Source organism: Microbacterium sp. NPDC003461 (assembly GCF_053588335.1).
This window is the reverse complement of record NZ_JBSFPT010000002.1, coordinates 57,672-113,830: the sequence shown is the minus strand read 5'-3', so window position 1 is coordinate 113,830 and position 56,159 is coordinate 57,672. Positions and strand designations below refer to the sequence as shown.

The 56,159-nt window shown below is 71.7% G+C and carries 51 protein-coding genes and 2 tRNA genes (2 of these 53 cut by a window edge); 37 read left to right on the top strand and 16 right to left on the bottom strand.

The window, feature by feature from the left end:
• From ACWDR7_RS01815 to ettA, 3 genes are all read left to right on the top strand, one after another.
• A protein-coding gene (locus ACWDR7_RS01815; RefSeq protein WP_449853226.1) for a single-stranded DNA-binding protein crosses the window boundary here: on the top strand, positions 1–455 show its 3' portion. The gene continues 61 nt to the left of window position 1, outside the view; only the last 455 of its 516 coding nucleotides appear in the window; the start codon falls outside the window, past its left edge; the stop codon is at positions 453–455.
• Between the two features lie 31 nt (positions 456–486).
• Positions 487–984, top strand: coding sequence for a DUF6993 domain-containing protein (locus ACWDR7_RS01810; RefSeq protein WP_449853225.1), 498 nt, complete (start codon positions 487–489; stop codon positions 982–984).
• Positions 985–1,068: 84 nt separating this feature from the next.
• The gene (gene ettA, locus ACWDR7_RS01805; protein WP_449853224.1) at positions 1,069–2,751 is read left to right on the top strand and encodes an energy-dependent translational throttle protein EttA; all 1,683 of its coding nucleotides are present in this window, start codon (positions 1,069–1,071) and stop codon (positions 2,749–2,751) included.
• Between the two features lie 66 nt (positions 2,752–2,817).
• On the opposite strand, the gene ACWDR7_RS01800 is transcribed toward ettA, so the two are convergent.
• From ACWDR7_RS01800 to ACWDR7_RS01790, 3 genes are all read right to left on the bottom strand, one after another.
• Positions 2,818–3,738: a glycine betaine ABC transporter substrate-binding protein gene (locus ACWDR7_RS01800; RefSeq protein ID WP_449853223.1), complete on the bottom strand. Its 921-nt coding sequence runs from the start codon at positions 3,736–3,738 to the stop codon at positions 2,818–2,820.
• 129 nt (positions 3,739–3,867) lie between these two features.
• On the bottom strand, positions 3,868–4,824 hold the full coding sequence (locus ACWDR7_RS01795; protein ID WP_449853222.1) for an ABC transporter permease: 957 nt from the start codon (positions 4,822–4,824) through the stop codon (positions 3,868–3,870).
• Positions 4,824–6,119: a quaternary amine ABC transporter ATP-binding protein gene (locus ACWDR7_RS01790; RefSeq protein WP_449853221.1), complete on the bottom strand. Its 1,296-nt coding sequence runs from the start codon at positions 6,117–6,119 to the stop codon at positions 4,824–4,826. Before ACWDR7_RS01790 ends, ACWDR7_RS01795 begins: the two co-directional genes overlap by 1 nt.
• A gap of 365 nt (positions 6,120–6,484) precedes the next feature.
• Between ACWDR7_RS01790 and ACWDR7_RS01785 the strand changes: the two genes are divergently transcribed.
• Genes ACWDR7_RS01785 through sufU form a run of 3 tightly spaced genes read left to right on the top strand, consistent with a single transcriptional unit; the run spans position 6,485 to position 8,704 of the window.
• Positions 6,485–6,952, top strand: coding sequence for an acyl-CoA thioesterase (locus tag ACWDR7_RS01785; RefSeq protein WP_449853220.1), 468 nt, complete (start codon positions 6,485–6,487; stop codon positions 6,950–6,952).
• A 37-nt stretch (positions 6,953–6,989) separates the two neighbouring features.
• Positions 6,990–8,264 (top strand): aminotransferase class V-fold PLP-dependent enzyme, encoded by a 1,275-nt coding sequence (locus tag ACWDR7_RS01780; protein ID WP_449853219.1) that lies wholly within the window; start codon positions 6,990–6,992, stop codon positions 8,262–8,264.
• Positions 8,261–8,704 (top strand): Fe-S cluster assembly sulfur transfer protein SufU, encoded by a 444-nt coding sequence (gene sufU / locus ACWDR7_RS01775; protein WP_449853218.1) that lies wholly within the window; start codon positions 8,261–8,263, stop codon positions 8,702–8,704. The genes ACWDR7_RS01780 and sufU overlap by 4 nt, the downstream gene beginning before the upstream one ends.
• A 19-nt stretch (positions 8,705–8,723) precedes the next feature.
• Here the strand turns inward: sufU and ACWDR7_RS01770 are convergent, their stop codons facing one another.
• Complete coding sequence (locus ACWDR7_RS01770) at positions 8,724–9,566, bottom strand: acyl-CoA thioesterase (RefSeq protein WP_449853304.1); 843 nt, start codon at positions 9,564–9,566, stop codon at positions 8,724–8,726.
• A gap of 53 nt (positions 9,567–9,619) precedes the next feature.
• On the opposite strand from ACWDR7_RS01770, the gene ACWDR7_RS01765 reads away from it, so the two are divergent.
• Complete coding sequence (locus tag ACWDR7_RS01765) at positions 9,620–10,279, top strand: hypothetical protein (RefSeq protein WP_449853217.1); 660 nt, start codon at positions 9,620–9,622, stop codon at positions 10,277–10,279.
• A 3-nt stretch (positions 10,280–10,282) separates the two neighbouring features.
• Here ACWDR7_RS01765 and ACWDR7_RS01760 read toward each other — a convergent pair whose 3' ends face one another.
• From ACWDR7_RS01760 to pepN, 3 genes are read right to left on the bottom strand one after another with little or no spacing between them, the layout of a single operon-like run.
• Positions 10,283–10,690, bottom strand: coding sequence for a globin (locus ACWDR7_RS01760; protein WP_449853216.1), 408 nt, complete (start codon positions 10,688–10,690; stop codon positions 10,283–10,285).
• The gene (locus tag ACWDR7_RS01755; RefSeq protein ID WP_449853215.1) at positions 10,687–11,802 is read right to left on the bottom strand and encodes a mechanosensitive ion channel family protein; all 1,116 of its coding nucleotides are present in this window, start codon (positions 11,800–11,802) and stop codon (positions 10,687–10,689) included. Before ACWDR7_RS01755 ends, ACWDR7_RS01760 begins: the two co-directional genes overlap by 4 nt.
• A gap of 30 nt (positions 11,803–11,832) precedes the next feature.
• A complete protein-coding gene (gene pepN, locus ACWDR7_RS01750; RefSeq protein ID WP_449853214.1) occupies positions 11,833–14,382 on the bottom strand; it encodes an aminopeptidase N in 2,550 nt (849 codons plus the stop codon).
• Positions 14,383–14,557: 175 nt separating this feature from the next.
• On the opposite strand from pepN, the gene ACWDR7_RS01745 reads away from it, so the two are divergent.
• The 4 genes from ACWDR7_RS01745 to ACWDR7_RS01730 are packed head-to-tail and all read left to right on the top strand — an operon-like array spanning position 14,558 to position 18,804.
• Entirely contained in the window at positions 14,558–15,745 is a 1,188-nt protein-coding gene (locus ACWDR7_RS01745; protein ID WP_449853213.1) for a ferrochelatase, read from the top strand.
• 28 nt (positions 15,746–15,773) lie between these two features.
• The gene (locus tag ACWDR7_RS01740) at positions 15,774–16,265 is read left to right on the top strand and encodes a ribose-5-phosphate isomerase (protein ID WP_449853212.1); all 492 of its coding nucleotides are present in this window, start codon (positions 15,774–15,776) and stop codon (positions 16,263–16,265) included.
• A gap of 2 nt (positions 16,266–16,267) precedes the next feature.
• Positions 16,268–17,287, top strand: a complete 1,020-nt coding sequence (locus ACWDR7_RS01735; protein WP_449853211.1) for an Fpg/Nei family DNA glycosylase — start codon at positions 16,268–16,270, stop codon at positions 17,285–17,287.
• 8 nt (positions 17,288–17,295) lie between these two features.
• A complete protein-coding gene (locus ACWDR7_RS01730; RefSeq protein ID WP_449853210.1) occupies positions 17,296–18,804 on the top strand; it encodes an amidohydrolase in 1,509 nt (502 codons plus the stop codon).
• 49 nt (positions 18,805–18,853) lie between these two features.
• On the opposite strand, the gene ACWDR7_RS01725 is transcribed toward ACWDR7_RS01730, so the two are convergent.
• Positions 18,854–19,336, bottom strand: coding sequence for a Dps family protein (locus ACWDR7_RS01725; protein WP_449853209.1), 483 nt, complete (start codon positions 19,334–19,336; stop codon positions 18,854–18,856).
• 163 nt (positions 19,337–19,499) lie between these two features.
• On the opposite strand from ACWDR7_RS01725, the gene ACWDR7_RS01720 reads away from it, so the two are divergent.
• From ACWDR7_RS01720 to tig, 4 genes are all read left to right on the top strand, one after another.
• The gene (locus ACWDR7_RS01720) at positions 19,500–20,039 is read left to right on the top strand and encodes a gamma carbonic anhydrase family protein (protein ID WP_449853208.1); all 540 of its coding nucleotides are present in this window, start codon (positions 19,500–19,502) and stop codon (positions 20,037–20,039) included.
• A 72-nt stretch (positions 20,040–20,111) separates the two neighbouring features.
• Positions 20,112–20,185, top strand: a tRNA-Gly gene (locus tag ACWDR7_RS01715).
• Between the two features lie 128 nt (positions 20,186–20,313).
• Positions 20,314–20,387 (top strand) — tRNA-Pro (locus tag ACWDR7_RS01710).
• Between the two features lie 69 nt (positions 20,388–20,456).
• Positions 20,457–21,794 carry a trigger factor gene (gene tig, locus ACWDR7_RS01705; protein WP_449853207.1) on the top strand — a complete coding sequence of 446 codons (1,338 nt, stop codon included), beginning with the start codon at positions 20,457–20,459 and terminating at the stop codon, positions 21,792–21,794.
• A 61-nt stretch (positions 21,795–21,855) separates the two neighbouring features.
• Here the strand turns inward: tig and ACWDR7_RS01700 are convergent, their stop codons facing one another.
• Complete coding sequence (locus ACWDR7_RS01700) at positions 21,856–22,827, bottom strand: TIGR03557 family F420-dependent LLM class oxidoreductase (RefSeq protein ID WP_449853206.1); 972 nt, start codon at positions 22,825–22,827, stop codon at positions 21,856–21,858.
• Between the two features lie 215 nt (positions 22,828–23,042).
• On the opposite strand from ACWDR7_RS01700, the gene ACWDR7_RS01695 reads away from it, so the two are divergent.
• The 3 genes from ACWDR7_RS01695 (at position 23,043) to clpX (ending at position 25,722) form a co-directional block, all read left to right on the top strand.
• Positions 23,043–23,630: an ATP-dependent Clp protease proteolytic subunit gene (locus ACWDR7_RS01695; RefSeq protein WP_449853205.1), complete on the top strand. Its 588-nt coding sequence runs from the start codon at positions 23,043–23,045 to the stop codon at positions 23,628–23,630.
• Positions 23,631–23,651: 21 nt separating this feature from the next.
• A complete protein-coding gene (locus tag ACWDR7_RS01690) occupies positions 23,652–24,311 on the top strand; it encodes an ATP-dependent Clp protease proteolytic subunit (RefSeq protein ID WP_449853204.1) in 660 nt (219 codons plus the stop codon).
• Positions 24,312–24,450: 139 nt separating this feature from the next.
• Positions 24,451–25,722 carry an ATP-dependent Clp protease ATP-binding subunit ClpX gene (clpX, locus tag ACWDR7_RS01685; protein WP_449853203.1) on the top strand — a complete coding sequence of 424 codons (1,272 nt, stop codon included), beginning with the start codon at positions 24,451–24,453 and terminating at the stop codon, positions 25,720–25,722.
• Positions 25,723–25,779: 57 nt separating this feature from the next.
• Here the strand turns inward: clpX and ACWDR7_RS01680 are convergent, their stop codons facing one another.
• The 4 genes from ACWDR7_RS01680 to ACWDR7_RS01665 all read right to left on the bottom strand — a co-directional run bounded on the left by ACWDR7_RS01680 (position 25,780) and on the right by ACWDR7_RS01665 (position 31,433).
• Positions 25,780–27,822 (bottom strand): M3 family metallopeptidase, encoded by a 2,043-nt coding sequence (locus ACWDR7_RS01680; protein ID WP_449853202.1) that lies wholly within the window; start codon positions 27,820–27,822, stop codon positions 25,780–25,782.
• Between the two features lie 62 nt (positions 27,823–27,884).
• Complete coding sequence (locus ACWDR7_RS01675) at positions 27,885–28,118, bottom strand: hypothetical protein (protein ID WP_449853201.1); 234 nt, start codon at positions 28,116–28,118, stop codon at positions 27,885–27,887.
• Positions 28,118–30,685 (bottom strand): valine--tRNA ligase, encoded by a 2,568-nt coding sequence (gene valS, locus ACWDR7_RS01670; RefSeq protein WP_449853200.1) that lies wholly within the window; start codon positions 30,683–30,685, stop codon positions 28,118–28,120. Before valS ends, ACWDR7_RS01675 begins: the two co-directional genes overlap by 1 nt.
• 91 nt (positions 30,686–30,776) lie before the next feature.
• Positions 30,777–31,433, bottom strand: coding sequence for a pentapeptide repeat-containing protein (locus ACWDR7_RS01665; protein ID WP_449853199.1), 657 nt, complete (start codon positions 31,431–31,433; stop codon positions 30,777–30,779).
• Positions 31,434–31,667: 234 nt separating this feature from the next.
• Between ACWDR7_RS01665 and ACWDR7_RS01660 the strand changes: the two genes are divergently transcribed.
• The 12 genes from ACWDR7_RS01660 (at position 31,668) to ACWDR7_RS01605 (ending at position 46,369) form a co-directional block, all read left to right on the top strand.
• The gene (locus ACWDR7_RS01660; protein ID WP_449853198.1) at positions 31,668–32,504 is read left to right on the top strand and encodes a DUF559 domain-containing protein; all 837 of its coding nucleotides are present in this window, start codon (positions 31,668–31,670) and stop codon (positions 32,502–32,504) included.
• A gap of 370 nt (positions 32,505–32,874) precedes the next feature.
• The gene (gene ileS / locus ACWDR7_RS01655; RefSeq protein WP_449853197.1) at positions 32,875–36,213 is read left to right on the top strand and encodes an isoleucine--tRNA ligase; all 3,339 of its coding nucleotides are present in this window, start codon (positions 32,875–32,877) and stop codon (positions 36,211–36,213) included.
• Positions 36,210–37,562, top strand: a complete 1,353-nt coding sequence (locus ACWDR7_RS01650) for a bifunctional folylpolyglutamate synthase/dihydrofolate synthase (RefSeq protein WP_449853196.1) — start codon at positions 36,210–36,212, stop codon at positions 37,560–37,562. The genes ileS and ACWDR7_RS01650 overlap by 4 nt, the downstream gene beginning before the upstream one ends.
• A complete protein-coding gene (locus tag ACWDR7_RS01645; RefSeq protein ID WP_449853195.1) occupies positions 37,559–37,939 on the top strand; it encodes a DUF4233 domain-containing protein in 381 nt (126 codons plus the stop codon). Before ACWDR7_RS01650 ends, ACWDR7_RS01645 begins: the two co-directional genes overlap by 4 nt.
• A 41-nt stretch (positions 37,940–37,980) precedes the next feature.
• Positions 37,981–38,397: a nucleoside-diphosphate kinase gene (gene ndk, locus ACWDR7_RS01640; protein ID WP_449853194.1), complete on the top strand. Its 417-nt coding sequence runs from the start codon at positions 37,981–37,983 to the stop codon at positions 38,395–38,397.
• Between the two features lie 91 nt (positions 38,398–38,488).
• Positions 38,489–39,043, top strand: a complete 555-nt coding sequence (gene ruvC / locus ACWDR7_RS01635; protein WP_449853303.1) for a crossover junction endodeoxyribonuclease RuvC — start codon at positions 38,489–38,491, stop codon at positions 39,041–39,043.
• A gap of 136 nt (positions 39,044–39,179) precedes the next feature.
• Positions 39,180–39,797, top strand: a complete 618-nt coding sequence (gene ruvA / locus ACWDR7_RS01630; RefSeq protein ID WP_449853193.1) for a Holliday junction branch migration protein RuvA — start codon at positions 39,180–39,182, stop codon at positions 39,795–39,797.
• Positions 39,790–40,830: a Holliday junction branch migration DNA helicase RuvB gene (gene ruvB / locus ACWDR7_RS01625; RefSeq protein WP_449853192.1), complete on the top strand. Its 1,041-nt coding sequence runs from the start codon at positions 39,790–39,792 to the stop codon at positions 40,828–40,830. Before ruvA ends, ruvB begins: the two co-directional genes overlap by 8 nt.
• A gap of 97 nt (positions 40,831–40,927) precedes the next feature.
• Entirely contained in the window at positions 40,928–41,338 is a 411-nt protein-coding gene (locus ACWDR7_RS01620) for a preprotein translocase subunit YajC (protein ID WP_449853191.1), read from the top strand.
• A gap of 21 nt (positions 41,339–41,359) precedes the next feature.
• A complete protein-coding gene (gene secD / locus ACWDR7_RS01615) occupies positions 41,360–43,075 on the top strand; it encodes a protein translocase subunit SecD (protein ID WP_449853190.1) in 1,716 nt (571 codons plus the stop codon).
• Positions 43,075–44,064, top strand: coding sequence for a protein translocase subunit SecF (secF, locus tag ACWDR7_RS01610; RefSeq protein ID WP_449853189.1), 990 nt, complete (start codon positions 43,075–43,077; stop codon positions 44,062–44,064). Before secD ends, secF begins: the two co-directional genes overlap by 1 nt.
• 55 nt (positions 44,065–44,119) lie before the next feature.
• Positions 44,120–46,369 (top strand): RelA/SpoT family protein, encoded by a 2,250-nt coding sequence (locus ACWDR7_RS01605; protein WP_449853188.1) that lies wholly within the window; start codon positions 44,120–44,122, stop codon positions 46,367–46,369.
• Here ACWDR7_RS01605 and ACWDR7_RS01600 read toward each other — a convergent pair.
• The 3 genes from ACWDR7_RS01600 to ACWDR7_RS01590 form a co-directional block, all read right to left on the bottom strand.
• Positions 46,348–46,902, bottom strand: coding sequence for a type IV toxin-antitoxin system AbiEi family antitoxin (locus tag ACWDR7_RS01600; protein ID WP_449853187.1), 555 nt, complete (start codon positions 46,900–46,902; stop codon positions 46,348–46,350). The genes ACWDR7_RS01605 and ACWDR7_RS01600 overlap by 22 nt on opposite strands.
• A gap of 98 nt (positions 46,903–47,000) precedes the next feature.
• Positions 47,001–48,620 carry a DUF349 domain-containing protein gene (locus ACWDR7_RS01595; protein ID WP_449853186.1) on the bottom strand — a complete coding sequence of 540 codons (1,620 nt, stop codon included), beginning with the start codon at positions 48,618–48,620 and terminating at the stop codon, positions 47,001–47,003.
• Positions 48,621–48,698: 78 nt separating this feature from the next.
• The gene (locus tag ACWDR7_RS01590) at positions 48,699–48,977 is read right to left on the bottom strand and encodes a dioxygenase (protein WP_449853185.1); all 279 of its coding nucleotides are present in this window, start codon (positions 48,975–48,977) and stop codon (positions 48,699–48,701) included.
• Positions 48,978–49,078: 101 nt separating this feature from the next.
• On the opposite strand from ACWDR7_RS01590, the gene ACWDR7_RS01585 reads away from it, so the two are divergent.
• From ACWDR7_RS01585 to alaS, 7 genes are all read left to right on the top strand, one after another.
• Complete coding sequence (locus ACWDR7_RS01585; protein WP_449853302.1) at positions 49,079–50,386, top strand: replication-associated recombination protein A; 1,308 nt, start codon at positions 49,079–49,081, stop codon at positions 50,384–50,386.
• A 182-nt stretch (positions 50,387–50,568) separates the two neighbouring features.
• Positions 50,569–51,516: a hypothetical protein gene (locus tag ACWDR7_RS01580; protein ID WP_449853184.1), complete on the top strand. Its 948-nt coding sequence runs from the start codon at positions 50,569–50,571 to the stop codon at positions 51,514–51,516.
• Between the two features lies 1 nt (position 51,517).
• Positions 51,518–52,249 carry an ABC transporter ATP-binding protein gene (locus tag ACWDR7_RS01575; protein WP_449853183.1) on the top strand — a complete coding sequence of 244 codons (732 nt, stop codon included), beginning with the start codon at positions 51,518–51,520 and terminating at the stop codon, positions 52,247–52,249.
• A complete protein-coding gene (locus ACWDR7_RS01570) occupies positions 52,246–53,499 on the top strand; it encodes an ABC transporter permease (protein WP_449853182.1) in 1,254 nt (417 codons plus the stop codon). Before ACWDR7_RS01575 ends, ACWDR7_RS01570 begins: the two co-directional genes overlap by 4 nt.
• Positions 53,500–53,660: 161 nt before the next feature.
• A complete protein-coding gene (rpsD, locus tag ACWDR7_RS01565; protein WP_449853181.1) occupies positions 53,661–54,290 on the top strand; it encodes a 30S ribosomal protein S4 in 630 nt (209 codons plus the stop codon).
• Positions 54,291–54,378: 88 nt separating this feature from the next.
• On the top strand, positions 54,379–54,567 hold the full coding sequence (locus tag ACWDR7_RS01560; RefSeq protein WP_449853180.1) for a hypothetical protein: 189 nt from the start codon (positions 54,379–54,381) through the stop codon (positions 54,565–54,567).
• A gap of 74 nt (positions 54,568–54,641) precedes the next feature.
• Positions 54,642–56,159 carry the 5' portion of an alanine--tRNA ligase gene (alaS, locus tag ACWDR7_RS01555; protein ID WP_449853179.1) on the top strand. Its footprint extends 1,143 nt past the window's final position, so only the first 1,518 of its 2,661 coding nucleotides appear in the window; it begins with the start codon at positions 54,642–54,644; its stop codon lies off the right edge, out of view.

Here is a 56,159-nt window from a genome sequence, read left to right as displayed (position 1 = left end):
CGAACGGCGCGGTGATCACCCGCTTCCGCGTGGCGAGCAGCCACCGGCGTCGCGACGCGAGCACGGGGGAATGGGTGGATGGTCACACCAACTGGTACACGGTGTGCGCCTACCGCCACCTCGGCGCGAACGCGTACGCGTCGCTGCGCAAGGGCGAGCGGATCGTGGTCTCCGGCCGGCTGCGGCTGCGCCGGTGGGAGAGCGAGGAGCGCCACGGCATGGAGGCCGAGATCGACGCGGACTCGCTGGGCCACGACCTGCTGTTCGGGACGAGCGCGTTCTCGCGGGTGTCGAGGCCGCAGGCCGAGACCGCGACGGCCGACGCCGCCGGCCGCGCCGCGGACGGCTCCGGTGAGAGCCGGGGCGCCTCCGCGGACGAGTGGGCGGTTCCGGCCGCGGGCACCGCGGGCGATGCGGTCGAGGCGGCGCGCGAGGAGGAGACCGTGCCGTTCTGACGCGCGTCGGTCCCGGCCTACACTCGGCAGGGTGAGCACCCCGAGCGTCGTCCTGCGCGGCCTCGCCGCGGTCGTGCTCGTGAGCGGCGCACTGACGCTGGCGGCCTGCGCGCCCGAGCCCGAGCCGGCGCCCACCGCGACCACGAGCCCGGCGCCCGGCACCGCCGCGCCGACGGCCCCGCCCGAGGCCGATCCCGTGCTCGTCCTGGACGGCTCGGCCGAGGACAACCTGCCGCTGTTCGCCCGGATCGTCGACGAGGTGTGGCAGTCCGAGCGGCGCGCCGAGGGGCGCGCGTACATCGACGCGCTCGCGGCGGCCGGTTTCGACACCTCGGCGATGCAGGTGACGCGCGACGAGTCGACCGTCGGAAATCCGGCCGAGTCGATCCTGTTCTCGGTGCGCTGGGGCGACGAGTGCCTCGTCGGACAGGTCGGGCCCGAGACGGGTGAGCCGGTGGCGAGCGTGCAGGAGGCCCTCGGTGCGGATCGCGTCTGCCTGCTCGGCGAGACGCGGCCGATCGACTGGTAGCGCCCTCGCCGAAGCGCCGGCCCACCGGTGGTGCAACCGGATGCGGTGTGCGCGCGGGCGGCGACCCCTAGACTGGGTCACGCTATGGCGGAATATATCTACCAGATGGTCCGGGCCCGCAAGAAGGTGGGCGACAAGCTGATCCTCGACGACGTGACGATGTCGTTCCTCCCGGGGGCGAAGATCGGCATGGTCGGCCCGAACGGGGCCGGAAAGTCGACGATCCTGAAGATCATGGCGGGCCTCGACACCCCGTCGAACGGCGAGGCCACGCTCTCCCCGGGCTTCTCGGTGGGCATCCTCATGCAGGAGCCCGAGCTCGACGAGTCGAAGACCGTGCTCGAGAACGTCCAGGACGGCGTGCGCGAGATCAAGGACAAGGTCGACCGCTTCAACGAGATCTCGGCCCTGATGGCCGATCCGGACGCCGACTTCGACGCGCTGCTCGAGGAGATGGGCAAGCTGCAGGAGGCCATCGACGCCGCCGACGCCTGGGACCTCGACGCCCAGCTCGAGCAGGCCATGGACGCCCTGCGCACACCCCCGGGCGACGCCGAGATCTCGAACCTCTCCGGTGGCGAGAAGCGCCGGGTGGCGCTGTGCAAGCTGCTGCTCGAGAAGCCCGACCTGCTGCTGCTCGACGAGCCCACCAACCACCTCGACGCCGAGAGCGTGCTGTGGCTCGAGCAGCACCTCCAGAAGTACGCCGGCGCCGTCATCGCCGTCACCCACGACCGGTACTTCCTCGACCACGTCGCCGAGTGGATCGCCGAGGTCGACCGCGGGCGCCTGTACCCGTACGAGGGCAACTACTCGACGTACCTCGAGAAGAAGGCCGAGCGGCTCGACGTCCAGGGCAAGAAGGACGCCAAGCTCCAGAAGCGCCTCAAGGAGGAGCTCGAGTGGGTGCGCTCCAACACGAAGGGGCGCCAGGCCAAGTCGAAGGCGCGTCTGGCCCGCTACGAGGAGATGGCTGCCGAGGCCGAGCGCACGCGCAAGCTCGACTTCGAGGAGATCCAGATCCCCGCGGGTCCGCGCCTGGGCTCGATCGTGATCGAGGCGAAGAACCTGCAGAAGGGCTTCGGCGACCGCACGCTCATCGACGGGCTGAGCTTCAGCCTGCCGCCGAACGGCATCGTCGGCGTCATCGGCCCCAACGGCGTTGGCAAGACGACGCTGTTCAAGACGATCGTCGGCCTCGAGCCGCTCGACGGCGGCGACCTGAAGATCGGCGAGACGGTCAAGATCAGCTACGTCGACCAGACGCGCTCGAACATCGATCCCGAGAAGAGCCTCTGGGAGGTCGTCTCGGACGGGCTCGATATCATCACGGTCGGCAAGACCGAGATCCCGTCGCGCGCCTACGTGTCGAAGTTCGGCTTCAAGGGCCCCGACCAGCAGAAGAAGGCCGGCGTGCTCTCCGGTGGCGAGCGCAACCGCCTGAACCTCGCGCTCACGCTGAAGGAGGGCGGCAACCTGCTGCTGCTCGACGAGCCGACCAACGACCTCGACGTCGAGACCCTGCAGTCGCTCGAGAACGCGCTGCTCGAGTTCCCCGGCTGCGCCGTGGTCATCACCCACGACCGGTGGTTCCTCGACCGCGTCGCCACGCACATCCTCGCCTACGAGGGCACCGAGGAGAACCCGGCGAACTGGCACTGGTTCGAGGGCAACTTCGAGGCGTACGAGGAGAACAAGATCGCCCGCCTCGGCCCCGACGCCGCGCGCCCGCACCGCACGACCTACCGCAAGCTCACGCGCGACTGAGCCGGTACGCAGAGGCGCCCCCTGCATCCGATCCAGGGGGCGCCTTTCGCGCGCGGCGTCAGCCGATCACTCGGTGACGAGCGTCTCGAACGCGTCCGGGTGCTCCTCGATCCACGCGTCGATGGCCTCGGCCTCCTGGCCCTCGCCGTACTCGTTGACGACGAGGTCCTCGAGCGACGCGTAGGCGTCGTCGTCGAGCTGGATGCCCGCGATGAGCTCGGCCGCCTCGGGGAACTCCTCGGCGAAGCCGGAGGTGCCGAGGAAGTGCAGGGCCTCGTTGCCGCCCATGCCGCCCTTGGGGTCCTCGAGGTCCTTCACGTCGTACGAGCCGTACGCCCAGAACGGGCGCCACAGCGTGACGACGATGTCCTCTTCGTTGTCCATCGCGTTGCCGAGCTCCGTGAGCATGGCCGCGGTCGACGAGGTGACGAGCTCGTACTCCTCGTCGAGCCCGTACTCGGGCATCATGACCTCCTGCGTCTGCTTCGTGAGGCCCGCGCCCGGCTCGATGCCGATGATCTTGCCGTCGAAGCGGTCGGCGTTGCCCTGGAGGTCCTCGATCGAGTTGATGTCGTCCATGTACGACGGCACCGCGATCGTGAGCTGCGCGCCCTCGTAGTAGGCGCCGAGGTCCTCGATGTCGTCGCCGTACTCCTCCATGTAGGAGGCGTGCGTGAGCTCGGGCCACGCCGACGGGTAGATGTCCACGTCGCCCTGGGCCAGGCCGGCGTACAGCGGGCCGGCCTCGGTCAGCGTCTGCATCTCGACGGTGTAGCCGAGCTTGGTCAGCTGGTCCTCGAGCAGGTACGCGGTGCTCAGGCCGTCGGTCCACGAGGGGATGTAGCCGAGCGTGATCGTGCCGAGGTCGCCGCCCTCGGCGTCGCCGCCGTCGCCGCCGGCGTTGCCGCCGCCGCTGGCGCACGAGGTGAGGGCGAGCGCGCCCACGGCGCCCATCGTGAGAATGCCGGTCAGGTGTCGCTTCTTCATGGTGTCCTTTCGTGCCGCGCCGGTCGGCGCGGACTGGGGAGGGGATGTGCAGGTCGGGGAACCGCACGCGTGGGTGCGGCAGAGGAGCGGGCGCGTGATGCACCGCTCGGACGCAGCCCGGCGGGCGCGTCAGGCGCCGGTCGGAATCGGCGTGTGGCGCGGCGAGGCCTTCTCGCGCGCGATCTCGTCGGCGGTCGTCGTGGTGGCGCGCCGCGTGGCGCGCCGGCGGCGCAGCATGCCCAGGAGCGAGCCGCGGTAGTCGGCGGGGTTGCCGAGCGCGGCGGTCACGCGGTCGAGGAACACGGCGAGGAACACGACGCCCAGGCCGTTCTCGACGCCCTTGGCGATGTTGATCGTCGAGATGGCCTCGACGACGTTCTTCCCGAGGCCGTCGGCTCCGGCGATGCCCGCGATGACGGCCATCGAGAGGGCCAGCATGATGACCTGGTTCACGCCCGCCATGATGGTGGGCACCGCGAGCGGCAGCTGCACGCCGCGCAGGATCTGGCCGGGCGTGGCGCCGAAGGCCTGGCCGGCCTCGACGGTCTCGGCGTCGACGCCGCGGATGCCGAGCTCGGTCATGCGCACGCCCGGGGGCAGCGCGAAGATCATGGTCGCGATGACGCCGGGGACGACGCCGATGCTGAAGAACACGATCGCCGGGATCAGGTAGACGTACGCCGGCATCGTCTGCATGAAGTCGAGGACCGGCTTCACGACGGCGCGCACCGTGGCGTTCCGCGCGGACCAGATGCCGACGGGGATCGAGATGAGCACGGCCACGAGGGCCGCGATCAGCACGAGCGCGAGCGTCTGCATCGCCGGTTCCCACACGTCCATCGCGGCGATGAGGGTGAAGGTGACGAGCGTGCCGACGCCCATCTGCCACGAGCGGACGAGCCAGCTCAGCAGCGCCGCGACGAGAACGGTGACGACGAACGGCGTCGCGACGAGCGCGTCGGTCAGGTTCTCGACGAGCCAGCGCACGACGAGCGAGATCAGGTCGAGCAGCCACTCGAGGTTGTCCTTGATCCAGTCGACGCCGGTCGCGATCCACTGGCCGACGGGAATGCGGAAGCCGTCCATCAGCGCACCTCCTCGATCTTGTCGGCCTGCGCCGCGGTCTCGGCGAGCAGCTCGTCGATGACGGTGGTGGGCACGGGCGGGTGCGGCAGGGTGATCTCCTCGGTCGCGCCGGGGCCGGGGCCGAGCGCGGCCAGCAGCGTGACGCGCGGGATGACGCCGAGCAGGCGGCCCGCCGCGTTCGTCACGGCGACGGGCAGCTTGGACTCGACGGCCGGGACGAACAGGTCCATGAGCACGGCGTCCTCGTCGACGGTCACGGCGTCGTGCTTGATGATGCCGGCCAGCGAGCTCTCGCCCCGGCGGAGCAGCTTGATGGCGTCGCGGTCCTCGACCGTGCCGACGAGGCGGCGGTCGCGATCGACGACGTAGGCCGCGGCCGCCTGGGCGTCGCGCATCGTGCGCAGCGCGGTGCGGGGGCCGGCGGACTCGGCCACGACGGGGCGCGGGCGCTCCATCACGGCCGAGGCCGTGAGCACGCGGGCGCGGTCGACGTCCTGCACGAACTGCTCGACGTAGTCGTTCGCCGGGTCGGTGAGGATGTCCTCGGGCGTGCCGATCTGCACGATCCGTCCGTCGCGCATGACCGCGATCCGGTCGCCCAGGTACATCGCCTCGTTGAGGTCGTGCGTGATGAAGATGATCGTCTTGCCGAGGCTCGCCTGCAGCTCGAGCAGCTGATCCTGCATCTCGCGGCGGATGAGCGGGTCGAGCGCGCTGAACGCCTCGTCCATGAGCAGGATGTCGCTGTCGGCAGCGAGGGCGCGGGCGATGCCGACGCGCTGCTTCATGCCGCCCGACAGCTCGGAGGGGAGCTTGTCGCCCCAGCCGGCGAGGCCGACGAGGCCGAGGATCTCGCGCGCTTTCGCGAGGCGCTCGTCGCGGGCGACGCCGCGCAGCTCGAGGGGGTAGGCGACGTTGTCGGCGACCGTGCGGTGGGGGAGCAGGGCGAAGTGCTGGAAGACCATCGACACCCGCTCGCGGCGGATCTGCCGCAACCGCGAGGGCGAGACGCCCGTGAGCTCGTCGTCGCCGATCCGGATGGTGCCGGCGGTCGCGTCGTGCAGGCCGTTGAGCATGCGGATCAGCGTGGACTTGCCCGATCCGGACAGCCCCATGACGACGAAGATCTCGCCGCGGCGCACCTCGAACGAGGCGTCGATGACGGCGGCGGTCGTGCCGCCGCCGAGCTGCTCGCGCGGGGTGCCGGAGCGCAGGCGCTCCACGGCTTCCTGGGGACGACGGCCGAAGACCTTGTAGAGGCCCTCGGCGCGCAGTGCGATGTCGCTGTCGGTCAACGTTCTCCTCTGCCGGCCGTGCGCGGGTGGCCGGTGATCGGTAACGGTCCGGGCAGACGGGTTCCACGGTCGTCTCGGGTGTGACGGTGGTGGATCGCCGGCCATACGCCCGCCGCAGCGCGGCGTTCGCGGGCCTGGTTCGAGCGGGAACCGACGGGCGGTTCCCAGAGGGTCGGGATACGGTACGCATGCCCGACCGGCGCGCCGAAGAGTCTATCGATCCGCCGGGAATTGTCTACTCAGTCGCGACGCGCCGGTGTACCTATGACGCTTGCGGTCTTCCCTAGATGCCCGTCATTCCGCGGTTCTCAGCCGATCGTCATCGTTACGCGACCGTGATCGCCGCCGCCTGCGAGAATGGCCTGATGACCCGCCTGCATGTGCCCGTGCATCTGCGCTGGGGCGACCTCGACGCCTTCCAGCACGTCAACAACGCCAGCTTCGTCAAGCTGCTCGAGGAGGCGCGCTTCCGCGCGTTCTGGCTCCACGAGGATCCGGCGAAGGCGACGCCGCTGGCGGTGTTCGACGCCGAGCTGCGCGTGGGCGACGAGGGCCCGTTCTACCCGCTCATCGCGACGCAGCAGGCCGAGTACCTCGCGCCGATCCCGTACCAGCAGGAGCCGCTCGACGTGCGGATCTGGTTCGGCCGGCTGGGCGGGGCCTCGGCCGAGCTGAGGTACGAGGTGTGGGGCGGCCCGGCGGGGGAGACGCTGTTCGGCCGGGCGAGCGTCACGGTCGTGCTCGTCTCGCCCGACACGGGCCGGCCCGTGCGCATGCCCGACGCCATGCGCGCGGCGTGGGAGCCCTACCTCGAGGCGCCGGACGAGGGCTGACGGCGCCCGTTGAGGCGAACTGCGAGAGACTGGAGGGGTGACTCTGCAGTCTGCTCGTTCCCTCGCCCGCGTCGGCGCCTCCGCGCGCGCGGACTTCCCCTATTTCGCCGCGCATCCGGACACCGCGTACCTGGACTCCGGCGCGACGTCGCAGCGCCCCGCGTCGGTCATCGACGCCGAGGCGGCGTTCGTGCGCGCGGACTACGCGGCCGTGCACCGCGGATCGAGCATGGCCACCGGCGAGGCCACGGCCGCGTTCGAGGATGCGCGCGAGCGCGTCGCCGCGTTCGTCGGGGCCGGCGAGCGCGAGATCGCGTGGCAGGCGGGGGCCACCGACGCCCTGAACACGATCGCGCTCGGCATGTCCGATGCGTCCCTCGGGCTCGGCGACGAGCGCTTCGCGCTGCGCGCCGGCGACGAGATCCTCGTCACCGAGGCGGAGCACCACGCCAACCTCATCCCGTGGCAGCGGCTGGCGGCCCGCACGGGCGCCACGCTGCGTCACGTGCCGGTCGACGACGCCGGGCTGTGGACGATCGACGCGCTCCGGGCGCAGCTGACCGCGCGCACCCGCGTCGTCGCCTTCGCGCACGTGTCGAACGTGACGGGTCAGATCGCCCCCGTCGCCGACGTCGTCGAGGCCGCGCGCGCGGGCGGCGCCTACACCGTGCTGGACGCGTGCCAGTCGGTGCCGCACCTGCCGGCCGATCTCGGTGCCCTCGGCGTCGACTTCGCCGCGTTCTCGTCCCACAAGATGCTCGGCCCCACCGGCATCGGCGTGCTGTACGGCCGCGCCGAGCTGCTCGACGCCCTGCCACCCGCCCGCACGGGCGGCTCGATGATCACGACGGTGACGATGGACGAGGCGCAGTTCCTGCCCGCACCGCACCGGCTCGAGGCGGGCACGCAGCCCGTGTCGCAGGCCGTGGGACTGCGCGCCGCGGTGGACTACCTCACCGGGATCGGCATGGACGCCGTGGCGGCGCACGAGGCCGAGATGGCGGGCCTGCTCGTCGAGGCGGCGGAGTCCGTGCCCGGCGTGCGGCTCGTGGGCCCGGCGGCGGGTGCGCCCCGCGCCGCGCTCGTGAGCGTGATCGTCGACGGCGTTCACGCGCACGACGTCGGGCAGTTCCTCGACGACCGCGGCGTCACGGTGCGCACGGGCCACCACTGCGCGCAGCCGCTGCATCGCCGGCTCGGCGTGGCGGCGACGACGCGCGCGAGCGCCTCGGTCTACACCACGGCGGACGACGTCGAGCGCTTCCGGGTCGCCCTCGGCGAGGTCCGCGCCTTCTTCGGAGCGGACCGATGAGCGGCGAGCTGGAGGGCCTGTACCGCGAGCTGATCATGGATCACTCGCGCGACCCGTACGGCAAGGGCGACCCGAGCGGGCTGGCGCACACGCACCACGAGCTGAACCCGTCGTGCGGCGACGAGATCACCCTCGGCGTCACGCTCGACGACGAGGGACGGATCGACCAGCTGGCCTGGGAGGGCCAGGGCTGCAGCATCTCGATGGCGTCGGCCTCGATCATGTCGGAGCTGCTCGAGCACGCCGACCGCGACGAGGCGTTCGCCCGCATCGGCGAGTTCCGCGAGATGCTGCGCTCGCGCGGCGCGGTCGAGCCGACCGAGGCGCTCGGCGACGCCGCCGCCTTCCAGGGCGTGGCCAAGTACGTCATGCGCGTGAAGTGCGCCATGCTCGGCTGGGTCGCGCTCGAGGCGTGCCTCACCGAGTCGCGCGCCGCCTGACGGCACGCGCGCGCGGGGCTCAGGCCCTGTCGGGCACGCGCAGCATGATCTCCTGCGCCACCGTGGCCACGAGCACGCCGTCGCGCGTGTAGAGGCGCCCGAGCGACAGTCCACGGCCGCCCTGCGAGCTCGGCGACTCCTGCACGTACAGCAGCCACTCGTCGACGCGGGCGAAGCGATGCCACCAGATGGCGTGGTCGAGGCTGGCCGTCTTCACCCCCGGGTCGCTCCACGCCACGCCGCCGGCGCGCATCACGGGCTCCTGGATCGTGAAGTCGCTCAGGTACGCCAGCGCGGCGCGGTGCAGGGCGGGGTCGTCGCCGAGCGGTCCGCGCACGCGCGTCCACACGGCCTGGTACGGCGAGGGCTCGTCCACGTGCAGCCAGATGTCGCCGGTGGTGTGGCGCACCTCGATCGGGTTGGCGCGCAGCAGCAGCCCCGACTGCGGGTGATCGACGTGCAGCTGGGTGGGATCGGGCAGGTCCTCGGGCGCGGGCACGTCGGGCATGGGCAGATGGTGCTCGAAGCCCGGGTCGTCGTCCTGGAACGAGGCGATGCCCGAGAAGATCGGCACGCCCTCCTGGTAGGCCTGGATGCGGCGCCGCGAGAAGGATCGGCCGTCGTGCACCCGATCGACCGCGAAGGTGATGGGACCGCGCACGTCGCCGGGGCGCAGGAAGTACCCGTGCAGCGAGTGCGGGTGCCGCTCCGGCGGCAGCGTGCGCGTCGCGGCCATGACGGCCTGCGCGAGCACCTGCCCCCCGAATACGCGGCCGCTCGGCATCGGGTGGGAGGCGCCGACGAAGATGTCGTTCGAGGTGCGCGCCCCGGTGTCGTCGAGCGCCAGCACCCCCCGCAGCATCTCGACAGGATCGGTGGGGAGCTCGAGGGTCACGAGAAAGTAGTCTAGGTCGGATGGCCCCCCGACTCCTGCTGGCCGATGCCGACTCCGCGCGCGACGCCCTGACCTTCGCGGGCCGCGCGGCGCAGGCCGGCGCCGAGGGCGTGCGGCTGCAGGGCGCCGGGGGCGTGCTGGCGATGACGAGCGCCGCGCTCGCGCCGCACGGGCTGCTGGACCGCACGCCGACCGTGCTCGCGATGCGCGTGCTCGCCGCCGATCCCGAGCTCGAGTGCGATCTCGTCGTCGCCGAGCTCGCGGCCACGGACGACCCCACGGCGCTCGCGCTGCCGGAGACCGCCATCGCCCCGGCCTGGGCCGGCATCGCGCCACCCCGCGCCGGCTGGGAGGCGCGCGGCGAGATCGCGGCGGCCACGCTCGCGAGCCGCGCGCAGTGGGGCATCGCCGCGGTCGCCGAGCGGCTGCCGCAGAACCCGGGCGAGGACGCGGTGCGCGCCGTGCGCGGCGCCGTCTGGGGCGCGCCGGACGAGGAGCTCGGGGGCCTGCCGCTGGGCGTCGCCTTCGCGGCGTTCGCGTTCGGGTTCGTGGGTGGCGAGGAGCGGGCGCGCGTGATGGCCGCGGGCCGGTGGACCCGCGTCACCCTGCGCCGCGGTCACGTGCTCAGCAGGGGACCCGCCGTCTCGGGCATGACGCAGGTGCGCCCGACCGGGCGCTGACACTCAGGAGCCGGCGGCGCCGGGTGTCGGCTCGAACGTGTTCACCATGGCGTGCGCGGCGCGCTGCAGGTAGTCCCACAGCGTGGCCTCGTGCAGCGGTGAGAGCTCGAGTTCGTCGACGGCGGCGCGCATGTGCGCGAGCCAGCGGTCGCGCGCGTCCGGGTTGACGTGGAACGCCGCGTGGCGCATGCGCAGGCGCGGGTGCCCGCGCTGCTCGCTGTACGTGGTGGGGCCGCCCCAGTACTGCTCGAGGAACAGCAGCAGGCGCTCCCTGGCGGGACCGAGGTCCTCCTCGGGATACATGGGACGAAGCACGGGATCGTCCGCGACGCCGCGATAGAACGCGTCGGCCAGCCGGGCGAAGGTCTCGCGCCCGCCCACCTGCTCGTAGAAGCTGGTCTCGTCGGTCACTTCTCCTCCTCAGCGGATCCGTCCGCGGATCCGTCGGCGGGCTCGTCCGGTGCCTTGTCGGCGGGGCGGCGCTCCTGCGGCGCCGACGTCGAGGTCGCGCCCCGCGGGTGCCACGTGGGGCGCGCGGGGAGGTGCTGCGGACGTGTCGGCGGGTTCAGGCCGCGCACCCGCATGGCTCCCTCGGCGCCGGTGAGCGCGACGCTCGCCACGCCGGGCAGCTCGACGCCGTGCGCCCGCAGCTCGGCGTGCAGTCGCTTGCGCAGCTCGGCGGCGACGTCCTCCTTCGTGCTCGGCTTGGCCTTCACGACCAGCCGCATCACGAGCGTCTCGCCGTCGACGGACTCCAGGCCCCAGACCTCCGGATCGCCGATGACGCGCGTGCGCCAGGCGGGGTCGTGCGCGAGCGCGGAGGCGACGCCGCCGAGCGTGTGCTCGATGTCGTCGACGTCCACGTCGGCGGGCAGGCTGACGTCGAGCACGACGCGCGACCACCCCTGCGACATGTTGCCGATGCGCAGGATCTCGCCGTTGCGCACGTACCAGAGGGTGCCGTTGACGTCGCGCACGTGCGTGACGCGCACGCTCACGTACTCGACGACGCCGGAGGCGAGCCCCACGTCCACGACGTCGCCGATCCCGATCTGATCCTCGGCGACGACGAAGATCCCGTTGAGCACGTCCTTGACGATGTTCTGCGCCCCGAAGCCGAGACCCGCGCCGACGGCGGCGCTCAGCAGCGTGAGCGAGCCGAGCAGGTCGGGGGCGACGATCGCGATGACGAGCAGCGCCGCGATGACGACCATCGCGACGTTCACGATGTTCGTGAGGATCGACCCGAGGGTGCGCGAGCGCTGCACGATCCGCACCGACGCGAGCGGGGAGCGCTCGATCGCGCGGGTGTCGGCGACGTCCGCCTTGGACTTGGCGCCCTCCACGATCCGGTGCACGACGCGCCGGATGATCAGCCGCAGCGCCCACGCGATGGCGACGCACACGATGAGGGTGACGGCCACCCACAGCGCGTCGAGGCCGACGGCCCGCAGCGTCTCGAGCACGCCGCTCCAGAACTCCGGGGTGATCTGCGGCTCATCGCCGGTGTCGAAGGCACGCATCCCTCGCGCTCCCTCCCTGACCCGCTCGCGTCACTCCGCGTCGCGCGACTGCGCCGTGAGCGCCCGCTCCACGCCGGCGAGGCACTCGTGCACGAGGCGACGAAGGGCGGCAGGCGCGTCGGTGTGGGCCGCGAGCCAGGCCCTCGTCGCGTCGCGCAGCTCGACGTTCGCCAGCGCCGCCGGGTACAGCAGCTCGATGAGGTACGACGCGATCTGGTACGTGCGGCCCTCCCAGACGGGCAGCAGCATGTCGAAGTACCGGGGCACGAACGCCTCGAGCCGGTCGCGGGTGGCGGGGTGGACGAATCCGGTGGCCGCCGACCGCACCACGGTGTTCGGCAGCGAGTCGTCCTCCACGAGCGCGGCCCAGGCCGCCTGCTTCGCCTCGGGCGTCGGCAGCGCCGCACGCGCCTGCGCGGCGAACTCGCCGCCCTTGGCCGTGTTGTCGGCCTCGAGCGCCGCGGCGATCGCGTCCTCGTCGGCCACGCCGCCGGCGGCCAGCGAGATGAGCAGCTGCCACGCGAGGTCCTCGTCGATCTGCAGGCCCTCGAGCGCGACCTCGCCCTCGCGCAGCCGGCGCACGTTGTCCCACTGCGCGGGGGTCGACGCGGCCGAGGCGAAGGCGGTCGCGAGCTGCAGCTGCAGGTCGCTGCCGGGCGCCGCCTCCTGCAGCAGCCGCCAGAGGCCGTCGGCCACCTTGGCGCGGGTCTCGTCGCGGCGGTCGGGCGCGACGTACGAGTTAGCGGCCAGCTGCAGCTGCGCGAGCGTGGTGCGGATGGTGGTCGACTCGGTCTCGGCGCCGATGTTGCGCAGCACGAGGTCGACGTAGTCGCTCGCGGCCGTCTCGGCGTCGCGGGTCTGATCCCACGCGGCACCCCACACGAGCGAGCGCGCGAGCGGGTCGGCGATGTCGGAGAGGTGGTCGATCGCCGTGCCGAGGCTGCGCTCGTCGAGGCGGATCTTCGCGTACGCGAGGTCGTCGTCGTTCAGCAGCACGAGGTCCGGGCGGGCGCGGCCCTTGAGCTCCGCGATCTCCGTGACGTCGCCGTCCACGTCGACCTCGACGCGGTGCGTGCGCACGAGCGCGCCGTCCTGCAGGTCGTAGAAGCCGATCCCCAGGCGGTGCGGACGGATCGTCGCGTAGTCGGCGGGCGCCGTCTGCAGCACGCGGAACCGCGTGACCCGGCCGTCCACGTCCTCGTCGATCGCGGGGGAGAGCGTGTTGACGCCGGCGGTCTCGAGCCACTTCTTCGACCACGTCGACAGGTCGCGGCCGCTCGTGCGCTCCAGCTCCACGAGCAGATCCGACAGCTCGGTGTTCGAGTATGCGTGCTTGCGGAAATAGGCGCCCACCCCGGCGAAGAACGCGTCGATGCCGACCCACGCGGCCAGCTGCTTGAGCACCGAGCCGCCCTTGGCGTACGTGATGCCGTCGAAGTTGACCTGCACGTCCTCGAGGTCGTTGATCTCCGCGACGATCGGGTGCGTCGACGGCAGCTGGTCCTGGCGGTACGCCCAGGTCTTCTCCATGGCGTTGAACGTGGTCCACGCCTCCGTCCACTCGGTGGCCTCGGCCGTGGCGATGGTCGACGCCCACTCGGCGAACGACTCGTTCAGCCACAGGTCGTTCCACCACTTCATGGTCACGAGGTCGCCGAACCACATGTGCGCCAGCTCATGCAGGATCGTGACGACGCGGCGCTCCTTGACGGCGTCGGTCACCTTGCTGCGGAAGACGTAGGTCTCGGTGAAGGTGACCGCGCCCGCGTTCTCCATCGCCCCGGCGTTGAACTCCGGCACGAAGAGCTGGTCGTACTTCGCGAACGGGTACGGGAAGCCGAACTTCTCCTCGTAGTACGCGAAGCCCTGGCGCGTCTTCTCGAAGATGTAGTCGGCGTCGACGTGCTGCGACAGGCTCTTGCGCGCGAACACGCCGAGCGGCACGACGCGGCCCTCGGTGTTCGTCAGCTCCGAGCGGACGACCTCGTACGGTCCGGCGATCAGCGCGGTGATGTACGACGAGATCCGCGGCGTGGGCTCGAAGCCCCACGTGGCGCTCTCGTTGTCGTCGTGCAGGATCGGCTCGGGGGTCGGCTGGTTCGAGACGACCTGCCACGTCGACGGCGCCGTGACCGTGAACTGGAACGCGGCCTTGAGGTCGGGCTGCTCGAAGACCGCGAAGACGCGGCGCGAGTCGGGCACCTCGAACTGGGTGTACAGGTACACCTCGCCGTCGACGGGGTCGACGAAGCGGTGCAGGCCCTCGCCCGTGTGCGTGTACTCGCAGTCGGCGTCGACGACGAGCTCGTTCTCGGCCTGGAGGCCGTCGAGGCGGATGCGCGCGTCCGCGAACACCTCGGAGGGCTCGAGCTGCACGCCGTTGAGCGTGACCTCGCGCACCTCGCGCGCGATGAGGTCGATGAAGGTGGATGCCCCGGGTGTCGCGGCGAAGCGCACGACGCTGCGCGAGCCGAACACCTCGTCGCCCTTGGTGAGGTCGAGCGTGACCGCGTAGGACTGCGTGTCGACGACGGCGCGACGCTCCTGCGCCTCAATGCGGGTGAGGTTCTCTCCAGGCACTGCGCAACTCCCTGGTGGTGGAAACGATCGGGGGAGCCGCGCCGGCGGGCGCGGCGACTGGTCAAGCCTACGTGCTCGCGCCCTCCCGGCGCGGGAAAGCGCGAATGCGGAGCCGATATGCCGATCCTGCATGCCGGCTGGGGGAGTTCTTCGACGCGGGTGCGAAAATGGAGGGGTGAGCACCGCCGAGCCTGAGGTCACCGTTCCGTTCGCATCCGCCGCCGCCTCGAGCGGCTCCGCCCACGTCGAGGCCCCCGTCGCCTACGACGGAATCCTCCTCGCCAGCTTCGGCGGTCCCGAGGGCCAGGACGACGTCATCCCGTTCCTGCGCAATGTGACGCGCGGTCGCGGCATCCCGGACGAGCGGCTCGAGGAGGTCGCCACGCACTACCGCCACTTCGGCGGCGTGAGTCCCATCAACGCGCAGAACCGCGAGCTCAAGCGTGCCCTCGAGGCGGAGATCGCGCGACGCGGGCTCGATCTGCCGGTGTACTGGGGCAACCGCAACTGGGCGCCCTATCTCGACCAGGCAGTCACGCAGGCGGATCAGGACGGGCGGCGCACACTGCTGGCTATCTCGACGAGCGCCTACAGCTCGTTCTCGAGCTGCCGGCAGTACCGCGAGGACTTCGCGCGCGTGCTCATCGACAACGATCTCGGCGATCGCATGACGATCGACAAGGTGCGCCAGTTCTTCGACCACCCCGGTTTCGTGCAGCCCTTCATCGAGGGCGTGGAGGCGGCGATCCGCGTGTACCTCGGTGACGGGATCTCCGCGGACGCCATCCAGGTGCTGTTCTCCACCCACAGCGTGCCGATGCAGGACGCGCAGCGCTCCGGGCCGCGCGACATCGACTGGGGCGAGGGCGGCGCCTACGCCGCCCAGCACCTGGCGGTGGCCGAGGCCGTCATGGCGGACATCGCCACACGCCTGCCGGAGGCGGCCGAGGTGGGGTGGAAGCTCGTCTACCAGTCCCGCTCGGGCCCCGCCTCGCAGCCGTGGCTCGAGCCCGACATCAACGACGTCATCGAGGAGCTGCCCGCGGCCGGTGTGCAGGCGATCGCGATCGTGCCGCTCGGCTTCGTCAGCGACCACATGGAGGTCCTCTGGGACCTCGACAACGAGGCGAAGGACACGGCCGAGAGGGTCGGCATCCGGGCGGTGCGCACGCCGACCCCCGGCGTGGACCCGGCCTACGTGGCGGGACTCGTCGATCTCGTCGAGGAGCGTCTGCGCGGTACCCCCGCGGGCGAGCGTCCGCACCGCACGGAGCTGGGGCCGTGGTTCGACGTCTGCCGCCCGGGGTGCTGCGAGAACGTGCGTGCGGGGTTCAAGCCCGCCGCCGCAGGCATTGCGCCGTGATCGGCCGGGCATAGGGGAGAATCGCAGCATGCGGATCCACATCGCGACCGACCACGCCGGCCTCGAGTTCTCCACGCAGCTGCAGCACCACCTGGCGGGTGCGGGCCACGAGGTGATCGACCACGGGCCCGTCTCCTACGACCCGCTCGACGACTACCCGTCGTTCTGCATCCGCGCGGCGCAGGCCGTCGTCGCCGACCAGGAGGCCGGCGTCGAGGCGCTCGGCGTCGTGTTCGGCGGATCGGGCAACGGCGAGCAGATCGCCGCGAACAAGGTGAGGGGCGTGCGCGCCGCGCTCGTGTGGAGCATCGCGACCGCCGAGCTCGCGCGCGAGCACAACGACGCCAACGTCATCGCGATCGGCGCGCGCCAGCACACGTTCGAGGAGGTCGCGCGCTTCATCGACCGCTTCGTCGAGACGCCGTTCTCGGGCGAGGAGCGGCACGCGCGCCGGATCGGCCAGATCGCGGCGTTCGAGACCGACGGCACGCTCGAGCCCGATCCGCGCGCGGGCGCGTAGGCATGCCAGAGGGCCACTCCGTCCACCGCATCGCCCGCCAGTTCGCGCGCAACTTCGTGGGCCGCCCCGTGCAGGCCACGAGCCCGCAGGGCCGCTTCGCCGAGGGCGCGGCGATGCTCTCGGGCCGCACGCCCACGCGCGCGCAGGCGGTGGGCAAGCAGATGTTCCTCGAGTTCGACTCGGGCGCCTGGCTGCGCGTGCACCTCGGCCTGTACGGCGCGTGGGACTTCGCGGGCGAGATCCTCGTCGACCCCACCATCGCCTCCGCCAACGGCCGGATGGGGCAGACCAACCAGCGCGGCACGGTGCTCGGCGACGAGCCGGTCTTCGACGACGCCGGCGAGAACTCGCTCACGTCGATCGGCGCGCCCCGGCGCACGCGCGTGCACGTGCGCATGTCCGAGCAGACGAAGGGCCTCGACGAGCCCGACGGGCTCGAGGCGCCGGACGCCGAGTGGCCGCCGCCCGTCGTCGGGCAGGTGCGCCTGCGGCTGCTGACCGAGAGCACGTGCGCCGATCTGCGCGGCCCCACGGCGTGCGCGGTCGAGACGGCCGCGCAGGTGGAGGCCGTGATCGCGCGTCTGGGACCGGATCCGCTCGTGGGCGACCCCACCGAGAACGAGGAGCGCTTCGTCCGCGCCGTGCGGGCGCGCAACGTGGCGATCGGTCAGCTGCTCATGGATCAGGCGGTGGTGAGCGGGATCGGCAACGTCTACCGCGCCGAGATGCTCTTCCGCGCGCGCCTCGATCCGCATACGCCGGGCCGCGCGATCCCCGAGGAGATCGTGCGCGGGCTGTGGCGCGACTGGGACGCGCTGCTGCGCATCGGCGTCGAGACCGGGCAGATGATGACGATGGACGGGCTCGAGGGCGAGGCGTGGCGCAAGGCCATGGCCAGCCGCGACGACCGCCACTGGGTCTACCACCGCGCCGGGCTGCCCTGCCGCGTGTGCGGCACGGAGATCGCGCTCGAGGAGATGCAGGCGCGCAAGCTGTACTGGTGCCCGAACTGCCAGAGGTGAGGAGTGGGATGGACGTCGGATCCACCGTCGACGTGATCGCGAACGCGCGGATCGCGGGGGAGGGGCGCGAGCTCATGCCGCTCGCGCTCGTGGAGCCCGATGCGCCGTACGACGTCTTCCTGCGCGACGGGCGCATCCTCGACATCGCCCCCGCCGGCAACGCGCGGCGCGACGGCGTCGTGCTCGACGCGGGCGGCGCGTGGCTCGTGCCCGGCCTGTGGGACCACCACGTGCACCTGCGCCAGTGGGCGCTGTCGCGTTCGCGCCCCTCCGTCGCGCACGCGCGGTCGGCGGGCGAGGCCGCGGTGCTCGCGGCCCGGCAGGAGCCGGGGGACGACGGGCGCAGCGTGCTGCAGCACTGGCGCGAGGGGCTGTGGGCCGAGCCCGCGAGCCTCGCGGCGCTCGACGCGGCGACCGGCGATGTTCCGACGTACCTGCTCGGCGCCGACTCGCACTCGGTCTGGATGAACACCGCCGCCTTCCGCCGCGAGGGGATCGCGCCGGATCCGTCCGGAGTGCTGCGCGAGGGACCCGCGTTCGCCACGATCGTCGCCGTCAACGAGCTCTCCGACGGCGCGGCCGACCGACTCATCCGGCGGGCCGCGCGCGACGCCGCGGCGCGCGGCGTGGTCGGCGTCTGGGACCTCGAGTTCGGCGACGAGCTGAGGGACTGGCGGCGGCGCGGCGCGGCGGGCTGGGACGGGCTGCGCGTGCACGCCGCCGTGTACCCCGATCACCTCGACGAGGCGATCGCCGACGGCCTGGCCACGGGCGACGCATTCGACGCCGCCGGCCTTGTGCGGATGGGCATGCTCAAGGTGCTCGCCGACGGCTCGCTCGGCACGCGCACGGCATGGACGACCGACGCGTACGCCGGGGACCCGCACAACCACGGCGGCCCGAACGCCTCGCCTGAGGAGATGGCGCGGCTCGTCGTCCGCGCCGCCGCCGCGGGAATCGCGACGACGATCCACGCGATCGGGGATCGCACGAACGCGGCGGCGCTCGACGCGTTCGCCCGAGCCGGCGTGCCCGGTCGCATCGAGCACGCGCAGCTCGTCTCGGCAGCCGACGTGCAGCGCTTCGCGCATCTCGGGGTGGCGGCGAGCGTGCAGCCGCAGCACGCGGTGGACGACAGGGAGCTCACCGAGCGCCACTGGGGCGCCCACGCCGCGAGCCCCTACCCGCTGCGCGCGTTCCGCGATGCGGGGGTGCGGCTGCTGTTCGGCTCGGACGCGCCGGTGGCGCCGCTGGATCCCTGGGTCGCGATGTCGGCCGCGGTGTTCCGCTCCGACGACGAGCGCGAGCCGTGGCGGCCGGAGCAGGCGATCGACGCTCGCACGGCGCTGGCCGCGTCGACGGCGGGCGGCTCCACCGACGCGCAGACGATCGAGCCAGGGTCGCCCGCCGATCTCGCGATCGTCGCGCACGATCCGGGCACGGCGGACCGCGATGCGCTGCGCGGTATGCCCGTCCACGCGACGCTGCTCGGCGGGCGCCTCACCCACCTGGCCTGAACGCGACGATGCCCCGGACCGATCGGCCCGGGGCATCGGAGGCGATGGCTTACTCCGCGACGTGCGCGACGAGGAACCAGCGGTCCTTCTCGAGACCGGCCTTGATGCCGATCGCGACGTCCTGGCTCGTGAGGTCGATCTCGTCGAGGCCGTCGATCGCGGCGTCGAGGTCGGCGATGATCGCGTCGATATCGGCGACGACCTTCGCGATGAGCTGGTCGGACTGCTCGAAGCCGGCGCCCACGTGCGTGGCCGGCGCCTTCTCGGCGATCGTGTCGAGGCGCGCGTCGATCGGCAGGCCGAGGGCGATGATGCGCTCGGCGGCCTCGTCGGCCCAGCCACCCGCGTGGGCGACGAGCGTGTCGAGGAACTCGTGCACGCCCACGAAGTTGGCGCCGCGCACGTGCCAGTGCGCCTGCTTGCCGTTCACCACGAGGGCCTGCAGGCCCAGCACGACGGGCGACAGGAACTGCGAGGCGGCGGCGGCGACGGTGGGGTCGGCGGCGGTGGCCGCGATGGTCTGCTTGGTCATGGTGATTCCTCCCGTTGGTCACCTCGCGGAAGTGGCGTGAATGCGCCATCCGATGACCTCAACGGTGCCCCACCGGCAGGCATTCCGCAAGCAAGCTGAGGCTGGGCTAACGGTCCGCTGACCGGGCCGAAACGCGCCGCGCGCGGCGTGGCACGATGGGCGCATGAGCATCGCCGCGACCGCGTCCGTCCTGTCCCTGCCTGGTGCCGAGCCGGCCGTCGATCCGTCGGCCTTCGTCGCGGACGGCGCGAGGGTGATCGGCGACGTGGGGCTGGGGGAGTCGACGAGCGTCTGGTACAACGCCGTGTTGCGGGGCGACGTCAACGCGATCCGGATCGGTGCCCGCAGCAACGTGCAGGACAGCGTCGCGATCCACGTGGATCGGGATCATCCCGCGCGGATCGGAGAGGATGTCTCGATCGGCCACAACGCCGTCGTGCACGGGTGCGAGATCGGCGACGGCTCGCTCGTCGGGATGGGATCGGTCGTGCTGTCGGGAGCGGTCGTCGGCCCGCAGTGTCTCATCGCGGCCGGCGCCGTCGTGCTCGAGGGCAGCGTCATCCCGCCGCGCTCGCTCGTCGCCGGCGTGCCCGCGAAGGTGCGCCGCGCGCTGACAGAAGACGAGATCGCGGGCCTGCGCGACAACGCCGACCGCTACGTCGAGAACGCTCGGCTCCACGCCGCGGCCACCGCCGCGCGGTGACGCGCGGGAAGCCTGCGCGTTTCAGACGCGGCTCACGCGTCGGCTAGACTCGAACGCGCTGCCCGGCAGTCCGGGGATGTAGCTCAATGGTAGAGCCCCAGTCTTCCAAACTGGTGGTGCGGGTTCGATTCCCGTCATCCCCTCCAGATGCTTCTCCCGTCCGCGCGTCCCGGGAACCGCTGCGGCGCGCCCGCGATCCGGCCATCAGGTGCCCGGTCGCCACGTCGGCTAGACTCGATGGGGCCGTTTCGCACTCCCGCTCCGCGGGAAGCCCCGGGGCGTAGCTCAGCTTGGTAGAGCGCCCGCTTTGGGAGCGGGAAGTCGCAGGTTCGAATCCTGTCGCCCCGACGAACGGCCCGAAGACCTGAACCCCCGTGCGGATCGCGTGCGGGTCCGTCACGAGGAGAAGCAACCAGCATGGTCAACAGCACCGTCGAGAAGCTCAGCCCGACCCGGGTGAAGCTGCACATCACGGTCAGCCCCGAGGAGCTCAAGCCGAGCATCCAGCACGCCTACGAGCACATCGCGCAGGACGTGCAGATCCCCGGCTTCCGCAAGGGCAAGGTGCCGGCGCCGATCATCGACCAGCGTGTCGGCCGCGTCGCCGTCCTCGAGCACGCGGCGAATGAGGGGCTGGACGGCTTCTACCGCGAGGCGGTCGCCGCGAACGACCTCAAGGTCCTCGGCCGCCCGTCGGCCGAGATCGTCGAGTGGCCGAACGAGAAGGACTTCTCGGGCGACCTCGTCGTCGACATCGAGACCGACGTGCGTCCCGAGTTCGAGGCTCCCTCGATCGAGGGCCTGAAGGTCGAGGTCGACGCGATCGAGGTCGACGAGGCCAAGGTCGAGGAGGCGCTCAACGACCTGCGCGCCCGCTTCGGCACGCTCGTCACCGTGGACCGCCCGGCCGCCAAGGGCGACTTCGTCGAGCTCGACCTCGTCGCCACGATCGGCGGCACCGAGATCGACCGCGCCGAGGGCGTGTCGTACGAGCTGGGCTCCGGCCAGCTGCTCGAGGGCACGGACGAGGCGATCGAGTCGCTCACGGCCGGCGAGGACACCACCTTCAAGTCGACGCTCGTCGGCGGCGACCACGCGGGCGAGGAGGCCGAGGTCTCCGTCACCGTCAAGGCCGTCAAGGAGCGCGAGCTGCCCGAGGCCGACGACGACTTCGCCCAGATGGCCAGCGAGTTCGACACGCTCGCCGAGCTGCGCGAGAGCCTCGCGGAGCAGACGCAGTCGCGCGGCGCGTTCGCGCAGGCGTCGGCGGCCCGCGACAAGCTCATCGAGACGCTGCTCGAGCAGGTCGAGATCCCCGTGCCCGCGCAGCTCGTCGAGGACGAGGTGCACCGCCACCTCGAGGCCGAGAACCGTCTCGAGGACGACGAGCACCGCGCCGAGGTGGCCGAGGCGAGCGAGAAGCAGTTCCGCACGCAGATGCTGCTCGACGCCTACGCCGAGCAGCTCGACGTGCAGGTGTCGCAGGACGAGTTCACGCAGTACCTCATCCAGTCGGCCGGTCAATACGGCATGGCGCCGCAGGAGTTCATCCAGGCCATCCAGCAGGGCGGCCAGCTGCCCGCGCTCATGGGCGACGTCGCGCGCAACAAGGCGCTGTCGATCCTGCTCGGCAAGGCGGAGGTCGTCGACACCAACGGCAAGCCGGTCGACGTGTCGGACTTCGCGCTCGTCGAGGACGCCGCATCCGAGGACGAGGGCGACGAGGACGAGGCCGAGGCCGAGAAAGCCGAGTAAGCACCTCTCACACGAAGGGGCGGGCGCGCGATGCGCCCGCCCCTTCGTCGTTCCCGCCCGCTCAGCCGAGCGCGCGCAGGCGTTCGAGCAGCGGCTCGGCCACCTCGTCCAGGAAGCGCTGCTGGTGCCGGTCGCCCACCTGCACGAGGGCGATGTCGGTGAAGCCGGCGTCGAGGAACGGCCGCACGCTCTCGGCGAGCGCGTCGAGGTCGGGACCGCACGCGATCGACTGCGCGACGTCCTCCGGCCGGACGTACTGCGTCGCCTGCGTGAAGCCCGCGGGCGTGGGCAGATCGGAGTTCACGCGCCACGCGCCGCCGAACCACCGGAACTGATCGTGCGCGAGCGCCACGGCCTCGTCCGCGTCGGGTGCCCAGCAGATCGGAACCTGGCCGATGGCGCGCGGGTCCACGCCCCGCGTGCGCGCGCCCCAGCCCTCGACGAGCGTCGCGTCCGGCATCGTCGTGATGAGGTGATCGCCGATCGGCGCGAAGCGCTCGAGCGACTTCTCGCCCGACACGGCGATGCCGATCGGCACGCCGCCGTCGGGCGCGTCCCAGAGCCGGGCCGACTCCACGCGGAAGTGCTCGCCCTCCCACGTGACCAGCTCGCCCGTCAGCAGCTCGCGGATGATGAGCGCGGCCTCCTCGAGCATGTCGTGGCGCTCGTCGACGCCCGGCCAGCGCTCGCCCACGACGTGCTCGTTGAGGTTCTCGCCCGCGCCGAGGCCCAGCGTGAACCGCCCGTCGGCGAGCAGCTGCACGGTCGCCGCCTTCTGCGCGACGACCGCCGGGTGGTAGCGCATGGTGGGGCACGTCACGTAGGTGGCGAGGCCGACGCGCTCGGTGGCGTGCGCGACGGCGCCCAGCACCGACCACGCGTAGGGGGAGTGCCCCTGCGAGGCCAGCCAGGGGGAGTAGTGGTCGCTCATGACCTCGAAGTCGAAGCCCGCGCGCTCCGCGTCGACGGCGTAGCCGACGAGCTCCTTCGGTCCGCTCTGCTCGGTCATCAGGGTGTATCCGAATCGCGTCATGGTCACCTCTCTCGTTCGGGGGATCGGCCGCGGCGCGACGGCCGACGCCGCCCACGCTAGGACGCCCGCGCGCGATGCCGCGAGGGCTTGGACGCGGGCGCGGGGAGTGCTACGGGCGCCGGCGCTGACACGCTCCTATGCCGACGGCGAACAAGGCCGGGGGTACGGGGGCCCGCCGGTAGTGTCGTATCGACGCACCATCGAATGGAGTGAGAATGCCCGAACCGCTGATGGCACAGAGTGCCTTCGACCGGCTGCTGAAGGACCGCATCATCTGGCTTGGCTCGGAGGTGCGCGACGAGAACGCGAACGAGATCTGCGCGAAGATCCTTCTGCTCGCCGCCGAGGACCCCGACAAGGACATCTATCTCTACATCAACTCGCCCGGCGGCTCGATCACGGCCGGCATGGCGATCTACGACACGATGCAGTTCGTGCCGAACGACATCGTCACGGTCGGCATCGGCATGGCCGCGTCGATGGGCCAGCTGCTGCTGACCAGCGGCACCAAGGGGAAGCGCTACATCACGCCGAACGCGCGCGTGCTGCTGCACCAGCCGCACGGCGGCTTCGGCGGCACGGCGAGCGACATCCAGACGCAGGCCCAGCTGATCCTCGACATGAAGCGCCGCCTGGCCGAGATCACGGCCGCGCAGACGGGCAAGACCGTCGAGCAGATCAACGAGGACGGCGACCGCGACCGCTGGTTCACGGCCGAGGAGGCCCTGGAGTACGGCTTCGTCGACCACATCCGCGAGCACGCGCAGGACGTCGTCGGCGCCGGCGGCACGGATCGCAACTGAGGGACAAGGACAACAGGAGAGATGCACACCCCCCACACCTCCACGCCGCAGGGCTTCCAGGTTCCGTCGAGCCGCTACATCCTGCCGCAGTTCGAGGAGCGCACGGCCTACGGCTACAAGCGCCAGGACCCCTACAACAAGCTGTTCGAGGACCGCGTCATCTTCCTCGGCGTGCAGGTGGACGACGCGTCCGCCGACGACGTGATGGCCCAGCTGCTGGTGCTCGAGAGCCAGGACCCCGACCGCGACATCATCATGTACATCAACTCGCCGGGCGGATCGTTCACGGCGATGACGGCGATCTACGACACGATGCAGTACATCTCGCCGCAGATCCAGACCGTCGTGCTCGGCCAGGCCGCCTCGGCCGCGGCCGTGCTGCTCGCCGCCGGCGCGCCGGGCAAGCGCCTCGCGCTGCCGAACGCGCGCGTGCTCATCCACCAGCCCGCCGTCGGCGAGGCCGGTCACGGGCAGGCGTCGGACATCGAGATCCAGGCGGCCGAGATCCTGCGCATGCGCACGTGGCTCGAGGAGACGCTCGCGAAGCACTCCAACCGCTCGATCGAGCAGGTGAACAAGGACATCGACCGCGACAAGATCCTCGGCGCCGCCGAGGCCGTCGAGTACGGCCTGGTGGACCAGGTGCTCAGCACCCGCAAGCGAGGCCCGGTCTCGAAGTGACGATGGCGAAGGCCCCGGCGGAGACGCCGGGGCCTTCGTTATGGACCGGATACGCGCCGGGCGCGCGGCAACACGCCCGTGTCGGTGGCAGCGGCTAGGCTCGGGACCATGACCCGACAGGATCAGCTCAGGAGGACCCATGGCACGCATCGGTGAGAGCGCCGACCTGTTCAAGTGCTCCTTCTGCGGCAAGAGTCAGAAGCAGGTCCAGCAGCTGATCGCGGGACCGGGCGTGTACATCTGCGACGAGTGCGTCGAGCTGTGCAATGAGATCATCGAGGAGCGGATGGCGGAGTCGTCGTCCGACGGCGAGGCCGCCGAGTTCGATCTGCCCAAGCCCCGCGAGATCTTCCACTTCCTCGAGGAGTACGTCATCGGCCAGGAGGACGCCAAGCGCGCCCTGTCCGTGGCCGTCTACAACCACTACAAGCGCGTCCGCGCGCGCAGCGAGCTGCGCCCCGCCGAGCAGAAGGCCGAGGACGTCGAGGTCGCCAAGAGCAACATCCTCATGCTCGGGCCGACCGGCTGCGGCAAGACGTATCTCGCGCAGACGCTCGCGAAGCGGCTCAACGTGCCGTTCGCGGTGGCCGACGCGACGGCGCTGACCGAGGCCGGCTACGTGGGCGAGGACGTCGAGAACATCCTGCTCAAGCTGCTGCAGGCCGCCGACTACGACGTCAAGCGCGCCGAGACCGGCATCATCTACATCGACGAGGTCGACAAGATCGCGCGCAAGGCCGAGAACCCCTCGATCACGCGCGACGTGTCGGGCGAGGGCGTGCAGCAGGCGCTGCTGAAGATCCTCGAGGGCACGGTCGCCTCCGTGCCGCCGCAGGGCGGCCGCAAGCACCCGCACCAGGAGTTCATCCAGATCGACACGACGAACGTGCTGTTCATCGTGGCGGGCGCCTTCGCGGGCCTGGAGGATATCGTCTCCGAGCGCGTCGGCAAGCACGGCGTGGGCTTCGGCGCACCGCTGCACGACAAGAGCCAGGAGAACACCCTCTTCGGCGAGGTGCTCCCCGAGGACCTGCACAAGTTCGGCCTCATTCCCGAGTTCATCGGGCGTCTCCCCGTGATCGCGTCGGTGAACCCGCTCGATCAGGACGCGCTCATGGAGATCCTCACGACACCGCGCAACGCCCTGGTGAAGCAGTACCAGCACATGTTCGCGCTCGACGGCGTGCAGCTGGAGTTCGAGGAGGACGCGCTTCGGGCGATCGCCGACCTCGCGGTGGCGCGCAAGACCGGCGCCCGCGGCCTGCGCGCGATCCTCGAGGACGTGCTCGGCCCGATCATGTTCGACATCCCGTCGAACGACGACATCGTCAAGGTCATCGTCACGCGTGCGGCGGTGGAGGACGGCGGCGAGCCGACGTTCGTCTTCGCCCAGAAGAAGAAGAGCGCGTAGGCGTCAGGACGTGAAGGAGGCCCCTGGATCCGCGGATCCGGGGGCCTCCTTCGTGCGTCAGGCCGTGAGGCCGCGGCGCTTCAGGAGCGGCTCGATCTCGGCGTCGCGGCCGCGGAAGTCGCGGTACGCCTCGAGTGGGTCCTTCGATCCGCCCACGCCCAGCAGGCGCTCGCGGAACCGGTCGCCGTTCGCCCGCGTGAGGCCGCCGTTCTCGTGGAACCACTCGACCGTGTCGGCGTCGAGCACCTCGCTCCAGATGTACGAGTAGTACCCGGCGCTGTAGCCGCCGGCGAACACGTGCTGGAAGTACGTCGACGAGTAGCGGGTCGGGACGGCCGGGTCGTCCAGCCCGATGTCGGCGAGGGCCGCCGCCTCGAACGCCGCGACGTCGCGCACCTCGGCCGCCTGCTCGACGGTGAGGGTGTGCCAGGCCTGGTCGAGCCACGCGGCCGCGAGGTACTCGCTCGTCGCGAAGCCCTCGTTGAACGTGCCCGACGCCTGCAGTCGCTCGATCACGTCGTCCGGCAGCGGCTCGCCGGTCTCGTGGTGCACGGCGTAGTTGCGGACGATCTCGGGCCACAGGATCCACATCTCGTTCACCTGGCTCGGGAACTCCACGAAGTCGCGGTACACCTGGGTACCGCCGAAGTGCGGGTAGGTGACGGTGGCGAACAGGCCGTGCAGGGCGTGCCCGAACTCGTGGAACAGCGTGTTGACCTCGTCGAGCGTCAGCAGCGTGGGGGAGCCCTCGGCCGGCTGCGGCACGTTGAGGTTGTTCACGACGACGGGGCGCTCGTCGCCCAGCAGTCGCGACTGCACGACGATCGAGTTCATCCACGCGCCGCCGCGCTTCGTGTCGCGGGTGTAGAGGTCGAGCAGGTACAGGCCCAGGGGCGAGCCGTCCTCGTTGAACACCTCGAACGTGCGCACGCCGGGGTGGTACGAGGGGATGTCGGCCCGCTCGCGGAACGTCAGCCCGTACAGCCCGTGCGCGGCGTGGAACACGCCCTGCTGGAGCACGCGCTCGGCCTCGAACCAGGGGCGCAGGGCGGCGGTGTCGAGGTCGTACTCGGCCTGGCGCACCTTCTCGGTGTAGAACGCCCAGTCGTGCGCCTCGATCGGGTGGTCCGCGATCTGCTCGAGCGCCAAGCGCTCGCGCTGCGCGTTGCGCGCCGCGGGGCCGGCGAGACGGCGCAGCCGCTCCTCGACGGCGGCGGGGGAGCCGGCGGTCTGGTCGGACGTGATGTACTCCGCATGGCTCGCGTATCCCAGCAGGCGGGCGCGCTCGGCGCGCAGGCGCACGATCTCGAGCAGCACCTGCGCGTTGTCGTTCTCGTTGCCGCGCGAGGCGCGCGAGCGCGACGCGTTCAGCAGTCGCTCGCGGACGCCGCGGTTCGTGAGCGACGAGAGGTACGGGTGGCCCGTGTACAGCGTGAGCGAGATGAGGTGGCCATCGATTCCGCGATCGGCGGCCGCCTGTCGCGCGGCCGAGATCTCGCCCTCGGTCAGCCCGTCCAGCTCGGCGGCGTCGTCGACGACCAGCGCGAGCTCGTTCGTGTCGGCGAGCAGGTTCTTCTCGAACTGCGTCGTGAGCGTCGACAGGCGCGTGTTCAGCTCGGTGAGCCGGGCCTTGGCCGCCTCGTCGAGGCCGGCTCCGGCGTGCTGCATTTCGCGGAAGCGCCGCTCGACGAGGTAGCGCTGCTCGGCGTCGAGGGCGAGCTCGTCGAGGCGGTCGTGCACGGCCGCGATGCGGGCGAACAGCGCGGCGTCGAGCTGGATCGCGTCGTCGTGCGCGGCGCGCAGCGGCGCGAGCGTCTCGCCGATCTGCTGGATCTCGGGCGTCGCGTGGGCCGAGTTGACCGTGTAGAAGGCGCGGCTCACGCGATCGAGCAGGCGGCCCGAGCGCTCGAGCGCCTCGATCGTGTTCTCGAACGTCGGCTCGTCCGTCTGCGCCGTGATCGCGGCGACCTCGTCGCGGTGCTCGGCGAACGCGCGCTCGAAGGCGGGCAGATAGTGCTCGGGCCGGATCGCGGCGTAGTCCGGCACGCCGTACGGCAGCGGCGAGGGGGCGAGAAGGGGGTTGAAGTCCAGATCAGTCACCCCGTCAGCCTACGTGCGCGCGACCCGGCCGATCGCGTGATCCGGCCGGGTCGCGACGCGCGTCACTCCATCGGATCGAAGCGGCTGGCGACGGCGCGGCCGTCATCGTCCAGGCGCACCTCGATGCCGGTGGCGAGCTCGGCGATCGGCCGACCCTCGAGCCACGTGAGCGTCCACGAGGGCGCCGGCTGCCCGGGCGGGAGCGTCGCCTCGACGCGGGCGATCTCCTCCCGCAGCTCCTGCGGCACCGAGCGGGGCGGCTCATCGCCCGCGGACCAGCGCGTTCCCAGCTGCATCATGCCTCCTCGGGGGCCAGGTCGATCCGGGTGACGGCGAGCTGCTCGCCCTCGACGAACTCGAGCTGCGCGATCCGCCCGACCGCACGCAGGTCGGCCTCGGCGGCGCGCAGCAGCTCGGTCCGCGCGGCGGGCGCGGCGATCGTCGCGACGGCGACGGGGGTCTTCTGCGACGCCTTGGCCTCGGTCTTGGCGCGGCGGATGCCGATGAGCGCCTCGCTCGCGGCCGCGAGCACGGCGGGGTCGCCACCGAGGCCCGACGGCTCCGGCCACGGGGCGCGGTGCACGGAACCGTCCTGGAACCACGACCACACCTCCTCGGTCGCGAACGAGATGACCGGCGCGAGCAGGCGCAGCAGCGTCGACAGGGCCGTGCGCAGCGCGACGGCCGCCGAGGCGCCGGCGTCCCCGCCCGTGTACGCGCGCTCCTTCACGAGCTCGAGGTAGTCGTCGCAGAACGTCCAGAAGAACGCCTCGGTGAGCTCGAGGGCGCGCGCGTGGTCGTAGTTCTCGAGCGCCGCGGTCGCCTGCGTCACGACCTCGTCGAGCGCCGCGAGCATCGACAGGTCGAGCGCCTCGGTGACGGCGGCGCCGGCGGGCGCCTCGAAGCCGAGGACGAACTTCGCCGCGTTGAGCACCTTGATCGCCAGGCGGCGACCGATCTTGATCTGCGTCGGGTTCTGCGGGTCGAAGGCCGCGTCGGCGCCCAGGCGGCTGGAGGCCGCCCAGTAGCGCACGGCGTCCGATCCGTGCTGCGCGAGGATGTCGGCCGGGGTGACCACGTTGCCCTTCGACTTCGACATCTTCTTGCGGTCGGGGTCGACGATGAAGCCCGAGATCGACGCGTGCGCCCAGGGCGCCCTGTCGTCCTCGAGCGCGCTGCGCAGCAGGGTGGAGAACAGCCAGGTGCGGATGATGTCCTGGCCCTGCGGGCGCACGTCGAACGGCGCCACGAGATCCCACAGCTCCGCGTCGCGCTCCCAGCCGGCCGCCAGCTGCGGGGTCAGCGACGACGTGGCCCACGTGTCGAACACGTCGGTCTCGGCCTCGAAGCCGCCGGGCACGCCGCGCTGCTCCTCGGTGTAGCCGGGCGGCACGTCGGTCGAGGGATCGACGGGCAGCGACACGAGATCGGGCACGAGCACCCGCGCGTAGTCCCGCTCGCCGTTCTCGTCGAGGCCGTACCAGACGGGGATCGGCACGCCGAAGAAGCGCTGGCGCGAGACGAGCCAGTCGCCCGTGAGACCGTTCACCCAGTTCTCGTAGCGCACGCGCATGAACTCGGGGTGCCACTCGATCTGCCGGCCCAGCTCGAGCAGGCGCTCGCGCAGCTGCTCGGAGCGGGCGCCGTTGCGCAGGTACCACTGGCGGGTCGAGACGATCTCGAGGGGACGGTCGCCCTTCTCGAAGAACTTCACGGGGTGCTGGAAGGTCTTGCCGACCTCGATCAGCTCGCCCGACTCCTCGAGCAGCTCGACCATGCGCTTCTTGGCGCTGAAGACGGTCTTGCCTGCCAGCTCGGCGAAGGCGGCGCGCCCGGCCTCCGAGGTGATCGCCTCGGGGGCCTCGGCCACGACGCGGCCGTCGCGGCCGATGATCGTGCGGTTGGGCAGATCCAGCTCGCGCCACCACACGATGTCGGTCATGTCGCCGAACGTGCAGATCATCGCGATGCCCGATCCCTTGTCCGGCTGCGCGAGGGGGTGGGGGAGCACCGGCACCTCGACGCCGAACACCGGCGTGGTCACGGTCGTGCCGAAGTGCGGCTGGTACCGCTCGTCGTCCGGGTGCGCCACGAGCGCCACGCACGCGGCCAGCAGCTCGGGCCGGGTGGTCTCGATGAGGATGTCGCCGGATCCATCGGTCTTGTGGAACGCGAGCCGGTGGTAGGCGGCCGGCTGGTCGCGGTCCTCGAGCTCGGCCTGCGCGATCGCGGAGCGGAAGTCCACGTCCCAGAGCGTGGGCGCGAGCGCCTGGTACGCCTCGCCGCGCTCGTAGTTGCGCAGGAACGCGAGCTGGCTCGTGCGGATCGTGTCGTCCGAGATGGTGCGGTAGGTCTGCGTCCAGTCCACCGACAGGCCGAGCTGGCGCCACAGCGACTCGAAGGTCTTCTCGTCCTCGACCGTGAGCGTCTCGCACAGCTCGATGAAGTTGCGGCGGCTGATGGGCACCTGATCCGCGGGCTTGAGGCTCTTCGCGTTGCCCTCGAACGGCGGCGTGAAGTCGGGGTCGTACGGCAGCGACGGGTCGCAGCGCACGCCGTAGTAGTTCTGCACGCGGCGCTCGGTGGGCAGGCCGTTGTCGTCCCAGCCGATCGGGTAGAACACCGTCTTGCCGCGCATGCGCTCGAAGCGCGTCTTGACGTCGGTGTGCGTGTACGAGAACACGTGGCCGATGTGCAGCGACCCCGAGGCCGTGGGCGGGGGCGTGTCGACCGAGTAGACCCCGGCGCGACCGGAGGCGCGGGCGGCGTCGCGGTCGAAGAGGAACGTGCCGTCCTGCTCCCAGCGCTCACCCCACTTCGCCTCGAGGCCCTCGAGGGCGGGCTTGTCGGGAATCGCGGTCATGTGACGCTCCTCGCTATGTGCGGCACGGTGTGTGCGTGCCTGAGTGTGCTGGTGCGCCGAGTCTACCGGGACGGGGCGGCGCGCTCTCGGATCAGTCGCGCACGTCGATCCCGGCCGCTGCGGCGAACGCCGGGGCGAGCAGCTGCACCTGATCCGAGGTGAGCGTCGCTCCGCGCAGCGCGAGCACGTCGAGGCAGGCGAGCATGTCGAGCCCGCGCAGGTCCACGTTCGTCGCCCGCATGCCGCGCGGGTCGAGCTCGTCGACGCGCGACCGGGTGAACGCCACGCGGGTGAGCTGTGCCTGCGGCAGGTCCAGGGCCCGGATGTCGCACCCCGCGATGCGCAGGTCCTCGACGCGCGCACCGGCCAGAGACAGGTAGTCGATGCGCACATCCACCAGCTCGAGCTCGGCGACGCGCGCGTCGGCGAGATCCAGCGTGCCGATCCGACCGCCCGCGATGCGGACGCGGCGCAGGGTCGCGTCGCGCGCGCTGACGGCGACGGCGCGGATGTCGGACACCTCGACGTCGATGAGCGTCGCGCCCCGCAGGGCGATCGCGTCGACTGACGGCGACGGCATCACGCACTCCTCGAGCGACGCATGCGAGAGATCGACGTCGCCGGTCAGCCCGCCCAGCCGGGCCTGCCGCAGCTCCCGACGCGGGGCGGCCACGGCGTCCGTGAACTCGCGCGGCAGGTCGGGCGCGCCGACGCGCGGCGCGATCGGACGAGCCTTCGTGCGAGCCATGGGCCGAGCCTATGCGGATCGGGTTCATCGCGCCGGTTGGTGGCATCCGCGCCTTCCCGCACAGGTTTCGTCCTCACGCACACGAGATATGCGCTGCAGGTGTTGACGAAGGCCAGGCCTGGGAGGTTGCGCGCGGAGGCAGCGCTCGCTCACAGGGTGCCGGAGTGCCGGGATCTCTCCACAGAGAGGGCGGGCATCGGGTGCTCGGGGGACAGCGGGTGAGACCGTGACGACATGAGCTACAGGTCGGTCGTGCGTCGGCACGGCGGGGTGATGCGGACGACGGTGCTGCGCGACGCCGTGGGCGGAAGCCGGCATGCGATCGACCGGGCTGTCGCGCGGGGAGAGCTCGTCCGGCCGGCGCGGGGGTGGGTCGCCACGACCGATGCGGATCCGGTCCTGACCGCGGCGGCGGCGGTCGGGGTCGTGGTCACATGCGTGACGCTGGCGGCGCGCAGGGGGCTGTGGGACGTCGGCGCGAGTGCGATGCACGTCGCCGCGACGCCCGGGCGCGCCCTCCGCCGACCCACGACGGCGCATGTGCACTGGGCGAAGCCAATCGTGCCGCGTGATCCCGGGGCGCTCGAGGATCCGGTGGAGAACGCCCTCGCGCTGGTGTCGGACTGCCAACCCCATGAGCAGGCGCTCGCGGTCTGGGAGTCGGCGATCCGACAGAGGCTGGTCGTGATCGACCAGCTGGCGACGCTGCCGCTCGGGCCCAATGCGCGGCGGATCCTCGCGGAGGCGAGTCCGTACTCGGATGCCGGGACGGAGAGCCTCGTCGTGTCGCGACTGCGGTGGCTCGGACTCCCGATGCAGCAGCAGGCGTGGATCCTCGGCCACCGCGTCGACCTCCTGATCGGCGAGCGCCTCGTGGTGCAGATCGACGGCGGCCATCACGTCGACGCCCAGCGCCTGCAGGACAACGCCCACGACGCGCAGCTGCGCCTCGCCGGCTATCACGTCATCCGGATCGGCTATCGCCAGGTGCTGCATGAGTGGCCCGCCGTGCAGGCGATGATCACGGGAGCGATCGCGCGAGGTCTTCATCTGGCGCCGAGCGGACGGTGACGTCCGCGCCTTCGCGCACAGATGTCGTCATCCCGCACAGGCGTGACTCGATATCCGTGTGGACGACGTCGCGTTCTGTGAGCTTACGCGCGGCACGCGAGGGGCGGGCGCGGAATCCGCTCGTGAACGTGCAGAAACGCGAGCGCCGGGCGCGTAGAATCGACGAAACGCATCGATCCGGCCATCACCGGGGAGCACGCGGAAGAACGGGGCCTCGGCCCTCAGTAGAACCGCGCGGGGCAGGCCCGTCACAGCCGCAGTGAGAGTGGTGGCGCGTCCTCCGGGACGCGTCGCAACGCGGGGTGGTACCGCGGCCGGGGCTGCACAGCACGGGTCGTCCTCGCAGTCCCCTTGGAACTGCTGGAGTGAGATGACCTACCCGAAGTCCCCGTTCGGACCCGCGGCCGAGCAGGCCGCCGCCCCGTCGAGCGTCGCGGCGAGCCCGCGCTTCCCGGACATCGAGCGCGACATCCTCGGCTTCTGGGAGGCGGACGACACGTTCCGCGCCTCGATCGCGCAGCGCGAGGGCGCCGACGAGTGGGTGTTCTACGACGGCCCGCCGTTCGCCAACGGCCTGCCGCACTACGGCCACCTGCTCACCGGGTACGCCAAGGACCTCTTCCCGCGCTTCCAGACCATGCGCGGACGGAAGGTCGACCGCGTCTTCGGCTGGGACACGCACGGCCTGCCGGCCGAGCTCGAGGCGATGAAGCAGCTCGGGATCACCGAGAAGAGCGAGATCGTCGACATGGGCATCGCGGCGTTCAACGGCAAGGCCCGCGAGTCGGTGCTGCGCTACATGGACGAGTGGGAGGCGTACGTCACGCGCCAGGCCCGCTGGGTGGACTTCGACAACGGCTACAAGACGCTCAACCCCACGTTCATGGAGAGCGTGCTGTGGGCGTTCAAGACGCTGCACGACAAGGGCCTCGCGTACGAGGGGTACCGCGTGCTGCCGTACTGCTGGCGCGACCAGACGCCGCTGTCCAACCACGAGCTGCGCATGGACGACGACGTCTACCAGACGCGGCAGGACCCGTCGGTGACGGTGTCGTTCCCGCTCACGGGCGAGAAGGCGCAGGCGCTGGGCCTCGAGGGCGTGCGCGCGCTCGCGTGGACGACGACGCCATGGACCCTGCCGACGAACGCGTCGCTCGCGGTGGGGCCCGCCATCTCGTACGCGGTCGTGCCCGTCGGGCCGAACGGCGCGAAGGAGGGCGCCGAGGGCGCCGAGTTCCTGCTCGCCGAGGATCTGCTCGCCGGCTACGCGAAGGACCTGGGCTACGAGTCCGCCGACGACGCCCGCGCCGCGATCCGCATCCGCGTGCCGGGCACGGAGCTGGGCGACGTGCGCTTCGAGCCGCTGTTCGACTACTTCGCCGACGTCGAGACGTGGGGCATGCAGAACGCCTGGCAGATCCTCGTCGACGACTACGTCACGACGTCCGACGGCACCGGCCTCGTCCACCAGGCGCCCGCCTACGGTGAGGACGACAAGCGCCTGAACGACGCCGCCGGGATCCCGACGATCGTCTCGCTCGGCGACGACGGCCGCTTCCTCTCGTTCGTCTCCGACTTCGAGGGCGAGCTGTGGCTCGACGCCAACATGGACATCGTGCGTAAGCTGCGAGGCGAGGGCCGGCTGCTGCGCCTGCAGTCCTACGAGCACAGCTACCCGCACTGCTGGCGCTGCCGGAACCCCCTCATCTACAAGGCCGTCTCGAGCTGGTTCGTGCGCGTCACCGACATCAAGGACCGCCTGCTCGCGAACAACGAGCAGATCACGTGGGCGCCCGAGAACGTCAAGCACGGCCAGTTCGGCAAGTGGCTCGAGGGCGCGCGCGACTGGTCGATCAGCCGCAACCGGTTCTGGGGCTCGCCCATCCCGGTGTGGAAGTCGGACGACCCGAACCACCCGCGCGTGGACGTGTACGGCTCGCTCGAGGAGCTCGAGCGCGATTTCGGCCGGCTGCCGCGCAACGAGCGCGGAGAGGTCGACCTGCACCGCCCGTACATCGACGAGCTGACGCGCCCGAACCCCGACGACCCGACGGGGCGGAGCACGATGCGCCGGATCGAGGACGTCTTCGACGTCTGGTTCGACTCCGGATCGATGCCCTTCGCGCAGGTGCACTACCCGTTCGAGAACAAGGACTGGTTCGACGCGCACGCGCCGGCCGACTTCATCGTCGAGTACATCGGCCAGACGCGCGGCTGGTTCTACGTCATGCACGTGCTCTCCACGGCCCTGTTCGACCGCCCCGCGTTCACCGGCGTCTCGTGCCACGGCATCGTGCTCGGCAACGACGGCCAGAAGATGTCGAAGTCGCTGCGCAACTACCCCGACGTGTCGGAGGTGTTCGATCGCGACGGCTCCGACGCCATGCGCTGGTTCCTCATGTCGTCGAGCGTGCTGCGCGGCGGCAACCTCATCGTCACGGAGGAGGGGATCCGCGCCGGCGTGCGCGAGTTCCTGCTGCCGCTGTGGAACTCGTGGTACTTCTTCTCGACCTACGCGAACGCCGCCGGCTACGAGGCGACGCGCCGCACCGACTCGACGGACGTGCTGGATCGGCACATCCTCGCGCTGCTCGGCGACCTCGTGCGCGACGTCGCCGACGACCTCGAGAAGCTCGACTCGACGACGGCGTCCGCCCGCCTCCGCGACTTCGCCGAGGTGCTGACCAACTGGTACATCCGCCGCTCGCGCGACCGGTTCTGGACGGGCGTGACCGACGATCCGAAGAGCACGGAGGCGTTCGACACGCTCTACACGGTGCTCGAGACCCTGTGCCGGGTCGCCGCGCCGCTCATCCCGCTCGTGTCCGAGCGCGTGTGGCAGGGACTCACCGGCGGGCGCAGCGTGCACCTGACCGACTGGCCCGACGCGGCCGAGTTCGCGCCGGCCGCGGACATCCGCCGCGCGATGGACGCCGTGCGCGAGGTCTCGAGCATCGCCAACGCGCTGCGCAAGAAGGAGGGGCTGCGCGTGCGGCTGCCGCTCGCGCGGCTCACCGTCGTCGTGCCCGGCGCCGCCGAGCTCACGCAGTTCGAGGACATCCTGCGCGACGAGCTGAACGTCAAGAGCGTCTCGCTCGTCGAGTTCGGCGAGGACACCGCGGCGGCCTACGGCATCTCGCACCGCCTCACGGTCAACGCGCGCGCGCTCGGCCCGCGCATCGGCAAGCAGGTGCAGCAGGTGATCGCGGCGTCGAAGTCGGGCGACTGGTCGGAGCGCGACGGCGTGGTCACGGCCGGCGGCATCGAGCTGCAGGAGGGGGAGTACGAGCTCGTGCTCGAGACCACGGGCCGACCCGAGGGCGAGGCGCTCGCGCTGCTGCCGGGCGGCGGCCTCGTGCTGCTCGACACGGTGGTGACGCCCGAGCTGGCCGCCGAGGGCCTGGCCCGCGACATCATCCGCGCCGTGCAGGACACCCGCAAGGCCGCGGGCTTCGACGTGAGCGACCGGATCCGCCTCGAGCTGGCGTTCGCGTCGGCCGACGACGCCGCCGCCGTGCGGCAGGCGTTCGACGCCGCGGACGTGGCGGGCGAGACGCTGGCCGTCGAGGCGGAGGTGCGCGACGGCGCGTTCGGCGGCGACGCCGAGCACGTCGCGACCGTGCCGGCCGGCACGTATGCCAACGCCGGCGACTTCCAGGTGGCCGTGACCCGCGTGGTCGTCGAGACCGCCGAGATCGGAGAGCGATGAACGACCGGGAACGCGCCGACGCCGTCTACGAGGCGCTGCTCGCGCGGGCGGGCGAGCGCTGGGTGCAGCCGCGCAAGGAGCGCACCGCGCGCGTGCTCGAGCTGCTGGACGACCCGCAGCGCACGTACCGCGTCGTGCACATCACGGGCACGAACGGCAAGACCTCGACGGCGCGGATGATCGAGAGCCTCGTGCGCGCGCACGGGCTGCGCACGGGCCTGTTCACGAGCCCGCACCTGGAGCGCTTCACGGAGCGCATCCAGGTCGACGGCGAGCCGATCGCGGACGCGGCCGTGGCCGACGCGTGGGACGAGATCGAGCCCTTCGTCGGCATGGTCGACGCCGAACTGCGTGAGGCGGGGGAGGAGCCGCTGACGTTCTTCGAGCTGCTCACCGTGCTCGCGTTCGTCGCCTGCGCCGACGCTCCCGTGGACGTGCTCGTGCTCGAGGTGGGCATGGGCGGATCGTGGGACTCGACCAACACGGCCGACGGCGACGTCGCGGTGTTCACACCCATCGACATGGATCACGCGGATCGCCTGGGCGGCACGATCGAGAAGATCGCCGAGGTGAAGGCCGGCATCATCAAGCAGGGCGCGCGCGTCGTCTCGGCGCGTCAGGTGCCGGCCGCCGAGGCCGTGCTGCGCCGGGTGGCGGGGGAGCGCGAGGCGAACCTGGCGCTCGAAGGCCGCGAGTTCGCGCTCGCCGAGCAGAAGCTCGCCGTGGGCGGCCAGCTCATCACGGTGCGCGGGCTCGCCGGCGAGTACGCCGAGCAGTACCTGCCGATCCTCGGTCGCCATCAGGGCGAGAACGCGGCGCTCGCGATCGCGGCCGTGGAGGCGCTGATCGGCGACGCCTCGCAGGCGATCACGGACGAGGTGCTCACGGAGGGGCTGCAGGAGGCCACCTCTCCCGGGCGCCTGCAGCTGGTGGGCATCGACCCGACGGTCGTCGTCGACGCGGCGCACAACCCGCACGGCGCCGCCGCGCTGGCGCAGGCGCTGCGCGAGTCCTTCGACTTCGAGGAGTGGGGCGTCGTGCTCGGTGTGCTCGCCGACAAGGACGCGGCCGGCATCGTGGCGCAGCTCGCGCCCGTCGCGGCGCACGTGTTCGCGACGAACCCCGAGTCCGACCGGTCGGCCTCACCGGACGACCTCGCCGACATGGCCGAGGCCGCCGGACTGCGCGTGACGGTCCACCCGAGTCTGGCCGACGCCGCCGACGCGGCGCGCGAGTGGGCCGCATCGGCACCCAAGCGCGGCGTCGTGGTCGCCGGATCCGTCGTGCTCGCGGGCGAGGCGCTCGTGCTGGCCGAGAGCGAGGACTGGAAGTCGGGGTGGAGCGCATGAGCCGCCCGCTCCGCTACCGCCCGCTGCCCGAGAAGCTGGGCCAGGTCGTGCTCGTGTTCGAGGCGATCGTCGTCTTCCTCGGCGGCCTCACCGTGCACGGGCTCCAGGCGATGCCGGACGGCATGCCCTCCTGGTGGGGGATCGTCGCCGGATCGGTGGTCGCGGTCCTCATGTTCGCCGTCTCCGGTCTGCTGCGCTGGGACTGGGGATTCGCCCTCGGCTGGGCGCTGCAGGCGGTCGTCGCCCTCGGCGCGCTGCTCGTGCCGGCGATCCTGCTCATCGCGCTGATCTTCGGCGGGATGTGGGCGTATGCGACGATCGGTGGGGCGCGCATCGAGAGCCGCGTGAGCGCGCAGCGCGCCGGAGCCGACGGCTGACGTCGCCGACTCGAGATCCGCAACACACGAAGGGACCATCCATGGCCACCGAAGAGACCCTCGTCCTCGTCAAGCCCGACGGCGTCGCGCGCGGCCTGACGGGCGCGATCCTGGCTCGCATCGAGGCGAAGGGCTACTCCCTCGTCGACATCCGGCTGGTCGAGCCCAGCCGCGAGCTCCTCGCGAAGCACTACGCCGAGCACGAGGGCAAGCCGTTCTACGAGCCGCTCCTGGAGTTCATGATGTCGGGGCCCGTCGTCGCGATCCGGGTCGCCGGCAACCGCGTCATCGAGGGCTTCCGCTCGCTCGCCGGCACGACGGATCCCACCACCGCCGCACCCGGCACGATCCGCGGCGACTACGGCCGCGACTGGGGCGTGGCCGTGCAGCAGAACCTCGTGCACGGCTCGGACTCGCCCGAGTCGGCCGCGCGCGAGCTCGAGATCTGGTTCGCCTGACGCCCGAGGCTCACTCAGCGCTCCCTTCCGCGCGCCTCACCGGCCCGCGGGAGGGGGCGCTTAGCGTGGCGGGGTGAGCACGCGGCGCATCATGGGCATCGATCCGGGGCTGACGCGCTGCGGCGTCGGGATCGTCGACGTCGCGCGCGACCGCTCGGCCACGCTCGTGCACGTCGGCGTGATCCGCTCGGCGCCGGACGCACCGGTGGCGGAGCGGCTTGCCGCGATCGCGCGCGGCATCCGCGAGGCCCTCGCCGCGCACCGACCCGAGGTGCTCGCGGTCGAGCGCGTGTTCGCGCAGCACAACCTGCAGACCGTCATGGGCACGGCGCAGGCCTCGGGCGTGGCGCTCATGCTCGCGGCGGAGCACGGCATCCCCGCCGCGACGCACACGCCGAGCGAGGTCAAGGCCGCCATCACGGGCTACGGCTCGGCCGACAAGGCGCAGGTGCAGCACATGGTGGCGCGCGTGCTGCGGCTCGACGAGCTGCCCAAACCCGCCGATGCGGCCGACGCCCTCGCGCTCGCGCTCTGCCACGCGTGGCGGGGCGCCCCCGCGGCCGCACCCGAGGGCGCGCTCACCCCGGCGCAGCGCGCGTGGGCCGAGGCCGAGGGGCGCTCCCGCCGCGCCCCGGCGCGCCGCTGAATCGGCGAGACAGCATCGGGAGCCGAGACAGCGGCGTAACGACGCGGTCTCGGCGCGCAGTTGCTGTCTCGCGGCAGGGGGACGGGGAATCCGCGTGGCTCGAACGGATGTGCGAACGGATGCGTAGGGTGGAGGCATGATCTCGTTCCTGCGCGGCGACGTCCTGCACGCCGGCCTCGACTCGGTGGTGCTCGACGTCGGCGGGGTCGGCTTCTCCGTGGCCGTGGTGCCCGAGGTCGCCCGCGGCGCGCGGCCGGGGGAGGAGCTGGCGCTGCACACCCACCTGATCGTGCGCGAGGACGCGCTGTCGCTCTTCGGCTTCGCCACCCGTGCCGAGCTCGACGTGTTCGGCACGCTGCTCGGCGTGAGCGGCGTCGGACCGAAGTCGGCGCTCGGCGTGCTGGGGGCCATGAGCATCGACCGGATCGCGGCGGCCGTGCAGGCCGAAGACGACCGACCGTTCCGGAAGGTGTCGGGCATCGGGCCCAAGACGGCCAAGCTGATCGCCGTGCAGCTGCAGGGCAAGCTCGCGCCGCCGTCGGCCCCCGCCGCCGCCCCGCAGGGCGTGGCCGGAGACGTCCTGGCCCAGGTGACGCAGGCCCTCGCGGGACTCGGCTGGCCCGAGCGCGTGGCCGGCGAGGCCGTCGCGGCCGCCGCCGAGGGGGCCTCGGAGGCCGACCGCGCCTCCGTCCAGGCCCTGCTGCGCCTCACACTCGCGGCACTCGGGCCGGCGAACGGCGGTGCCCGTGTCTGAGCGCGACGCCGCCTCGCCCCAGCCGCAGGACGAGACCGAGCTGGCGATCGAGGGCGCGCTGCGGCCGGCCAGCCTGGCGGACTTCGTGGGCCAGCACAAGGTGCGCGGCCAGCTGCAGCTGCTGCTCGACGCGGCGCGGATCCAGGATCGCCCCGCCGACCACATCCTGCTCGCGGGCCCTCCGGGCCTCGGCAAGACGACGCTCGCGATGATCGTCGCGCACGAGAGCGCCCGCCCGCTGCGCATGTCGAGCGGCCCGGCGATCCAGCACGCGGGCGATCTGGCCGCGCTCCTGTCAAGCCTCACGCCCGGCGAGGTGCTCTTCATCGACGAGATCCACCGCATGGCGCGCTCCGCCGAGGAGATGCTCTACCTGGCCATGGAGGACTTCCGGATCGACATCATGGTGGGCAAGGGCGCCGGCGCGACGAGCATCCCGCTCGACCTCGCGCCGTTCACGCTCGTGGGCGCCACGACGCGCTCGGGCCTGCTTCCCAACCCGCTGCGGGATCGCTTCGGCTTCACGGCGCACCTGGAGTTCTACGAGCCCGAGGAGCTGGAGCGCGTCGTCGAGCGCTCGGCGGCCATGCTCGGGGTACGGCTCGGCCCGGAGCAGCAGGCCGAGATCGCCATGCGCTCGCGCGGTACGCCGCGCATCGCCAACCGGCTGCTGCGCCGCGTGCGCGACTACGCGCTCGTGCACGCGCACGGTGCGGCGCCCGAGCTGAGCGACGTGCGCGCCGCCCTGGAGCTGTACGACGTCGACGCGATCGGCCTCGACCGGCTCGACCGCGCCGTGCTCGACGCGCTCGTGCGCCGCTTCCGCGGCGGACCCGTCGGGCTGAGCACGCTCGCCGTGGCCGTCGGCGAGGAGGCCGACACCGTCGAGAGCGTCGTGGAGCCGTACCTCGTGCGCATCGGCTTCATGGGCCGCACGCCGCGCGGGCGGGTCGCGACGCCGGAGGCGTACGCGCATCTGGGCGTCGCGCACCCGCTCGGGGCGTCGGGGGCCGTTCCCCTCGATGACCTATAATCGCTGAAGACTTGCGCCGGCCCGACTCGGCGTCTCTCACGCTCTCGCCGCCGACGGCGGGCGTCCACCCCCGAAAGGTCGCTGCATCCGTATGGACATGAATCTGCTCCTCCTCGTCGTCTTGGCCGTGATGGTCGTGTTCATGTTCATCAGCTCGCGCCGCAACGCCAAGAAGCGCCAGGAGCTGGAGGAGCAGCGCCGCACGCAGATGGTGCCGGGCGCGCGCGTCATGACGCGTTCGGGCCTGTTCGGCACGCTCGTCGAGTTCGACGCCGAGGACCTCACGCAGCCGGCCAAGGTGGAGATCGCCCCCGGCGTGATCGCCGAGGTGCACGCGCAGGCGGTGGATCTGGTGCCCGAGACGGTGGCCGCCGAGACCGCCGCGGACGAGGCGGAGGACGTCGCGACCGACGACGACGTCACCGAGCAGGAGACCACGGACGCCGACGGCTACACGCTCAACGGGGAGCGCATCGAGAAGCTCCGCGGCGACGACGACGCCAAGTAACCCCCGCACGGAAGCTGAGACGTGGCGACACCGACCCCTGTGCGGCGCGCGTGGCGCGCCCTGACGGGACTCCTCATCCTGACCGCCGTGCTCGCGGGCGCCAACGCGCTCGGCGTGTACGTGTTCAAGCAGTCGTCCTGGCTGCCCGAGCTCGCGCTCGACCTGCAGGGCGGCACGCAGATCGTGCTCGAGGCGCAGACCGAGGGCGCGGACCCGTCGGGCGAGCAGATGCAGCAGGCGGTGTCGATCATCCGCCAGCGCGTCGACGCGTCGGGCGTCGCCGAGGCCGAGGTCACGACCCAGGGCGCGCGCAACATCGTCGTGCAGATGCCCGGGCGCATCGACGACGAGACGCGCGACCGGATCGAGGCGAGCGCGCAGCTCGAGCTGCGCTCGGTCATCTACGCGGGCGATGCGGCCACGAGCTTCGTGGGCGAGGACGGCGAGGAGACGCCATACCCGGCGCCGGACACCGCGCTGCCCGCGACGCCCTCCATCGAGCCGACCGACGGGTCCGATCCGAACTGGGTGTCGGACTACCTGTGGTCCCGCTACCTCGCGTTCGACTGCGCCGATCCGGACGTCGACCCCGCGTCGGCGGCGGCGGACGAGCCGGTCATCGCATGTGACGGCGCGGGCTCGAAGTACGTGCTCGGCCCGGTGGAGATCACGGGCGATTCCATCGACGACGCCGCCGCGACCGTGGACCAGACGAACGGCCAGTGGGCCGTGCAGCTCGACCTCGACGACCACGGCACCACCGTGTTCGGTCAGGTCAGCCAGCGCCTCTACGCGCTCGGGCAGCAGAACCCGTCCGACCCGCGCAGCATGTTCGCGTTCGTCCTGGACGGCGACGTCATCTCGGCCCCGCAGATGAACGCGGTCATCATGGACGGCCGCCCGAGCATCTCGGGATCGTTCAACCAGGAGAGCGCCTCGGAGCTCGCCGATCAGCTCAAGTTCGGCGCGCTGCCGCTGAGCTTCACGGTGGTCAGCTCCGACACCATCTCGGCCACCCTCGGCGAGCAGCAGCTGCAGATCGGCCTCCTCGCCGGCCTCATCGGCCTCGCGCTCGTGGCGCTCTACTCGCTGCTGTCGTACCGCGCGCTCGGCTCGGTCATCATCGCGTCGCTCGTGGTGATGGGCGTGCTCACGTACATCCTGCTCTGCCTGCTCTCGTGGCGTCTCGGCTACCGCCTGTCGCTCGCGGGCGTCGCGGGCCTCATCGTGACGATCGGCTTCACGGCCGACTCGTTCATCGTGTACTTCGAGCGCATCCGCGACGAGCTGCGCGACGGAAAGTCGATCACGTCGGCCGTCGAGGACGGATGGGATCGCGCCAAGCGCACGATCTACATCTCGAAGTCGATCAACGTGCTCGCGGCGGTCGTGCTGTACATCCTCGCCGACGCGACGGTGAAGGGCTTCGCCTTCACCCTCGGCGTCACGACCGCGCTCGACGTGCTCATCTTCGTGATCTTCACGCACCCGGTCATGCAGCTCATCGCCCGCACGCGCTTCTTCGGCGGCGGGCACCGCCTCTCGGGCCTCGACCCCGCCGCGCTGGGCGCCGTCTACCGCGGCCGCGCGGAGTTCAAGCGGTCGGTCGCGCCCGTGGCCAGGGCCAAGCGCTCCGTCGCCGAGGCCGAGCGCCGCCAGACCATCGCAGAGCGCAAGCGGGCCGCCGAGCTCGCGGCCGCCGAGAAACCCGGCAAGACGGGGGAGGGAGACGCCTGATGCGCTCATTCAACGAGCTCGGCAACGACCTCTACACCGGCAAGACCTCGTTCCCCTTCGTGGGACGGCGCAACCTGTGGTTCCTCATCGCCATCGCGCTCGTGCTGCTCTCGGCGCTCGTGCCCTTCGTGCGCGGCATCTCGCCGTCCATCGAGTTCACGGGCGGATCGCAGTTCACGATCTCCGGCCCCGAGACGACGGACCAGCTCATCGCCTCCGACGTGGTCGACGAGATCGTGCCGGAGTCGGCGGCGCGGGTCACGACGATCGGCGGCCAGGACATCCGGGTCCAGACCGCGCAGCTGGGCGACGACGACGCGCGCGAGCTCAGCGACGCACTGGCCGAGGCGTACGGTGTCTCCGCCGACGAGATCACGTCGTCGTTCATCGGCCCCACCTGGGGTGCGGACGTCACGCGGCAGTCGCTGTGGGGGCTCGGCATCTTCCTGGCGCTGACGTTCCTGATCCTCGCGATCTACTTCCGCACCTGGAAGATGTCGGTCGCGGCCATCGTCGGCGTCGTGGACGTGCTCGTCGTGACGATCGGCATCTACGCCCTCGCCGGCTTCGAGGTCTCGCCGGCGGCGGTCATCGGCTTCCTCACGATCCTGGCGTACTCGCTGTATGACACGACCGTCGTGTTCGACAAGATCAGGGAGAACACGCGCGACGACGGGGAGATCTCCGATCGCACGTTCGGCGAATCCGTGAACCTCGCGGTGAACCAGACCCTCGTGCGCTCGATCAACACGTCGATCGTCGCCGCGCTGCCCGTGGCCGCGATCCTCTTCATCGGCGCGCTGTGGCTGGGGGCCGACACGCTCTCGGACATCTCGCTGTCGATCTTCGTCGGCATCATCGTCGCGACGTACTCGACGCTGTTCGTGGCCGCCCCGCTGTACTCGCTGCTGCGCGAGCGGGAGCCCGCCGTCCGGCAGCGCGACGCGCGAGTGCGCGACGCACGCGAGCGTGCGGCTCGGACCGCCTGAGCCCTTCGCCCGCGGGCGTAGGATGAACGAGTCCGCGGGCTGGGGGAGGCGAGCGATGGTCGATACCGTGCAGCCGGCGTCGACGTCGTCCCTGCGACGTCTGGTGCCGCGCATCTTCTCGCGCGCCCCCCGCCACGCCGACCTGACGAAGCTCATCACGACGGTCAAGGCGAACCACCCGCGCGGCGACCTCGCCATCATCGAGCGCGCGTACCGCGTGGCCGACGAGAAGCACCGCGGCCAGAAGCGCCAGAGCGGCGAGCCGTACATCACGCATCCGCTCGCGGTGTCGCAGATCCTCGCCGATCTCGGGCTCGGCCCGCGCGCGATCGCGGCGGCGCTGCTGCACGACACGGTCGAGGACACGGGCTACCCCCTCGACGAGCTGCGCGCGGAGTTCGGCGACGAGGTCGCGCTGCTCGTCGACGGCGTCACCAAGCTCGACAAGGTCAAGTACGGCGAGAGCGCGCAGGCCGAGACCGTCCGCAAGATGATCGTCGCGATGTCGAAGGACATCCGCGTGCTCGTCATCAAGCTCGCCGACCGCCTGCACAACGCCCGCACGTGGGGCTTCGTGCCGCCCGAGAAGGCGAAGAAGAAGGCCACCGAGACCCTCGAGATCTACGCGCCGCTCGCGCATCGCCTCGGCATCCAGGCCATCAAGTCCGAGCTCGAGGACCTCTCGTTCGCCGTGCTGCACCCGAAGATCTACAACGAGATCGACAGCCTCGTGAAGCAGCGCACGCCGCAGCGCGAGCAGTACGTGCAGCACGTGATCGACGATGTCCGCAGCGACCTGCAGTCCCTGCGGGTGAAGGGCACTGTGTCGGGCCGGCCCAAGCAGCTGTACTCGGTCTACCAGAAGATGGTCGTGCGCGGCCGCGACTTCGACGACATCTACGATCTCATCGGAATCCGCGTCATCGTGAGCACGGTGCGCGACTGCTACGCGGTGCTCGGCGCCATCCACGCGCGCTGGACGCCGCTGCCCGGCCGCTTCAAGGACTACATCGCCACCCCCAAGTTCAACCTGTACCGTTCGCTGCACACCACGGTGATCGGTCCCGGCGGCCGCACCGTCGAGATCCAGATCCGCACGCAGGAGATGCACCAGCAGGCCGAGTTCGGCGTCGCGGCGCACTGGAAGTACAAGGAGCGGATGTCCGCCACGAGCGGCAAGCAGGACGAGCGCGCCTCGAGCCAGGACATGGCATGGCTCGCGCGCATCTCGGACTGGCAGGCCGAGACGAAGGACCCGGGGGAGTTCCTCGACTCGCTGCGGTTCGAGATCGGCGCCAAGGAGGTGTACGTCTTCACCCCGAAGGGCCGCGTGATCGGGCTCCCGGCGGGCGCGACGCCCGTGGACTTCGCATACGCGGTGCACACCGAGATCGGCCACCGCACGATGGGCGCGAAGGTGAACGGCCGGCTCGTGCCGCTCGAGTCGCAGCTGCGCTCGGGCGACGCCGTCGAGGTGCTGACCTCCAAGAACCCCGACGCCGGGCCCAGCCAGGACTGGCTCACGTTCGTCAAGAGCACGCGCGCGCGCAACAAGATCCGCGGCTGGTTCACGAAGGAGCGCCGCGAGGAGGCGATCGAGCAGGGCAAGGACTCGCTGCTGCGCGCGATGCGCCGGCACCACCTGCCGCTGCAGCAGCTCAAGGATTCGCTCGGCGACGTCGCGCACGAGCTGCACTACGACGACGTCTCGGCGCTGTACGCCGCCGTCGGCGAGGGCCACGTGTCGAGCCAGTCGGTGCTCGAGAAGGTGCAGGGCCTGCTCGAGACGAGCGAGCCGGTCACCGGGCCCATCGAGCTGCCGGCCCCGCCCGCGCAGCGGCGCGGCCGGGGCGGCGAATCCGGCGTGCTCGTGCGCGGCGCGGACGACATCCTCGTCAAGCTCGCGAAGTGCTGCACGCCCGTGCCGGGCGACGAGATCGTCGGATTCATCACGCGCGGCTCCGGCGTCTCGGTGCATCGCGCGGACTGCACCAACGTGAAGTCGCTGAAGGAGGACGCCGAGCGCCTCATCGACGTGACCTGGGGCACGACGACCAAGAGCGTGTTCCTCGTGCAGATCCAGGTCGAGGCCCTCGACCGCTCCGGGCTGCTCTCCGACATCACGCGCGTGCTCAGCGAGAACCACGTCAACATCCTCTCGGCGAACGTGTCGACGACGAAGGAGCGGCTGGCGATCAGCCGCTACGTGTTCGAGATGGGCGACTCGGTGCACCTCGACCGCGTGCTGAGCTCCGTGCGCCGCATCGACGGCGTGTACGACGTCTACCGCGTCACGTCCTCCTGAGCGCGCAGCCGCGCCAGGATCTCGGGTCGGCGCGGCATGCGCGCGCGGCGCCGCGCGACGGCGATCGCGGCGGCGAGGATGCCCGGATCGGCGGCGAGCCGGCGGATCGCCTCCGCCCGAGGGCGCGCCGCGGCGGCGCCCGCGATCTCGTCGCCCGTGAGGTCGACGAGGGTGCGGGCAGGCGTGCTGACCCGCACCCCGACCGTGGCCTCCTGGTCGTCGGCGGGCAGCAGCGCGTCGCGCACGTGCAGCGCGCCGCCGCCGGTCCGGCGCGCCCCGCCCGCCGTCGCGCGCTGCGCCTGGCACGGCAGCGGCAGCTGGTCGAGCGCACCGTGGACCCACGCCGCGGTGAGCCCCACGGCGGCCAGGCCCGGCGTGACCAGCGGCGCGAGCGACGCGGCCCGCAGGGCGGGCGTCTGGACCGCGTCGGCCGGGACCCAGCCGAGCCCGAGCGGCACGAGCTCGCCGTCCAGGCCCGCCGCGCGCAGCTCGGGGGCCGAGAGCTCGCCGGGCGCCGGGAAGTAGATCCGCATGCACCGAGTGTCGACCGCGGCGGCCCGCGGGCGGTAGCCCTGTGGATGACGAACGGCCGGCCCCGCGTGCGGGACCGGCCGTTCGGGGCGTGCGAGGCTCAGCCGATGGCGTTGAGCCAGGCGCGACGCACGTCGAGGGCCTCCTTGGCCTCGGCCGCGGCCCGCTTGTCGCCGGCGGCCTCGGCCGCGGCGAGCTCGGCCTCGAGCTTGTCGATCGAGTCCTGCAGCTGCTGGGCCATGTCGTTGGCGCGCGCCTTGGTCTCAGGGTTGTTCTTCTTCCAGTCGACGTCCTCGCGGCCCTTGAGCTCCTGCTCGATCTTGCGCAGGCGGTCGTCGAGCGCGCGCTCGGTCTCGCGCGGGAAGATGCGGCCGACCTCGTCCCAGCGGCGCTGGATGTCGGTGAGCAGCCGGCGCGCCGCGACGAGATCCCGTTCGGCGGTGACGGCCTGCGCCTCGACGAGCAGCTCCTCGCGGGCGGCGATGCGCGGAGCGGACTCGGCCTGCTCGGCCTGGTCACGCTCGGCGCGCGCGCCGTACAGCACGTCGCCGGCGGCCTTGAACCGGGTCCACAGCGCGTCGTCGACCTTGCGGCCGGCGCGTCCGGCGGCCTTCCACTCGTCGAGCAGCGCGCGGTAGGCGGGAATGCCGTCCTCGCCCTGCGGGGCGAGGGCCTCGGCACGCTCGACGATGCGCGTCTTGCGGTCGCGCGCCTCCTTGTGTGCCTCGTCCAGCTCGGCGAAGAACGCCCTGCGGTGCCGCTCGAACGTGGCGCGGGCATCGCGGAAGCGCTTCCAGAGCGACTGCGCCGTGCCCTTCGGCAGCCGCGGGCCGGTCTTCTGGTGCTGCTGCCACGAGGCGAAGAGCGCGTCGAGCTCGCTCGAGGCCTGCTTCCACTGCACCGACTGGGGGTCGCGCGCCGCGAGGGCCTCGACCTGCTCGACGATGGCGGTGCGCTCCGCGATAGCGGCCTCGAGGGCCGCGCGGTTGGCGGCGGCCTCCTCCTCGCTCGCGGCGGCGAGCTCGGTGGTGAGCGCGTCGAGGCGGGCGGCGAGGCCCTGCAGGTCGCCGACGGCGGCCGCGCCGACCACCTCGTCCTTCAGCGCCGCCGCCTGCTTGCGCAGATCCGACGCCGAGGCGCCGCCGCGGGCGTGACGCTGCTCGAGCGTGACGACGCGCACCTCGAGGTCGTCGAACTTGCGGCCGAAGTACTGCAGCGCCTCCTCGGGCGTGCCGTCGGGGTACTCGCCGACCACGCGCCACTCGTCGCCCTCGCGCACGGCGACCGCGCCGTTGTCCTCGATGCGACCCCACTCGCTGTAGTCCTTGCGGGTCACGACGGGCGCCGCGGCGGCCGGGGCCTTCGGGCGCGCGACGGCGGCCGGCGACGGCACGGGGCGGGGCATCGGTCGCGGCGCGGGCGTGGGTCGCGGCGACGCGGGCGCGGCGGCGGCCGGCTCGGCCTGCGGCTGAGGTGCCTCGGCGGACTCCGACGCCTCGGGCGTCTCCGTCTGCGGCTCGTCGGCCGGTTCCGGCGCCGGGCCCTCGGGCGCGGGATCCTCGGGCGCGGGATCCTCGGGCGCGGGATCCTCGGGCGTGTCGGCGGACGCGGGCTCGGCCGGCGCGACGACCTCGTCGGCGGCGGGCTCTGCGGGCTCGGCGACGGGGAACTCGGCGTCGACGGGCGGTGCGGATTCGGGGGTGTGATCGGACGTGCTCACGGGAGACTCCTTGGCGGCTGGCCGCGGGAAGGGAGGGACGCCGCCCAGCCTACGGGATGAACGGATCGGGGCAGAGGGTCAGGACGCGGGGGTGACGGGCGGCGGCGTCGGCTCCACCGCCGGGGTGCCGGCACCGGGCGTCTCCGAGGGGGCGGGCGCGGGCGCGCCGGGACCGCTCGTGTAGTACAGCGCCTGCGCGCCGACCGCGCCGAGGATGACGAGGCCCGCGACGATCGACACGATCGCGTTGTCGCGCGTCCGGCGGCGCAGCTGCGCATCGCGCAGTCTCTTGCGCGCCTCGTAGATGCGGGCGCGCTCGCGTTCCTCGCGTGAGGGCGACTTCGTCTTCACTGCCACGGGAAGAGCCTACGCGAGAGACGGGTGTCGGACCTCGCGCGTAGGCTGGCGGGGTGAGTCGATCCGCGCTGTTCCAGGGGCAGACGCCGCTGGCCGTGCGGATGCGCCCCATCTCCCTCGACGAGGTGGCGGGCCAGGCGCACCTGCTCAGGCCCGGCTCGCCGCTCGTGGCGCTCGCCGATCCGGAGGCGACGAAGCCCGGCACCGTCTCGGTGATCCTGTGGGGGCCGCCCGGCACCGGCAAGACGACGCTGGCGCAGGCGATCGCGCGCTCGTCGGGGCGCCGCTTCGTCGAGCTGTCGGCGATCACCGCGGGCGTCAAGGACGTGCGCGAGGTGATGCAGGAGGCGCTGAACCAGCGCGATCTGTACGGCCAGTCGACGATCCTGTTCCTCGACGAGATCCACCGGTTCACGAAGGCGCAGCAGGACGCCCTGCTGCCCGGCGTGGAGAACGGCTGGGTCATCCTCATCGCCGCCACCACCGAGAACCCGTCGTTCTCGGTCATCTCGCCGCTGCTGTCGCGCTCGCTCCTGCTCACGCTGCAGCCGCTCACCGACGACGACCTCGGAACGCTCGTGGATCGCGCCCTCACCGACGCGCGCGGCCTCGCGGGCGCCGTCGCGCTCGATCCCGAGGCCCGGCGGGCGCTCATCCAGCTCGCCTCGGGCGACGCGCGCCGCGCCCTGACGGCGCTCGAGGCCGCCGCGGGCGTCGCCCTGTCGGAGGCCGCGGAGCGGCCCGACGCCGAGGATCCCGCCGCCGAGGACGCCATCCCCACGGTGACGGCCGAGCAGGTGGCACAGGCGGTCGACCGCGCGCTGCTGCGCTACGACCGCCAGGGCGATGAGCACTACGACGTCATCAGCGCGTTCATCAAGTCGATCCGCGGATCCGACCCCGACGCGACGATGCACTACCTCGCGCGCATGATCGAGGCGGGGGAGGACCCGCGCTTCATCGCCCGCCGGCTCGTCGTGCACGCCGCGGAGGACATCGGGCTGGCCGATCCGCGCGCGCTGCAGATCGCGGTGGCCGCGGCCGACGCGGTCGCCTTCATCGGCATGCCCGAGGGGCGGATCCCGCTGGCGGAGGCGGCGCTCTATCTCGCGACCGCCCCGAAGTCGCCGGCGACCATCAACGCGATCGACTCCGCCCTCGCCGACGTGCGCGCCGGGCGCATGGGGCCGGTGCCGAAGCACCTGCGCGACGCGCACTACGCCGGCGCCAAGCGCCTGGGCCACGGCAAGGGCTACCGCTACCCGCACGACAGCGAGATCGGCGTCGTCGCGCAGCAGTACCTGCCCGACGCGCTGCAGGGGCGCCGGTACTACGAGCCGCGGCCGCTCGGCGGCGAGCGGGAGATCGGCGAGCGTCTCGACAAGCTGCGCCGCATCATCGACGGCTGACGGGCCGCGCCCGTTCGGGGCGGGATGTCAGGGGTGGAATCGTGGGATCCCCGGGTACTGCGCGCCTCTCACCCTGAATTGATTGCCGAGCACACATCCGATCCGACAGGATGAGAACCCGCGGCGATCGTCCGCGATCCCGCCCCGATGCCCCCGCATCATCCCCCGAAGGGACGACGCCGATGATGGTGTTCCGCCGCGTGATCCTGCCCGTCGCCTGGTTGCTCGTGTTCGCGGTGATCGCCGCGGGCCTGATCAAGCTCGCGTTCTTCCCGGACGGCGAGAGCGTGCAGGGCCTCGGCGGCGGCGAGATGCCGACGGGGGAGATCTCCGAGCCGCAGGTGGCCGCCTGGCGCGACACCGTGCGCAACGACCTGGAGGTGGCCGCGACGGTGCAGAACGACCCCGCCGTGAGCCTCACGGTGCACAAGGCGGGCGTCGTCGTGGACGTCTTCCACGCGGTCGGCGACGCCGTCGCGATCGGGGATGTCGTCGCGAGCGTGCGCGAGGACGTGCCGCTCGAGGACGGCAGCACCTTCGCGATCTGGAGCGAGGTCGTCGCACCGGCCGGCGGCACGCTCTCGTCGCTGACGCTCGTGAGCGGCGCGACCGTCGCGCCGGGCGACACCGTCGGCGCGGTCGCGCCCTCGACCTTCCGCGTGCAGGGATCGATCTCGCCCGCCGATCGGTACCGCCTGCTGTCGGAGCCGACCGAGGCGTCGATCCAGATCACGAACGGGCCGGCCCCGTTCACGTGCACGGGGCTCGTGCTCGAGACGCCGCTGCCCGGCGCCGACGACGGCGAGGCCCCCGCGGAGGTGACCACGACCGTGCGGTGCCCCGTGCCCGACGGCGTGCGCGTGTTCCCCGGACTGGCCGCGACGATGACGATCGCGGGCGGGCTCGCGGAGGACGTCGTCGTGCTGCCGGTCACGGCCGTGCTCGGTGCGGCGGGCACCGGGACCGTCTTCGTGGTGGGCGACGACGGCCTGCCCGAGGAGCGCGACGTGACGCTGGGCATCGCCGACGCCGAGAAGATCGAGATCGTCGAGGGCGTGGCCGAGGGCGAGATGGTCTACGAGTACGTGCCGACCTCGGTCCTGCTCGCCGGCGACGAGTCGGGGGTCTGACGTGGTCTTCCTGCACGCACGCGGCATCACGCGCACGGTGTCGCTGCCCGATGCCGAGCCGCTGCACATCCTGCGCGGCGTCGACCTCGACGTCGAGGTCGGCGACCACGTGAGCATCATGGGCCGCTCGGGCTCGGGCAAGTCCACCCTGCTGAACATCCTCGGTCTGCTCGATGCCCCCACCTCCGGCACGCTGGAGTTCGACGGCGTGCCGCTGGACCGGATGTCGGCGGGGCGCCGCGACCGCACGCGCGGGCGCAGCGTGGGCTTCGTGTTCCAGCAGTTCAACCTGCTGCCGCGCCGCACGGCGCTCGAGAACGTCGAGATGCCGCTGCTCTACGACGGTGGCCGCGCCTTCTGGCGCCGCCGCGCCCTCGCAGCCGAGATGCTGGAGCGCGTCGGGCTCGGCGGGCGCATGGACCAGATGCCCGAGCGCCTCTCGGGCGGCGAGCAGCAGCGCGTCGCGATCGCGCGCGCCCTCGTGCGCGCGCCCCGCCTCATCCTCGCGGACGAGCCCACGGGAGCCCTCGACGTCGAGACCGGCGCCGTGATCATGACGCTGCTCGACGAGATCGCCACGCAGGCCGGCGCGGCGCTCATCACCATCACCCACGACCCGCATGTCGCCGCGCGGGCCCAGCGCGTGTACCGGCTGCAGGAGGGCGTGCTGCGGGCCGACGAGCCGACGCTCGAGACGGTCGCGGCCGCGCGCGGGGGAAGCGTGAGCGCATGAGGTGGGCGACGGGCCTCGTCTCCTCGCTGGCCGAGGCGTGGCAGGAGCTGCGCGTGCACCGCATGCGCGTGCTGCTGAGCCTCATCGTCGTGGCGATCTCGGTGGCGGCCTTCACAGCGGTCGTCGCGCTGGGCCAGATGCTGAACCAGGGCTTTCAGGAGTCGATGGAGCGCAGCTCGGGCCGCCCGGCGCTCGTCAGCCTGTCGGCGTACAACCCGGACACGGGCGCGATGCCGGAGGCGGGCGTGCTGCAGCGGGCGTTCGACGAGAGCGTGGAGCGGCACGGCATCGAGTGGTCCAGCCGCGTGGCGTGGCTCGAGGTGGTGCCGCCGGCCGACGGCTGGGCGGACGTGCGCGCGGTGGACGCGGACTTCGGGGTCATGCACCGCGTGCCGCTCGTGGAGGGCGCGTGGTTCGGCGAGCGCGACGAGGCACGGCTGGTGCCGACCGCGGTCATCAACGAGAGCTGGTGGCAGCGCCTGGGCGCCCCCGCGCTGACCGGCTCGCCGCGCGTGGATATCGAGCTGCAGACGTGGGGCGAGGACGGCATGCCCACGGCCGCCGGCTCGTTCGAGGCCATCGTCGTGGGCGTGATGCCCGACCAGAACACCGGAGGGCAGTACGCGCAGTCCGGCTACATCCTCTACGACCAGGCCGGATCGGTCCTGTCGCCCGAGGTGCTGGGCGCGAACACGTCGTATGAGGCGTGGATCCCCCCGGAGACGGCCGACGAGCTGATGGAGTCGCTGCGGGCGTCCTTCGGCCTGCACCTGGGCGAGGGCTTCCAGGTCGACGCGTACCGCATGGACTACGAGGCGCAGATGCAGGACGGGTACGACCCGTTCGGCCCCATGCTCCTCGTGCTCGGCGGGATCTCGATCCTCGTGCTCGCGCTGGGCGCGCTCAGCCTGCTCAACATCACGCTCGTGACCACGCGCTTCCGGATCCGCGAGATCGGCGTGCGCCGGTCGTTCGGCGCGACCGGCGGGCGGGTGTTCTTCTCGGTGATGCTCGAGAGCGTCGTCGGCACGGTGGTCGCGGGCGTGGCCGGCATCGTGCTGGCGATCTTCGCGCTGCGCCTGCCGGTCGTGCAGGAGAACATGTTCGCGGGGCTGCAGGACGCCGTCGCCTTCCCGATGAGCGCCGCCGTGACGGGCCTGCTCGTCTCGGCCGGGGTGGGAGCGCTCACGGGACTCGTGCCCGCCCTCATCGCGATGCGCGTGCGCCCGATCGACGCGATCCGCTTCTGAGCGGGCTCCGCAGGCGGGTCTGGTAACCTGGATCGGCTCGAAATCCGAGCACATCCCATCTCGCAGTCCCCAGCGGCAGTCCGGCGTACGCCGCGCATACGGGGGAGAGGGGTTTGTACGTCCGTCGGTCCGCGAGAGTCGCGGCCACGTGAAAGGGAGTCATGACCACCAAGTCCCAGGACCGCCGCAAGGTCCGCCTGTCGCGCGCGCTCGGCGTCGCGCTCACGCCCAAGGCCGCCCGCTACATGGAGAAGCGCCCCTACGGGCCCGGCCCGCACGGCCGCACCAAGCGCAAGGCCGACAGCGACTACGCCGTGCGCCTCAAGGAGAAGCAGCGTCTGCGCGAGCAGTACGGCATCCGCGAGAAGCAGCTGCGCATCGTCTTCAACGAGGCGCGCCGCACCGACGGCCTGACGGGTGAGAACCTCGTCGAGCTGCTCGAGATGCGCCTCGACGCGCTCGTGCTGCGCGCGGGCTTCGCCCGCACCACGGCGCAGGCCCGCCAGTTCGTCGTGCACCGCCACATCAAGGTCGACGGCCAGATCGTGGACCGCCCGTCGTTCCGCGTGAAGCCGGGCCAGACGATCCACGTCAAGGAGCGCTCGGAGGGCACCGAGCCCTTCCAGGTCGCCGCCGCCGGTGGCCACGCCGAGGTCCTGCCCCCGGTTCCGGGCTACCTCGAGGTGGAGCTCGACAAGCTCCAGGCCAAGCTCGTGCGTCGCCCCAAGCGTGCCGAGGTGCCCGTCACGTGTGACGTGCAGCTCGTCGTCGAGTACTACGCGGCGCGCTAAAGCGCGCTGTCATCGAAGGGCGCCGGAGAGATCCGGCGCCCTTCGTGTCTATACGATGGACGACAACGATCACGTGAGGACGGGTGACATGAAGAACGTGGTGTGGTTCCTGCTCGGCATCATCGGCGGATTCGTCGCCGCGCACCTCATGAACAAGGACCCGCGCGGGCACGAGCTGCTCGGCGAGATCGACGCGCGCGTCACGGAGTTCACCGACCGCCTGACCGACGCGTACCGCGCGCAGGAGGCGCGACTGGGCGCCGACGCCGCCGAGTAATCCTCCCCTCGAGACGGACGCCGCAGCCCGAGCGGCGATCCCCGCACGCACCAGCAAGGACGAAGCACACCCCCATGAAGACCGCGGACATCGCGAAGCGCTACCTCGACTACTTCGAGAAGAACGGCCACACCATCGTCCCGTCCGCATCGCTCGTGAGCGACGACCCGTCGATCATGTTCACGATCGCCGGCATGGTGCCGTTCATCCCCTACCTCACGGGGGTCGTGCCCGCGCCGTACCCGTCCGCCGCCGACCTGCAGAAGGTCATCAGGACGAACGACATCGAGGAGGTCGGCAAGACCGCCCGCCACGGCACGTTCTTCCAGATGATGGGCAACTGGTCGTTCGGCGACTACTTCAAGGAGGGCGCGATCGCGTACGCCTGGGAGCTGCTGACGACCAGCGAGGCCGACGGCGGCCTCGGCTTCGACGAGAAGGACCTGTGGGTCACCGTCTACGAGGACGACGACGAGGCCGAGCAGCTGTGGCAGAAGGTCGCGGGGCTGCCGAAGAGCCGCATCCAGCGGCTGGGCCGCGAGGACAACTACTGGACGACGGGCCAGCCGGGACCGGCGGGGCCCTGCTCCGAGATCTACTTCGACCGCGGCCCGAAGTACGGCGCCGACGGCGGTCCCGCCGTCGACGACAACCGGTTCCTCGAGATCTGGAACCTCGTCTTCATGCAGTACGCCATCGACAACGTCCGCTCGAAGACCGAGTTCGACATCGTCGGCGAGCTGCCGCAGAAGAACATCGACACGGGCATGGGCCTCGAGCGCGTCGCGTTCCTCAAGCAGGGCGTCGAGAACATGTACGAGACCGACCAGGTGCGGCCGGTGCTCGACCGCGCGAGCGAGCTGAGCGGGCGCCGCTACGGCGCCGACGCCGCCGACGACGTGCGCTTCCGCGTGATCGCCGACCACGTGCGCTCGTCGCTCATGCTGCTCTCCGACGGCGTGACGCCGTCGAACGAGGGCCGCGGCTACATCCTGCGTCGCCTCATGCGCCGCGCCGTGCGCTCCATGCGCCTGCTGGGCGTGGAGGAGGCCACCTTCCCCGAGCTGTTCGCCGCGTCGCGCGACGCCATGAAGGCCGGCTACCCCGAGCTCGAGACCGAGTGGGATCGCCTGTCGGCCTACGCGTTCGCCGAGGAGGAGACGTTCCTGCGCACGCTGTCGAGCGGATCGACGATCCTCGACACCGCCGTCACGAAGGCGAAGCAGGCCGGCACGCCGGCCCTCGCGGGCGACCAGGCCTTCCTGCTGCACGACACCTACGGCTTCCCGATCGACCTGACGATGGAGATCGCGGAGGAGGCCGGCCTCGGCGTCGACCGCGCCGCCTTCGACGCGCTCATGCAGGAGCAGAAGCGCCGCGCAAAGGACGACGCCAAGGCGCGCAAGCGCGCGATCGCCGACGTGAGCGTGTACCGCGAGTTCCGGGCGCAGGGCGAGACCGTCTTCACCGGCTACACCGACCTCGAGACCGAGTCGAGCGTGCTGGGCGTCATCGTGAACGGCGCGCCCGTGCCGCGCGCCACGCAGGGCGAGATCGCCGAGGTCATCCTCGCCGAGACGGCGCTGTACGCC

Coding starts and splice junctions, on each gene's coding strand:
- ACWDR7_RS01800 (WP_449853223.1), bottom strand. CDS start 3,738: ATGAAGAAGCGACACCTGACCGGCATTCTCACGATGGGCGCCGTGGGC.
- ACWDR7_RS01585 (WP_449853302.1), top strand. CDS start 49,079: ATGCGCCCCATCTCCCTCGACGAGGTGGCGGGCCAGGCGCACCTGCTC.
- ndk (WP_449853194.1), top strand. CDS start 37,981: ATGGCCACCGAAGAGACCCTCGTCCTCGTCAAGCCCGACGGCGTCGCG.
- ACWDR7_RS01570 (WP_449853182.1), top strand. CDS start 52,246: ATGAGGTGGGCGACGGGCCTCGTCTCCTCGCTGGCCGAGGCGTGGCAG.
- ACWDR7_RS01740 (WP_449853212.1), top strand. CDS start 15,774: ATGCGGATCCACATCGCGACCGACCACGCCGGCCTCGAGTTCTCCACG.
- ACWDR7_RS01735 (WP_449853211.1), top strand. CDS start 16,268: ATGCCAGAGGGCCACTCCGTCCACCGCATCGCCCGCCAGTTCGCGCGC.
- ACWDR7_RS01725 (WP_449853209.1), bottom strand. CDS start 19,336: ATGACCAAGCAGACCATCGCGGCCACCGCCGCCGACCCCACCGTCGCC.
- ACWDR7_RS01560 (WP_449853180.1), top strand. CDS start 54,379: ATGAAGAACGTGGTGTGGTTCCTGCTCGGCATCATCGGCGGATTCGTC.
- ACWDR7_RS01700 (WP_449853206.1), bottom strand. CDS start 22,827: ATGACGCGATTCGGATACACCCTGATGACCGAGCAGAGCGGACCGAAG.
- ruvC (WP_449853303.1), top strand. CDS start 38,489: ATGGGCATCGATCCGGGGCTGACGCGCTGCGGCGTCGGGATCGTCGAC.
- ettA (WP_449853224.1), top strand. CDS start 1,069: ATGGCGGAATATATCTACCAGATGGTCCGGGCCCGCAAGAAGGTGGGC.
- ACWDR7_RS01785 (WP_449853220.1), top strand. CDS start 6,485: ATGACCCGCCTGCATGTGCCCGTGCATCTGCGCTGGGGCGACCTCGAC.
- ACWDR7_RS01730 (WP_449853210.1), top strand. CDS start 17,296: ATGGACGTCGGATCCACCGTCGACGTGATCGCGAACGCGCGGATCGCG.
- ACWDR7_RS01600 (WP_449853187.1), bottom strand. CDS start 46,902: ATGCGGATCTACTTCCCGGCGCCCGGCGAGCTCTCGGCCCCCGAGCTG.
- ACWDR7_RS01720 (WP_449853208.1), top strand. CDS start 19,500: ATGAGCATCGCCGCGACCGCGTCCGTCCTGTCCCTGCCTGGTGCCGAG.
- ACWDR7_RS01755 (WP_449853215.1), bottom strand. CDS start 11,802: ATGCGTGCCTTCGACACCGGCGATGAGCCGCAGATCACCCCGGAGTTC.
- valS (WP_449853200.1), bottom strand. CDS start 30,685: ATGACCGCGATTCCCGACAAGCCCGCCCTCGAGGGCCTCGAGGCGAAG.
- ACWDR7_RS01770 (WP_449853304.1), bottom strand. CDS start 9,566: ATGCTGCGGGGGGTGCTGGCGCTCGACGACACCGGGGCGCGCACCTCG.
- ACWDR7_RS01695 (WP_449853205.1), top strand. CDS start 23,043: ATGCCCGAACCGCTGATGGCACAGAGTGCCTTCGACCGGCTGCTGAAG.
- ruvA (WP_449853193.1), top strand. CDS start 39,180: ATGATCTCGTTCCTGCGCGGCGACGTCCTGCACGCCGGCCTCGACTCG.
- secF (WP_449853189.1), top strand. CDS start 43,075: ATGCGCTCATTCAACGAGCTCGGCAACGACCTCTACACCGGCAAGACC.
- ACWDR7_RS01795 (WP_449853222.1), bottom strand. CDS start 4,824: ATGGACGGCTTCCGCATTCCCGTCGGCCAGTGGATCGCGACCGGCGTC.
- sufU (WP_449853218.1), top strand. CDS start 8,261: ATGAGCGGCGAGCTGGAGGGCCTGTACCGCGAGCTGATCATGGATCAC.
- ACWDR7_RS01620 (WP_449853191.1), top strand. CDS start 40,928: ATGAATCTGCTCCTCCTCGTCGTCTTGGCCGTGATGGTCGTGTTCATG.
- ACWDR7_RS01650 (WP_449853196.1), top strand. CDS start 36,210: ATGAACGACCGGGAACGCGCCGACGCCGTCTACGAGGCGCTGCTCGCG.
- ACWDR7_RS01580 (WP_449853184.1), top strand. CDS start 50,569: ATGATGGTGTTCCGCCGCGTGATCCTGCCCGTCGCCTGGTTGCTCGTG.
- ACWDR7_RS01765 (WP_449853217.1), top strand. CDS start 9,620: ATGGCCCCCCGACTCCTGCTGGCCGATGCCGACTCCGCGCGCGACGCC.
- ACWDR7_RS01675 (WP_449853201.1), bottom strand. CDS start 28,118: ATGCAGCTGGGAACGCGCTGGTCCGCGGGCGATGAGCCGCCCCGCTCG.
- clpX (WP_449853203.1), top strand. CDS start 24,451: ATGGCACGCATCGGTGAGAGCGCCGACCTGTTCAAGTGCTCCTTCTGC.
- ACWDR7_RS01605 (WP_449853188.1), top strand. CDS start 44,120: ATGGTCGATACCGTGCAGCCGGCGTCGACGTCGTCCCTGCGACGTCTG.
- tig (WP_449853207.1), top strand. CDS start 20,457: ATGGTCAACAGCACCGTCGAGAAGCTCAGCCCGACCCGGGTGAAGCTG.
- ACWDR7_RS01660 (WP_449853198.1), top strand. CDS start 31,668: ATGAGCTACAGGTCGGTCGTGCGTCGGCACGGCGGGGTGATGCGGACG.
- ACWDR7_RS01645 (WP_449853195.1), top strand. CDS start 37,559: ATGAGCCGCCCGCTCCGCTACCGCCCGCTGCCCGAGAAGCTGGGCCAG.
- ACWDR7_RS01690 (WP_449853204.1), top strand. CDS start 23,652: ATGCACACCCCCCACACCTCCACGCCGCAGGGCTTCCAGGTTCCGTCG.
- rpsD (WP_449853181.1), top strand. CDS start 53,661: ATGACCACCAAGTCCCAGGACCGCCGCAAGGTCCGCCTGTCGCGCGCG.
- ACWDR7_RS01665 (WP_449853199.1), bottom strand. CDS start 31,433: ATGGCTCGCACGAAGGCTCGTCCGATCGCGCCGCGCGTCGGCGCGCCC.
- ileS (WP_449853197.1), top strand. CDS start 32,875: ATGACCTACCCGAAGTCCCCGTTCGGACCCGCGGCCGAGCAGGCCGCC.